Below are 57,671 nucleotides of genomic sequence, written 5' to 3'. Positions count from 1 at the left end.
AACAGCTACTTTACCTTCGTAAGAAGCTTTGTGAGCTAATGGTGGTCCAGGAACGATATCACCGATTGCATAGATGTTTGAAATATTTGTACGGCATTGCTCATCAATTTCGATAATGCCACGGTCAGTCATTTTAATTCCAACTTGCTCAAGACCGATTTCTTGAGTGTTTGGACGACGACCTACAGTTACTAATACGTAATCTGCTTCTACAGTTTGGATTTCACCGTTAACTTCAAAGCTAACTTTTACGCCAGTTTCTGTTTCTTCAACGCCTTTAGCCATAGCTTTTGTATGGATATTTACGTTACCTTTTTTCTGTAGAGCACGTTTAACAACAGAGCTCATAGCTTTTTCGAAACCAGCTAAGATTTCGTCGCCAGCTTCTACTACAGTAACTTCTGTACCGAAGTTAGCATATGCAGTACCTAATTCCATACCGATGTAACCGCCGCCGATTACAACAAGTTTTTTAGGAATTTCAGGTAAACTTAAAGCGCCTGTAGAGTTGATAACACGTTTAGAGTATTTGAATCCTGGAATTTCGATTGGTGTAGAACCAGTTGCAAGAACAGCATTTTTAAACGTATAAGTTTGTGCTGCATCTTCAGTCATTACGCGTAATGTGTTAGCATCTACGAAGTAAGCTTCACCGCGAATGATTTCAACTTTGTTACCTTTAAGAAGGCCTTCAACACCGCCAGTTAATTTCTTAACTACGCCGTTTTTCCATTCTTGAACTTTTGTAAAGTCAACTTTTACGTTCTCTGCAGTGATACCCATGTCATCAGAATGCATTGCATTCTCATAACGATGACCTGCATTGATTAACGCTTTTGAAGGAATACATCCAACGTTTAAGCATACGCCACCAAGGTTAGATTTTTCAATAATCGCTACCTTTTGACCTAATTGTGCTGCACGAATTGCCGCAACGTATCCACCAGGACCTGCACCAACAACGACTGTATCTAATTCAATTGGGAAATCTCCTACTACCATTGTTATTACGCCTCCATTACTAATAATTGTGGGTCATTCAATAGACGTTTAATTTGGTTTAATGCTTTTTGAGCAGTTGCGCCGTCAATTAAACGATGGTCAAAGCTTAGAGATAATGCTAATACTGGAGCTGCAACGATTTCACCGTTTTTCACAACTGGTTTCTCAGCGATACGGCCGATACCAAGGATTGCTACTTCTGGGTGATTGATAACTGGAGTGAACCATTGTCCACCTGCAGAACCAATGTTTGTAATTGTGCAAGAAGCACCTTTCATTTCAGTTGGAGCTAAACGACCATCACGTGCTTTACCAGCAAGTTCATTGATCTCGTTAGAAATAGTAAAGATAGATTTACGATCTGTATCTTTAACAACTGGTACTAATAGACCTTTGTCTGTATCAGCTGCGATACCGATGTTGAAGTAATGTTTATGAACGATTTCTTGAGAAGCATCGTCTAAAGCAGTATTCAACATTGGGAATTCACGTAATGCAGATGTTAAAGCTTTTACAACGTATGGAAGGTAAGTTAATTTAATACCTTTGTCAGCTGCAACAGCTTTGAACTTCTTACGGTGAGCAACAAGTTCTGTTACATCTACTTCATCCATTAATGTTACGTGAGGAGCTGTATGCTTAGAGTTAACCATTGCTTTCGCAATCGCTTTACGGATACCACTCATTTTCTCACGAGTTTCTGGATATTCACCAGCTGGGATTGGTTGTGCTTTTGGTGCTTCTTCTTTCGCTGCTGCTGCTGGAGTAGCTTCTACTGCTGCTGGAGCCTCAGTTGCTGCTACAGTTTGTCCACCATTTGCAAATGCATCGATGTCAGTTTTCACAACACGGCCGTTCTTACCAGAACCAGCTACTTTATGAATATCTACACCTTTTTCACGAGCATATTTACGAACAGATGGCATAGCGATTACACGCTCATTTACTACTTCTGCAGTTGCTGCTGGAGTAGTTTCCGCTGCTGGAGCTTCTACTGCTGCTTCTTCAGCTTTTGGAGCTTCATCATGATCGTCACCTTTAAATTTAAGGTTTTCGTATCCAGGAGCATCAAATTTAATTAATGTATCTCCTACAATTGCAACTGTTCCTTCTTCTACAAGTACTTCAAGTACTTTACCTTTAACAGGAGAAGGGATTTCTACTACTGCTTTATCATTTTGTACTTCAAGAAGTACATCATCTTCATTTACTTCATCGCCTGGTTTAATAAACCATTTTACGATTTCACCTTCGTGGATACCTTCACCGATATCTGGTAGTTTAAATTCAAATGCCACGGAATTCAGCCCCCTGATTCATTTCATTATTATGGAATATGTACAAAAGAAACCAGCATGTGCTGATTTCTTTTGCACATGAAAAACTAAAAATTAGAAGTTCATTACTTTGTTAACAGCTTCAACAATATCTTTATGGTTTGGTAACCATACGCTCTCAGCTTGAGAGAATGGGAATACTGTATCAGCAGCTGCAACACGTACAACTGGAGCTTCTAAGTTTAAGATTGCACGGTCGTTAATTTCCGCTACAACGTTAGCTGCAATACCAGCTTGTTTTTGAGCTTCTTGAACTACAACTACGCGGCCTGTTTTTTCAACAGAAGCGATGATTGTTTCGATATCTAATGGTTGAACTGTACGTAAGTCAACAACCTCTAAAGAGATACCTTCTTTTTCAAGTTCTTCAGCAGCTTTTAATGCAGCATGAACCATAGCACCATAAGCGATAACAGATACATCTGTACCTTCACGTTTGATGTCAGCTTTGCCTAAATCAATTGTGTAATCACCTTCTGGTACATCTTGACGGAATGAACGGTACAATTTCATATGCTCTAAGTAGATAACTGGATCGTTGTCACGAATCGCAGAGATTAAAAGACCTTTTGCATCGTATGGAGTAGATGGAATAACAACTTTTAGACCAGGTTGTTGTGCCACTAATCCTTCTAAGCTATCAGCATGTAGTTCAGGAGTATGAACACCACCACCGAATGGAGAACGAATTGTTACTGGAGCAGTCCAACGTCCACCAGAACGGTAACGCATACGAGCTAATTGACCAGAAACTGAATCCATTACTTCAAAAATGAAACCGAAGAATTGGATTTCTGGAACTGGACGGAATCCTTCAAGTGCAAGTCCAACTGCAAGTCCACCAATACCAGACTCTGCAAGTGGAGTATCCATTACACGATCTTCACCGAATTCAGCTTGTAAACCTTCAGTAGCACGGAATACTCCGCCGTTTACACCAACGTCTTCACCAAACACAAGTACGTTAGGATCATTTTTCATTTCAACGCGTAAAGCATCAGTGATTGCTTGAATCATTGTCATTTGAGCCATGGCTTACTTCGACTCCTTTTCTTTGTAAATTTCATATTGTTCAGCTAAGTTGTAAGGCATTTTTTCGTACATGATTTCCATTAAATCAGTAACTTTTTGTTTTGGAGCTTGGTCAGCCTTAGCAATTGCTTGTTTGATATCTTCTTTTGCTTCTTCGATAACTTTCTCTTCAACTTCTTGAGACCATAGGCCTTTGTTTTCTAAGAATGCACGGAATCGTACGATTGGATCTTTTTGTTCCCATTCGTTTTCGATATCTTTTGTACGGTAACGAGTTGGGTCATCACCAGCCATTGTATGTGGACCATAACGGAATGTTAAAGTCTCGATTAAAGTAGGACCTTCGCCATTTACTGCGCGCTCACGAGCGAAAGCAGTTGCTGCGTATACAGCTAATGGATCCATACCGTCTACTTGAATTCCGTAAATACCTGCTGCTACTGCTTTTTGTGCTACAGTTTTAGCTGCAGATTGCTTTTCTACTGGAGTAGAGATTGCATAACGGTTGTTTTGTACAACGAAGATTGCTGGAGCTTTGAATGCACCCGCAAAGTTCATACCTTCGTAGAAGTCACCTTGTGAAGCACCACCGTCACCAGTGTAAGTAATTGCAACAGATTTTTTACCACGTAATTTCATACCTAACGCAACACCAGCAGTTTGGATGATTTGCGCACCGATAATGATTTGTGGAGCAAGTGCATTTACATTCTCAGGCATTTGGTTACCCATGAAATGTCCACGAGAGAATAAGAATGCTTGGTATAATGGTAGGCCGTGCCACACTAATTGTGGAACGTCACGATATCCTGGTAAGATGAAATCTTCTGCTTCAAGTGCGAAATGACTTGCTAATTGAGAAGCCTCTTGTCCAGCAGTTGGTGCGTAGAAACCTAAACGTCCTTGACGGTTTAAAGAAATAGAACGTTGATCTAGTACGCGAGTATACACCATACGGCGCATTAATTCTTTTAATTGATCATCAGATAATTCAGGCATAGCTGCTTCATTCACAACTTCGCCTTTTTCATTTAAAATTTGTAATGTTTCAAATTGAGCTGCGATAGCTTTCATTTGCTCATCAACATTAAATAGGGTCTTTTTTGTTTTAGTACCCATTCCGTTCACCTCTTCCTCTCTTGAACCATATTCTGAAACGCTTTCACTATCTATTAGCTAGACTGAAAGCGCAACAATGTAAACCAACAAATTTGTTTGTCGGTTGAGAATAATTTTGTGTACCTAACAATCTGTACTAATGTTTTTTCAAAAACATATTAATACAATCTTGATCACGTTTTTTAGTTTACAACTATTCTAATTACGATGTCAATTACTTTGAATACGTTTTTTTATAAATAATATGCCGGTTTCCTCTACACAAACGTGTTTTTATTTTTCACATCTGTATTAGTAAGCAATAACCTGCTGTTATATTATTCCCTTTTTAACTTATTTTTTCTCTTAGAATAATATGTAAACGATTTAATTCTCCTTAGTTTTTCTCTCTTCTCAAGAAAATTATACAAACACTTCTTCCTTTTATAGGTAAATACCTATACATTTCTGATCATTCCTCCATACATTATAGTAACCGCAGTATTAGCGGGAAATGATAAAGGAGGTCATCTCATGTACGGATACTCATATTGCTATCCAACAACTTGTTCATATCCTTCCTACGGTTATGGCGGTTCTTGTGGCGGATCTGGAAGCGGCTTCGCCTTAATCGTTGTGTTGTTTATCCTTTTAATTATCGTTGGTGCTGCTTGCATTCGCTAATTAATGTAAAATGAAACAACTATGGAAAGAAACAGACGGCTTTGCCGTCTTTTCTTTTTATTACATAACTTATCTGTAGAAAATTTGTTTCCAAGTAGCTCTTCCTTACTTGCCGATGACTTTTTTTATCTCCTTTGGTAGACTAAAGGAGAAAGGAGAGATTACATATGCTTACAATGAATGAGGTAATTCGTGAAGGAAATCCTATTTTGCGCGACGTCGCAGAAGAGGTCTCCTTACCTGCTAGCGAGGAAGATACAAATACTCTTAAAGAAATGATTGAATTTGTAATAAATAGCCAGGACCCTGAAATGGCTGAAAAATATAATTTACGCCCCGGAATCGGATTAGCGGCTCCGCAAATCGGTATTTCAAAGAAAATGATTGCGGTTCATGTAACTGATACGAACGATACGTTATATAGCTACGCATTATTTAACCCAAAAATCATTAGTCATTCTGTTGAACGTACATATTTACAAAATGGTGAAGGCTGTCTATCTGTAGACCGTGAAGTACCTGGTTATGTCCCTCGTTACACGAGAATTACAGTAAAGGCAACAACGATTAACGGTGAAGACGTAAAACTGCGATTAAAAGGTTTACCAGCAATTGTATTCCAACATGAAATCGACCATTTAAACGGTGTTATGTTCTATGACCATATTAATAAAGACAATCCATTTGTGGCTCCCGATGATTCAAAACCTCTCGAGCGATAATAATAAAAAGGCGGAAGTTAACCTTCCGCCTTTTTATTATATGAAATGGGTTCCACACTTACTTATAACAAGCCAGCCCACTTTAATCCGTGATAAATACCGTCTTCATTAACATCTTTTGTCACATAATTAGCAAGTTTTTTCAAATCCTCATGACCATTCCCCATCACAATGCCCGTTCCTACTGCTTCAATCATTTCTAAATCATTTAATCCGTCCCCAAATGCATATACTTGTTCACGATTAAATCCTATTTTCTCAATAAACTTCTCAATCCCTTTTGCCTTAGAACCACCATTAGGGATAATATCCATTGAATATGCATGCCAGCGTATAAAATGAAAATCTGGATAATGATGAATAAACTTTTCTTCTTCGTTTACTTCACAAAAAAGTAGCGTTTGATAAATATCGCGTTTCTCATAAAAATCAGGTTCATATGCCGGATGATCGAATTGTAAGCTTCCAAAACCTTCTTTTACATAATCATGATATTCCACTGACGCTCTCATTTCTTGATGGTCAAGATATACAAGTGGATATCCTTCTTGTTTTGCAAACTGAGTAAACTTATGTAGAGCATCAGGATGTAATGGATTATTAAATAATACCTCATCCTCAAATACAACATACTGCCCGTTAAAACTAACATAATTATGTATATTGAGTTCCTCACGAATATCTTCAAACATAAATGGCGCACGCCCTGTCGCAATCGCTACATGCACACCTTTTTCTTGTAAATCTCTTACTGCATCTCTTGTAGATTGCGGAATTTTTTTATCATGATCTAATAATGTTCCATCAATATCAAAAAAGACAATTTTATCATTCATTTGTCAAAATCCTTTCTGGCACTCTATATTCCTATTTTGATTATCACTTTTCAAATTTCAAAAAAAAGTATAACATATTAAACATCTGTGAAGAAAGCGTTCACTTTCTGACCTTATTTATGAAATGTGCATATACTATTAGTGAAAAAATGTGGATACTTGTTCGGATGAATTTTCTTTTCTATTCTTCCTCATACTATATCTATAACTAACGGCTACTAATCGTTACTACAAGATAACTTACACTATACTAAAAAGAACAAGATTCACTATTCACTTCTAATCTTCTTTCTTGTATAGGAGACAGAGTTATCATTAGTAATATGCATGTTTTAAATAAGGAAAGGAAGGAGTAATCATGCTGAAGAAGCTGAAGAAAAAGCTCAAGCGTTATTTAAACGATTTAGTCCGTAAGAAGACAATCGCTTAAATTGTGCCCATTTCGGGCTTTTTCTTCATTCTCATTCGAAAAAACATGAAAATCGTGACTGTTTGCTTTATAATAAGTAACAGATAATGCAAAACATAGACAAGGAGAGGTTTTCCAAATGATTTTTAAAGTATTTTATCAAGAAAAATTAACTGAGGTCCCAGTACGTGAAAATACAAAAGTTTTATATTTAGAGGCTACGTCTCAAAAGGATGTTCGTAAAAAATTAAATAAGTTCGCATATAATATCGAGTTCGTTCAGTCTGTTACTGGTGCTCATCTTGAATATGAAAAACAAAACGCTGATTTAATATTAGCGGAGATCGTATAGTCATATGAAATTCCTAAAAAATGATCAAGCTGCCGTTTTTGCCCTCGGTGGTCTTGGTGAAATCGGTAAAAATACATATGCTGTTCAATTTCAAGATGAAATTATTATAATTGATGCTGGAATTAAATTTCCAGAAGACGAACTCCTCGGGATCGATTATGTAATACCAGATTATACTTATTTTGTGCGAAACGAAGATAAAATTAAAGGATTATTCATTACACATGGTCACGAAGATCATATCGGTGGAATTCCTTATCTATTACGTCAAGTAAACATTCCAATTTACGGCGGAAAATTAGCAATTGCCCTAATAAAAAACAAATTAGAAGAGCACGGATTACTTCGTAAAGCAAAACTTTATGAAATTCAAGAAGATGATGTTATTAAATTTAAAAAGACATCTGTTTCCTTCTTCCGTACAACTCACAGTATTCCGGATTCATACGGAGTTGTTGTGAAAACACCTCAAGGACAAGTCGTTCATACAGGTGATTTCAAATTTGATTTCACACCAGTAGGTGAGCCAGCAGATTTAACAAAAATGGCCGAAATCGGAAAAGACGGTGTACTTTGTCTCTTATCTGATAGTACAAACAGTGAAGTGCCAAACTTTACGATGTCTGAGCGCCGCGTTGGTGATAGTATTCAAGATATATTCCGCAAAGTAGACGGTCGTATTATATTCGCAACCTTTGCATCGAATATCCATCGCTTACAACAAGTTGTTGAGGCTGCTGTTGAAAACAATCGTAAAGTAGCTGTATTCGGTCGAAGTATGGAAGCGGCTATTGAAATCGGACAAAACCTTGGTTATATCCGGTGTCCAAAGGATACATTCATAGACACAGCTCAGCTAAACCGCCTACCAGCTAATAAAGTTGTTATGTTATGTACAGGTAGTCAAGGGGAGCCGATGGCAGCACTTTCACGTATTGCCAATGGTACACATCGTCAAATTCAAATTATCCCTGGCGATACAGTTGTTTTCTCTTCTTCACCAATCCCAGGCAATACAATTAGTGTAAGTCGTACAATTAACATGTTGTACCGCGCTGGTGCTGATGTAATCCATGGTAAACTCTCAAATATTCATACGAGTGGACACGGTGGACAAGAAGAACAAAAGTTAATGCTACGTCTTATTAAGCCGAAATATTTCATGCCAATTCATGGTGAATATCGTATGCAACGTATGCATATGAAATTAGCGAATGATTGTGGTATTCCAGAAGAAAATTGTTTCATTATGGATAATGGAGATGTTCTTGCTTTACGTTCTGATGAAGCAAGCGTAGCTGGGAAAATCCCATCTGGCTCTGTCTATATCGATGGAAATGGTATTGGAGATATCGGTAATATCGTATTACGTGATCGTCGCATTCTTTCTGAAGAAGGACTTGTTATTGTAGTTGTAAGCATTGATATGAAAGAATTTAAAGTTGCAGCAGGACCTGATATCATCTCGCGTGGTTTCGTTTATATGCGTGAAAGCAGCGATTTAATCAACGATGCTCAAACATTAATTACAACACATTTAGAAAAAGTAATGGAGCGAAAAACAACACAATGGTCTGAAATTAAAAATGAGATTACAGACACATTAGCACCATTCCTATACGAAAAAACGAAACGTCGTCCAATGATTTTACCAATCATTATGGAAATATAAGAAAAAGGACAATGCCTCCTCGGCATTGTCCTTTTCTCTTATCTTAAAAAATGCTTAAAACGATCTACTTCATCGTCATGACCAATTACAATTAATATATCTCCCGCCTGAACGTTTTCTGTAGCTCGAGGAGATACGATAACTTCTTTTCCACGTTTAATTGCTACAATGTTCAAACCAAACTTCGCACGAATATCTAATTCAATTAAAGAGTGCCCATCAATTTTTTTATTTGCGATAATCTCTACAATACTATGCTCATCTGAAAGCTCTAGGTAATCTAACACATTACTTGATGCGATATTATTAGCAATCCTTTTTCCCATATCTCGTTCTGGATGCACAATATGATCTGCCCCTATTTTACTTAACACTTTTTCATGATAGTCATTTTGAGCTTTTACAGTAATATTTTTCACACCTAATTCTTTCAAAATTAACGTTGTTAAAATACTTGAATTCAAATTATCTCCAATAGCAACGACTACATGATCAAAATTACGAATACCAAGACTTTTTAATACCATCTCATCTGTTGAATCTGCAATTACAGCATGCGAAGCTATATTTGCAAACTCATTAATTTTATCCTCATCTGAGTCAATTGCCATTACTTCCATACCTAATTGAGCTAATTCACGGCAAATACTTCCACCAAAACGTCCAAGCCCAATAACAGCAAATTCTTTCTCTTTTTCGCCCACAGGAATTCCTCCAATAACATCAAATACTATGTACTTTTATTGTAACATACTTTAAATTCGCTACAAAAACCTGTATATACTTCTTATTTTTGTTTTTGCATATAAAAATACTGTTGTAAATAAAACGCGATACCGAAAATTAACATACCAAATACAAATATATTTCCAAATGAACTAAATGTTTCAAAAACGAACAATAGCGTTTCTTGTCCGAAAAAAGCAAATAAAAGTTGTGTAAATGCGAATAACAGTGCCAATATGTAATGATGTTGATGGAATAAATAATGTGTTGCGCCTAAAAAAGCTATAAGCGAAACAATGAAGATCCACCAAGTTTCTAAAAACAATTGCCAATTAGTAAATTGATATCCATTTACTAATATCGCAATAATTCCTATAACTGCCATCGTCGGCACACTCCATAATAATGCACGCCCTCTAAAGAAGTGCGCACCTTTTGCATCTCCTTTTTCATTTGCGATGTATGTTAGCACGACAGTACTTATATACAAAACAGAGAGGATTGTTAAAACAATGATAAGCCAAAAATGTAATTGATAATATTCATGTTCTATATTCGTCACAATTGCAGCTAACATACATGGAATAAACATCCCTGTCCAACCATCTATTTTTCTTTCGTTCCAAAACACCGTATTACCAATCCGAATTCCTAATAGCATAAAAATAATGATACCTAGTACAAATAACGTAGTCTTATTCCCTACTAAACTCGTCGAGAAAGCAATTAATCCAATAAATAAAAAAAGAACAAATCCATTCATAATTTCTAGTACAGGTGACAAATATCTTTTCACCCATTTGTATGTTTCTTCATATTCACTATTATTTGCTAAACGATAGGCGTAAAAACTTATCCCAAAATAAACCGCCGCAATAATAACATATGCATATAAGACGAAACATAAAATCGCACTGCTAATTTGCACGTAATTCCCCACCCTTTTTTCTATGTATCACATTGATTTTACACACTTTCCATACTAAAAGTAAACATATATAGGGTAGTTAAATAATTATCTTCCCTATTAGCAATAATTAATAATGAGCAGTGGCTAAAAACCCCCTGCTCATTATTAAGACGTCAAATTTAACTTTACTCATTTGTATGAAGATGTCTAACACTAACGAATACGAAAGATGTTTTCGTCTCTGAACTAAGAAGTCCCCACTCTAAACTATTGCACAATTAGCGAGTAAGTTCACTTTCTATTTCCCTTCCACTTCACATATTGATTTAAAAATACAATTGCTTTCTCAATAACCTCTTCGTCTGGTTTTAATTTCGCATGATGTAAACCATATTCTGAATTTACTCCAAGCCAAAACATAAATCCAGGTATCTCTCGAAGCATATAACCAAAGTCTTCACCTGTCATTGCCTCCGCACACGTAATTACGTCCATAGTCGTTTGTTCACGTGTAAATTGCATAAACTCTCTCGTTAGCTCCTCATGGTTATACACTTGATGATACATCGCTCCGTAGTCAATAGAAGCTTCACATTGAAAAGAAGCTTCTATTCCCGCAACAATTGCCTCAATTCGGCTTTTAACACGTTTCATTGATTCCACTGATAGCGTTCGAATTGTTCCTTCTAAACGAGATTTTTCTGCGATAATGTTTTGAACTGTACCACCTGTAATTTTCCCAATTGTAATTACCGCACTGTCAAGAGGGTTCACATTACGACTAATAACTGATTGAAGTTGTGTAACGAGATGACTCGCTGCAACAATCATATCATTTGCTGTATGCGGATATGCAGCATGTCCACCTTTTCCTTTTAAATCAACGTATAGCTCTGATGTATTCGCAAATAATAAACCTTCTTTTGTCGCGATTGTTCCCACAGAGTATTCAGGCGCAATATGAAGTCCAAGAATCATATTAGGCTTCCATTCTTTTAACTCATCGCTTTCTAACATAGGAAGTGCACCACCTGGACCTTCTTCAGCTGGTTGGAATATAAACACAAGATCATCATCTATTCTTTCGCTTACAGCCGCTGTTAGAAGTCCTAAACCGATTGTTGCATGCAAATCATGTCCACATGCATGCATCATTCCTTCATGGACAGAAGAGAATTCATATCCAGTTTCCTCTGTAATTGGTAGACCGTCTATATCTGCACGATAACCTATTATTTTTTCTGGATTTTTTCCATTTACTTTAACAATTACACCTGTTTTCCATGTTTTCACTTCCAAATATTCATTAGGAAGCGTTCCTATATAATCTAAAATATACTGTTGTGTTTTCCACTCTTTAAATCCAATCTCCGGAATTTTATGTAAATCTCTACGAACTTGGACAAATTTGCTTACTGTCATTTTTGCACCTCTATCTATAAAAAGCGTAAGAGCACATTCATGCTCTTACGCTTTTTATTTTTTATTTCTCTGGGTTTAATTGACGAAGCTCTTGTTTAATTTCAGTTTTTGCTTTTGTCTTCTCATCAATTTCTTTAATTACACGTGCCGGAGTTCCCGCAACAACTGTATATGGAGGCACATCTTCTGTTACAACAGCTCCTGCTGCTACAACTGCACCTTTACCTACTGTAACGCCTTCTAGAACAACTACATTTGCACCAATTACAACATCATCTTCAACGATAACTGGTTTTGCAGAAGGTGGCTCAATAACACCGGCAAGTACAGCACCTGCACCTACGTGACAGTTCTTACCAACTGTTGCACGTCCACCAAGCACTGCGTTCATGTCGATCATAGTACCTTCACCAATTACAGCACCGATGTTAATTGTTGCATTCATCATGATAACAGCGTTGTCACCAATTTCTACATGGTCACGAATAATCGCGCCTGGCTCAATACGAGCTTTAATACCTTTTAAATCAAGCATTGGAATTGCAGAATTACGACGGTCATTCTCAACTACATAGTCAACAATGTGCTTGTTATTTTCATCAAGAATTGTCTTAATTTCAGACCATTCTCCGAATAATACACCAGATTTTTTATTTACAAATGCTTGTACTGTTTCAGGGAATGTTACCTCTTTTAAATCCCCTTTTATGTATACCTTTACAGGAGTTTTCTTTTCACTGTTTTGAATAAACGAAATAATTTCGTTAGCGTCCATCATTTTCATTCTTGTTGCCTCCTAAATCCATTTATAATGTTACTCTACCAAACGATAGAGCGAGTAGCAAGACAATAATCTTATTTTTCCATTTGAATTTCTTCTATAATTTCTAAAAATGCTTGTACTTGCTTCAACTGCCTTGCCGAGTCACTCGTCAATAACCATGTTTCTCTCGTTAATTGAACAGGTGTTTTATACATATTTTCCTGCACTTCTTTTAAAACAGTCGAAGGTAAAAGAGCATAACCTATTCCATTTAAAACAAGCTGTTTGCACGTTTCAATTTGGTCAACTACAATCGTTCGCTTAGGTGGATTTGAAAATAATCCATACCACCAATTTTGTATTTGTCCATAGTAGGTCGAATCACTTTTAAATTGAATAAATGGTCTATTTGTCTCTTTTAACATCGAAATATCTTTTATTTCTTTATCAACTAAATATAATTCATCTTCAAATAATTGTTGTTTCTGCCCTTTGTATTCTTGTGATCCTCTCAGTATAGCAACATGAACGTCTCCTTCATAAAATTGCTTTTGCACTTCACTACTCCAGCCAGTAAACAGAGATATCTTCACAGAAGGATACTTATGCACAAATTTTTTCAAAACAGGTGGAAGCCAATATTGCCCAATGACTGATGCAACAGCTATTTTTAACGTACCGTATGTTTCGGTTCTAAAAAGAGCCAGTTCACTTTTAATACCCTCTTCCCGTTGTAACATTTCTTTTGCATAATTTGCAACTTTTTCCCCTTCAGGTGTAATTGTTAATCCTTTTTGTGAACGAATAAAAAATTTCATTCCCCATTGTTTCTCCATAGATTGTAATCGTTGACTAAGCGCAGGTTGGGAAACAAATAAACGTTCCGCCGCTTTTCTCATATTTGATTCCTGAGCTAACACAACCATCATTTGAAAATCATCAATTTGCAACTTTCTCCCTCTTTCCTTAGCTTCCATACACCTAATTTTAATAAGTATTTCATACTTAATTTAATTGCATACTTTTATACATTAGAACGGTTTGTTAGTTCAAACTTTTCTTATGCTTTATGTCTTTTTAAATATAATACATACACAACTGATATGCACGAAAAAAAGTGACTTCGCCTTTTCTGTGAAGTCACTTTCCCTACGTTATCGATTATGCTGTCTCACTTTTTTATTCAACAATTTTAAAATAGCCCGCCGTGTTAAAATACCCTCGAAGTAACCTTCTTCATTGACAGCGCAAATAAAAGGATGATCAATTGTCATTTCTAAAGCTTTTGCAAAAGAATCTTCTAACATAAGAACTGGAATCTCTTCCTTCATCACTTGTTCCACTTTCATATTCTCAAGTCTTTCAAACTCAATGCGCTCTAATCCTAAAATACCATCTAAAATCATAGCAGTACTAATTAACCCATGTAATTTATACATAGGGTCTAAAACAGGAATCGCCGAATATCCAGATTTCACAAGAACGAGTAAAGCATGTTCTAGACCATTCCCTATTTGTACATGTGCTACTTTATCTGATGAAATCATTAAATCCTTCACAAGAATTTGTTGAAACTCGTCTTTCGGAATACTAATCATGTTACATCCCCCATTTTCCCTTTTTCCTGCTAATATTCTCCGGTCCTATTCACATTTTATGATAGCGTTTTCATATTATTATTTTGTCCTGACATTCTTCTAATAAAAATACATAACTATTTTAGCATATAACATAAAAAAAAGACTACCATTCCGGTAGTGCTTAATACCCTTTATTTTTTAATCGGTAAAACAATCTTGTGATTTTTTTATATTGCGTCACATCTATCTGTTTTAAACCATTCTCAATGTCTGTAAGCTCCACCGCTAAAATTTCGCTCGCGTAATTTTGCTGAAACAGAATATCCAACAATAAATTTTCTTCTTCTCTTGTTAAAACAAATTCCTTTTCCATATGCTCCTCTCCTTGCACTCGCATCATCACTCTCATTATATAAATTTTTCAGTCTATTTAACAGATGTAATATTCAGTTTTTGTTAGAAATACTTAACGACTGCGAATATATAGACATCATTTCACATTATTTTGTATATCTGTTTGCGTAACTAAATGCCGCATAAGCATCTGGTTTAATTTTTGCTGTTAATCCCATTGCTTGAATTTTCATCGTCATATCTAAAATAAATTCTTTTGTTAAACCATCATTCCCGATATCTAAATGAATCTCCATTATGAATCCTGCTCCATCTTGAGCGTATGGGTGCAATAAATCCCATATCGCTTGTATATGATTGGGAGTAAATAGATAGGCGATTTCTTGACTAAACTGTGTTTCTAAATATATTTTCTCTCGCAACGTTGCTGGCTTATTTTTCACTGATTTATGATGCAAACATCCCCATGCTCCTTTTCCAACACGATGAATATGTATCGCTGTAATAAACCTCGTATCCTTTTGATGCGCTTGTGAGTCTGTCCCAATAGATAATCGATATAAATTTCGCGGATCCTTTTCAATGAAACTACAAATACGGTTAAATACCATATCAAAATTCAAATGTCTCTCTGAAACATTATAAAATGTATGCTCACCGTCCACATAGTCACGTCCTTTCAATTAGACAGACTTTTCGTATTCTCATTGTATGGGACAAAAACAAAAATTATAACTTACTACCCTTTATTCGTTTCAATATTTCGAATTACATAATTACAAAACCTACATGTATATATTACATTTTGATTAGATTGGGCGGTTAATACGTGATTAATTTCAGCATGACTGTGACAATTAGGACAAATAACAATCGGTAAGCGTTCCATCCTTTGCACCTCCTATTAATATTTACTATCATTGTAGGAAAAATGAAAAATTCCTATACATATACATTTATAAAAACTCTTTTATTTAATCGCGACTTAAATTGAAACTTCTACTACCTATATAGCCCATTAATTAATATAACTAAAAAAGGTACCGCCATTTGGCAGTACCTTTTTTATATGTATCAAGAAATGATATCGTAAATCTCAATTGCAACCATATCGATGTTATCGAATTGATACACTTGAGGTTTTTCACCTTGTTGATACACTTCTAACTCATACATTTCACTTTTATCGAAAAATTTCACGCTACATTTGCGCTCACCGTTCACTTCAAAATAGCGTTGTGCTACTTCACCGCTTTCAGCTTGTTCTTGTAGACTAACAAGTCGAGTTAAAATTCCTTGGAGTAGAGACATGAAATCTCTCCTTTCTCTGATCTTCCTACCAATAGGTTTTACAGCTATACTCATTCTATCCGTCATAACAGAAAAAACGTTCCACAATCTAGGATAAAGGTTCTTGGCAAGAAACTCAACTAAAATTTGTCGAAATAAGAAGTAAAAAGATGAAAGAGCATCTTTTTACTTCTTTATTGCGCTTTTTATACTGGCAGAATATAATAAACAACAGAAAAAGGGAGGAATTACAATGAAAAAAATTGAGGTTTATACACAACCTGATTGTCCGCCTTGTACCATTGTAAAAGAATTTTTAAAACATAATAACGTTGTATATGAAGAATTTGACATAAAAAAAGACGCTGCTGCACGCAATCGTCTTTTATATGACTATGAATCCTATTCAACTCCAACAGTTGTAATTGACGAAGAAGTTGTGGCAGGTTTTCAAATTGAAAAATTACAACAGCTACTCGGTATAGAATAGGAATAGGCGACACCTATTCCTATTCTCATAATTGTTGTAACCTTTTTATTTCAGTCAACAGTTCCTGACTTTCATGATACCCTGCTAATTTCCATTTTCCATTATCCTTTTGCAATGTCACAATTTGATATTGTCCACTCTTTGTCCGCTCATAGACATATAAATTTTTATGTTCTTCATCATAAGACATTTTTGTTTCTGAATTAAAAGAAAATGGAGCTTCTTTTGCTGGAAGTAAATATTCACCACTTTGTTTTTCATTTCTACTGTTTTCATCTGTAAAAACTTGAAGGAAATTATTTGTAAAATATGGTGATAACGTCTCTATCATCTTATTCGTAGGTATTTGCTTCCCGCGGATTGAAAATTGCGTCTCATAACCTTTTTGTATCGTTGTAAACACTTCTTTCCGATCCACTTTCACTTCTTCTTTTCCTAAAACAGTTGTGACACTATAGCCAACTAGAAAGGCAACACATATAAATAGAACAAACCATATTCCATATTTCTTCATTTTTTCACCTTCCTTTTAAAAGAGCTTGTCTTTGTAGTATTCATTGTAACAATGATTATGCAAAGAAAGGGATGATTTCGTTCGTAAAATCTTTACAACGATAGACAGCATTTTCATCATCATTTTCACTATTACCAATTTATGATAAAAACAAACAAAAAAATACACGAATTTCTTCGTGCATTAAAATAAAACATCTTCTTCATATAAATATTCGTACGATAAATCTATAAATAAAAAGTTTTCATCATCAATCGGGAATGAAAATGTTCGTACCATTTCACCAGTTTCGATATCAGCATATAAATCTGAAAGTCTTGCCTTATTCTCAAAACGCATTTTCATTATATTTTCTAGAAAATACGGGCGCCAGCTCCAGTTCTTCATATAATACTCTGGCATAATGATCCATCCACCATCTTTTTTCATAATATTACCCGATTGTTGAAAACCATCTTCATTACAAATAAATATCCGAAAACTATATTGTGATATGCTTTGGCTAAATTGTAATAACCAATCATTTATATCTTCATTCTTTTTTTGTTTTGACAGAACATCACCAATTCGATCACGTAACATCTCTGTTAAATTATAAATTTTTTGCAACTTCTTCTTCTCATGCAGAATAAATTGATGACATTCATTACCAAGTCGCTCTTTTAAAACATTCGTTTCAATAAAATCAGGTAAACATTCTTTCAAATAATTACCTTGATAATATCTACCACCGTTTTTCCAAGCATATTGTAGTTGATAAAAAGCATCAATTTCTTCATATAACAATGTCGCACCAATTCTTCTAGCAAGTAAAGATAAGGAATATAAAATATCTTGATAAGATTGTAAAAGTGCAGTTTGCCTTAAATTTGTTAAATCTACTTTTAAAATATCCGGTGCTAACACGCTAATACGCTCTAAATTACTTGTACCCGTTCCGACTTTATTAATCGAAATTTGAATACCATATGTACGATAATACATGAGTAAATGATTAAATTGTTCTATATCTTCTTTACATTCATGTTCTGTTATTTCCAGAACAATGCGTTGTAAGTTCAAACCTTGTTCTTCATACATCAGCAAAAGTTGAAGTAAACTTTCATCTTCATCATTCATTAATACATTAGCATTCCGATGTATAAATAATAATAATTTTTGATCCGTTTCTAAATACCTATTTAACGCTTTTTCTACGATGATGTTATCCGCTTCAAGTTGGAACTCACTCGGAATAGAATCATCATGGAAGAAAGATGCTAAACTTTGTATGCCCTCTTCTGTTTGAATACGTCCTACAACTTCATATCCAATTACTGTATGCTCATCAGCACTAAAAATAGCTTGATAATAAGGAAGGACTTTATCCAAGTTACTCATTACATCTAATGCATCTATCAACGTGCTTCCCTCCCTTTACTTTTCAAAAATTATAACACGATATTTACGGAAAAATAATAAAAAATCCCTTCAGTTTTCCTGAAGGGATTAGAGGGGTAAAATGCTAAGGGGAATTAGCAATTCTACTATGAAGAAAAAAGAGGTCTTAAATATAACCTATATATTCCCCTTTGTAAACACATTTCTCTCACGTGTCACAACTTCGTCACATTTCACCAAAGAAAAATTAATGAATCATTCATTTTTCTTTCCTTTTAAAATGGATATTGATGCAAATGCTGGCCACCATCCATTGTCATACAAGTTCCATTTATGTATGCAGCTTCATCTGAACATAAATAATAAGCTAGACCCGCAATTTCTTCTGGTGTACCCATTCTACCAAGTGGAACACTTTGCAATGTACGCTTAGCCATTTCTTCTGAAATCCATAATTTATCGGCACCACCTGTACGCTCAATTGGTCCTGGTGCGATAGCGTTAACTCGTATTCCATATTTACGTCCCCACTCAACAGCAAGAGTTTTTGTCATCGCTAGTACACCAGCTTTAGCTGCTGCCGAATGGATAACCCCTGGGCCTGCATCCCATGCATATGTTGCCACCATGTTAATAATATTTCCTTTTATACCTTTTTCAATCCAATATTTCCCAATAGCCTGACTGCAATAAAATGTACCATTTAATACAATATTAATTACCGAATTCCAGCCATTCACAGATAAGTCTTCTGCTGGACAAATAAAGTTTCCAGCTGCATTATTTATTAAAATATCAATTCGTCCAAACTTCTCATCAATATGTTCAATCATTTTTTGAATATCATCAGTATTTCGTACATCCATTTGTACAGATAATACTTGCCCTGGAAACTGTTCAATTTCTAACTTTGCTTCTTCTAGCTTTTCTTTTGTACGCCCTGTAATAACAACACGTGCCCCTTCTTTCGCAAAACGTATCGCCATCCCTTTTCCCATTCCACTTGATCCACCTGTTATAATAACTACCTTCTCTTTCACATACATCCCCTCCAAAAAATGAATACATATTCATTTTATCACTTTATTTGATAGAAATCTTTATGTTTTTCAATTTTTCTGATATTTTAACGTAAAGAGGTTTCTTTTCGTTCATTTTTTTCGTAATCTATACTACTTTTTTAGTATTTAAAATATATTTTTAAAAAACTGAAGGGAGGTTCGAGTAACCTGTATATGAAGAAAATTACAAGAAGAAATTTTTTAAAATCTGGAATACGCACTTGTCTATATTCATTTATAACCGCAAGCATCGGCTATTATTATGCTAAATATATAGAGCCCTATTTGCTTTCTTTTACGCAACACACACTTAAATCACCGCTCATACCAAAAGGTTTTCATGGTATGAAGATCCTTCAATTTAGCGATTTACATCTAGGATACTATTTCTCTCTCCAACATTTATCTCAAATCGTTTCCAAGATTAATGCTGAAAAGCCAGATATTGTCCTTTTTACTGGTGACCTCATTGATGATTACCAAACATATACCGAGGCTTCTTTTGTTGCATCCATTTTAAAGAATATACAGGCACCCTTCGGTAAATTTTCTATTTATGGTAACCACGACCATGGCGGATATGGAACTGAATACTATGATCACATCATGCGCGAATCTGGATTTGAACTTTTGCAAAATAGCGAAAAGCGAATTCGTTTACTGGATAATAGTGAAATTTCTATTTTCGGACTCGATGATATGCTACTGGGTAAACCAAAAATAGCGGAAACTTTACAACATGCAAAACAAAATATTTATACAATTGTTCTCGTTCACGAACCAGATATCGCGCCACAAATCGCTACATATCCAATCAATCTTCAACTTTCTGGTCATAGCCATGGCGGACAAGTACAAATTCCTTTTTTAGGTGCTATTATTACCCCGTCGCTTGCAAAAGAATATATTGAAGGTTTCTATAACATTCAAGGTTTGACTCTCTATGTCAATCGAGGTATTGGAAGAACACGTGTCCCATTCCGCTTTATGTCAAAACCTGAAATTACACTCTTCATCCTACAACATTCGTAACAATTCGCCTATTTCCTTACATATCCTTCCTTGTACGCGCTCATCCACGCTTGGTCCACCATATGATAAAAATGAGTCCAGTAAAGGAGGTTTGTTCATGTATCCATATTATCAACCGATCCCAGTTCGTTCAGCACCTTTTGGCCCAGCAGGCGACTCACGCTTCTTTCCATTTTTCGGTGTTCCATTTCTAGCTGGAATTGCTGGAGGATTGCTCGGTGGAGCATTAGCTTTCGGGCCTAGACCGTTTTATCCGCCTTATCCACCGCCTTTCCCACCACCAGCACCTTTTCCTTGTTACGGAGGGCCTTGTCAACAACCATACTATTATTAATTTAAACCAACCATTCTTCTAATGTTTTTCTCTCAACGAACCAACTCATCACACGCCTATAATAAAAACTATTCTCTCTACTCATCCTTCCATTTTGAGAATATATGAGTAGAGAAAAAAAGTAAAAACCTCTTAAATTCAATAAGAGGTTTTTACTTTTTTCACACTATTCAGCGTCTGTATTTTGATACGCCATCTTAAATAAATTCACTTGGCTATCAATTTCTTCTATACTACTATTAATTATATAATAATAGTCACCATCTTTATTTTGTTCACGTGTTTTCACATTATCAGCTAAAACCAGCTGTAAAATTGCCTTTATTCTCGCTTTCATTTCAATATCTAAAATTGGGAAGGATATTTCTACTCGTTTTTCCATATTTCGCGTCATCAAATCAGCTGAAGATAAATATATTTTTTCATCTCCATTATGATGGAAATAATAAATACGACTATGTTCTAAATATCTTCCAACAACACTAACTACACGAATATTTTCACTTACATTCGGAATCCCAGGTCTTAAACAACATGTCCCTCTAACGATGAGCTCTACCCTTACCCCAGCTTGTGATGCTTCATACATTTTTTTTATTAATGGTTTATCTGTTAACGAATTCATTTTAGCGATAATATATCCATTTCCATATTGTCTATGATAACGGATTTCCTCATCTATTAACTCCATAAACTGCTCTCTTATATCAAACGGGGCAACAGATAAATGATGAAAATGCGGTTTTTTTGTATAACCACTCAAATAATTAAAGAAATTTGTTGCATCTACACCAAAGTCTTTTCGCGATGTAATATATCCAAAATCGGTATACAACTTCGCTGTTGCATCATTATAATTTCCGGTTCCAAGATGTACAAACCTTTCAATTTTTCCGTTTCTTCTTCTTACAACTAACGTAATTTTACTATGCGTTTTCAAGTGACTTACTCCGTAAATAACGTGACATCCGGCCTGTTCCAATTCTTTAGCCCAATGAACATTATTCTCTTCATCAAACCTTGCCTTTAACTCAACCAATACCGTCACTTGTTTTCCTTTTTCAGCTGCTACCTTCAGCGCCTGAATTATTGGAGAATCTCCACTTACACGATATAATGTTTGTTTGATCGCAAGTACATTCGAGTCATCTGCCGCATCACGGACAAAATCAACGACTGGCTGAAACGACTCAAAGGGATGGTGTAATAAAATATCATGTTCTATCGCTTTTTCAAATACATCTTCCTCATCACCTAAATCTTGAGGAGGTTGAGGAATAAGAGCCGGATATACTAGATGTTCATATAAAGGCGCTAATTTTTTATATAAGGAGAATAAACATGTTAAATCTAACGGTCCATCCATCATGTACACATCTTCATCTTTTACTTCTAACACATCATACAATAACGCTAACACTCTTTCATCAATGTGTTCTTTACCCACTTCTAAACGAACGGCAGCTCCCCACTTACGCTTTTTCAATTCTTTTTCAATTACTTTTAATAAATCGCGTGCACCTTCTTCATGGATCGTTAAATCCGCATTACGTGTAATACGGAAACGAGTAACAGGTGATACGTTATATCCTGTGAATAGTTTATGAGTAAAACCACTAATTACATCTTCTAATAAAATAAATTTATGTTTTTGCCCTTCACTCGGTAAAAATATGAAACGCTCCAGTAATGAAGGCACTTGTACAATTCCTAACTTCGTACGATTTTCTTCCTCAGCCTGTTGCTCATCATATAAAATAGTAGCTAAATTCAAACTTTTATTTAATAACATTGGAAATGGACGATACGCATCAATAGATACAGGGGTTAAAACCGGAAATATTTGTTCATCAAAATACTCCTCGATAAATTCCCTTTGCTCTTTCGTCAAATCATGAAATGTTAAACGCTCAATCCCCTCTAGTTCAAGCGCTGGCAATACATAATTTTTAAACGTTTCATACTGCACAGTCATTAACTCATGCGATTTTATCGCAATCTTATTTAACTGTTTCTTTGGTGTTAAACCTGCTTTATTTTCTGGCTGATTAAATCCCGCACTTACTTGATCTTTCAAACCTGCTACGCGCACCATAAAAAATTCATCTAAATTCGAACTAAAAATACTAATAAACTTTAGTCTTTCTAATAGTGGATTATTTTCATCTTGCGCTTCTTGTAGTACACGTTCATTAAATGCTAGCCAGCTTAATTCACGATTATTATAATACGCTGTATCATTTAAATTTACTAAATTCCCCTTTAGCAATTCCATTCTCTTCACACTTCCCTTTGAAACTTTTTCACTATAATTTAGTTACTTTCATTTTATCAAATTACAATATTCCAAAGTGTTAATTTTCTGTAAAGACATCCGTACAACTTAACGTTTTGATTCGAATGATAAGTGAATATTTGTTTTCAATACTCTTTCTAGCTGCTTTTTTTGTTTTTCAGCTTGTACTTTTTCTGCTAATGCCGATTGCTCACATAAAATTCTAAACGTTAATCCTTCTTTATTTTCTGTTATGGATATCGTATCAACAAGCGATCTTTGTCTTACATTTAAAGCAGCTGAAAATTGTAAAACAGCGCCTAATAGGCGGATTTTTTTTTGTTCGCTTTTATCAAACCAACCTTCAAATGGAGATAAATGTTGTTTAAATAGCATTTTTGATTTATAAGATGCAATAAGCGCTAACCTCACTCGATCTTTATGCATCATGCCGTCAATTGTTTTATTTGCCAATAAATAAAACGTGTGTAAACGACTCGCTTCTTCGTCTATATATTTTCCAATATTAAATACTTTCGCTGCTTGATGGAATGCTTCCCAGTCTTTTATTGAAACAGAAATCAGTCCCATTTCTTCGAGTTGTTTACAAATCAATCTTCCATGTTTAATAAGTTGAATGACAAATTCCATATCCATTTCATATTCGTGTGATAACAAATGTAAGCTTTCTTCAACTACATTCGGATAATATGAAATCCCTAAATCTTTCGTCAACTCTTCATAGAAAACACCTTCTCTTAATCCTTTTTTGCTTAATACAAATGCCGTTACTTCTGTAATATTTACAAGTTTATGAAATACTTCAACCGCTGGAATAATTGTATCAGCTCGATCTTTTGCCAATCCTTCCATTTTCTGAAGTTCGATAAACGATTGTTTTTCCAATGCACCTTTTACATTTTCAATATCTTCTTCTTTCATTTTGTATAAATGTACTCCCGCTATAGGATAGTTTGTTAAATTTTGGTGGATTTTCGCTAAGTTTCTCGCACTACCACCAATTGCAATAAGAGGCAATTTCTTATCAATTAACCATGGTAACGTTCGAAATTGACACTCTAAATACTCTCGAATTTCCTCTAATTCATCTTTAGTAGGAATATCACCTTTAATAAATAGATGTTTTAAAGAAAGCGCACCAAAAGGAAAACTATGATACTCTAAAATCTCTCTATTTTTAATATATGTAACTTCCGTACTTCCGCCACCAATATCTACTGTTATTCCTTCCGAAAACGAAGTAGAATTCATAACTGCTAAATAGCCGTAACGTGCTTCCTCATATTCTGATAATACTCTAAGAGTAAAGTCTGTTTGTCCTTCAACAAGTTTTTTAATCTCCTCTTGATTCTCAGCCTGTCTAATTGTTGCCGTTGCAACACAAAGTACATGATGCAACTGATGGAATTTTGTACTTTCTTGAAATTGAAATAATGTTTGTAACAATACTTCTTTACCTTCTTCATTCAAAACACCATCGATTAAATAATTTCTTAACCGAGCAACCACTTTCGTATTTTCAATTTCTTTATAAAAACCTCCATTTTGCTTTTCATAAATAACTAAACGCATTGTATTAGATCCAATATCTATAATGGCATATTGTAATTTTAATATTTCTTTCAAACTTCTCACTCTTTCATTATCAAATTTCTGAAACATATTCTATCACTATTATACAAAATAGTTGTTTTTTGTAACAATATTGCTTTAATATTGAAAATATATACAATTACTTTTTGCATATAATAAAAACCCATTTTATTTATGCTATAATAAGGAAAAATTGAAAGGAGAGTCAATATGAAACCTTCACAACCACAATCTCCATTGCATAATCAACATTCTATTAATAGACTAGCTCAATCTATTTTCGTTGTGAATCGTCATGCTAAAGCTGCAACTAACCCTAAGTACTTATATTGGTTAAAAAAGACTGCTTTAGAACGCTTAATTACTGAAAAAAAGGCTATCAAAGAAGGATTACATTTTTCTAGAAATCCACGTTTTAGTCAACAACAATCCGATGTTCTTATACGTTTAGGTGATTATTTTTTCCATATCCCTCCTACGAAAGATGATTTTCGCACCCTACCGCATCTTGGTCACCTTGAATCCTCCTATCGAAATCCGAAAACAACCTTATCTTTAACAATAGCAAAAAAAACACTTCAAGATTATATTGGTCCTGAAGCATTAAAACAGGAAAAAAAATTAAGCGAACCAGTTCCATGGTATAGCCGTACCTATACAAAAAAATAAAACAGTTTGGCCTAATATTAGGCCAAACTGTTTTATTTTTTATCTTCCTTAATTTTAATATTAGCTTGTTTATAGAATGCAACTTTTTCTGTATTATATGATTTCGTATATTCATTAAACTTATCTTTTTCTGTCTCAATATCTTTATATGCTTGGTTTACTACCTTTACTTTCTCGCTAATATCTTTTAATTTTGTACCTTTATCTTGTAGCATTGTATATAATTCTTTTTCTTGCTTTAAAGATTTATTATAGCTATCGTACATCTTTTGGAATGAATCATGTCGTTTCTCATAAGTACTCTTTACTTTATCAGCCTGTTCTTTTAATTTATTATCTTCAATTTTCTTCACATGCTTATCAGCTGACTTCACTTCTTCTTGCGCTTTATTTAACGCCTCTTTTTCTTTAATAAGAACTTTTTCTCGTTCAGCTGTATTTTTCACCGCTTGATCAAGCTTATCCTTAACAGCCTGATTATTATCTTTTCCTTCTTGGACAATTTGATTATATAATACTTGACCCTCTTTCTCTAATGACTCTAATTTTTTCGCATCTTCAAACATTGTTTTTTCTTGCTTGGCAGCATTTTCAAATGCAACATATAGCTCCTCTTCTGGTTTTGGGCCAAAACAACCAGCTAGTAAAGTCATTGATAATGCAGTTACAATTGCTAATTTATTATATTTCAACATCTTTTCCCCCTATTAATAAACGACCATCGTGCCAAAAATCCCATGAAAAACATGTAACTTCGTTAGCTATTTCACGCTCGCATCTTTTTACGAAGATCATCAATAATTATTTATACTGCTTGTACAATTTTCGTACTTAAAATTATGTAATGTCTTAAAACATAAAGGTATTTTCCTTAATCTTACCTACTGCAAGAAACACTATAATGTTTCACCTGATAAAAGATGATCGTTGACCTCTCACGTCTATCATTCCCTTTCTCACTTTCTATCAAATAACCTCTTTGTCCATTTTACATAGTGCAAAGGGGACCTCGCAACTCTTACAAAGATTCTTTTAATTTCTTAAAAAGGAAAAGTGTAGAGCATGTTTTCCTCTACACTTTTAAACTGAAAACATTGTGCAAAATGCATTGACACATCCACACACAATTATATGCTGATTTCATATATTTTTAAAGACTTTTGTTACAAAAAAAAGTTTTCTTGTAACAAAAGACAAAAAAATGTTACAAAAAATCTTTATATCATACTTCTTTAAATCAAAGTTTCATTCATGACTTTGCAAGTTTCTATAATTATACAATTGATTTTGTGCCTTTCTAAACAAATCTTCAAAAGTTTTCCCTTCTATAGGATAACTTGCAGCCCCAAATAATAGTGTGACACTTAATAAATCATTCGCTATTTCATTTTGAATATTTTTGATTAATCTACTTGTTATTGTTGACTTTTCATAGCCATTATCAACAGCTACGATAACATATTTATTTTCATCCCACCTCGTAACTACATCGCCTTTTCGAACTGTCTTTAAAATTGTACGTTCTACTCTTTGGACTAGCTCATCTAACTTTTTTTCTTGCACTGTTTCTTTTAATACATCCCATTCTTTTACGGAAAGAATATACACTGTAATATTACGAGAATCTCTTTCTGATAAAGCAGCTACTTTTCCAAAAAAATCAACGACAAAATCGTTATTCGTCATTCCTCCTACTTCAATATTTACACGCGTATTCGTTCTTTTATCGTACCAATGTCCAAAATAATAGCTTAGTATCATTTGCAATATATAAATAATAAAGACGGTTAAAAATGATCTCGAATCTAGCTTAGCAATTACATCCTGAAGTGCAATCCATTCTGTAACCGCAACTGTGTTCCCAAGTAATAACCCACTAATTTTCCCTTTATGTTTCATACTCTCCCCCTTTTATACCAATATATGTTTCTATAACAATAATGTTTTTCTATAAAATAAAAAATGTACATATTTAATGTACATTTCTACTTAAGCTTGTATACCTTTTCTATTTTATTTCATATATATACTATATATCGTTTTTAGGAAGGAGTGACCTATATGCCTCAAAAAGAAAATCTATTAGATATTATGCGCTTACTAGCTGGCTTTTTGTTATCATTAAAATTACTATTTAACTCTTTCGGAATAAACTTCATTACAAACGATCAAATTGACGCTATAGTAAATGTTATTTCATTTCTATTCATTCTATATTTTGGATACAAAAATAACTATATTGGAAAAAAGGGAGTGGAACAAAAGAAATTACTCAAGAAGCACAATCTTCATTAAAGAAGGAACCTTTCGCACAGGTTCCTTCTTATCATTTTCTGACAACCACTTCATTTGTTTGTAGCGGTCCATATGATACACCTTTATATTGAAATGTATATGTAGCCTGAAATAATGAATTGGGAGGAGCTTTATCTTTATTTGCTTTTATTTGACAAATTAATTCTACCTTTTCATTCGGTGATAAATTATCGATTCGCCACCTTACAAGCTGAAATAAAAACTCACTTATTCCCTTATCTGCTTTTAAAGAGTTTGGGATATACGCGAAATAATCACGAATCATATGACTTACAACTACTCGCGAAATCATTTCAACGCCTTTATTTTCAACTTCAAGTCGAATAATTAGTATGTCATTAACATCATAGATCATCTCATACGAAAATTTTTCTTTATACATACTACGGATTTGCAATGTGACTGCTACATCGGATGCTTCCGTGTCCTTTTTAGAACCATCAATCCACAAAACCGGCTGTAACGGTATAGAATACCTTCCTTGATCCGAAATTCGTTTCCATATTTTCATAATATATTCACCTCATTCCAGATATATCATCTATACAACTGTATTCTGCCTCTCGATGCAATGAACTACACTTAGAAAAAATATTTAGCTTGTTACAAATCATATTAAATTTTTCTTTTCCTTTTATCCTATTCGACAATATAAAGAAAAAACCATTTTTAATAGGTTGACACAGGTTATACTTTATTAAATATTTTTTTACAATTTCCTTCCTTGACTACATAACAAAATAAATTCTTACTCTCTTTTGGTCAATATAATAAAGTGAAACTTTAATCAGTGGGGGTTTTGTCCATCCCCCACTGATTATTAGCTTTTACCAATCGGGCTTTAACGGGCAGTTAAAGCGGGATAAAATAATTTGGCGGTAGAAAACATTTGCCTTTTAGTCAAATTTGACTATAATATAATTTATGATTTCCATCCTTTATATCATGTCAGTGCAATTTTTTATAAAATGAAGAGGAACTATACAAACTGTACATAAAGTTTTTTTATGCATTGCACTAAAAAACTTAAGTTAGTTTAATTTTTATTAAAGGAGGGCTACTTTTGGAAGCACAACTATCAAAAAACGATTCAAGTAAAACAAAATTTGTTGTTGCTGGTTTACTACTTGGTATTCTAATGGCAGCAATGGATAACACAATCGTCGCAACTGCGATGGCAACGATTGTCGGAGACTTAGGAGGGTTCGACAAATTCGTTTGGGTCACATCCGCCTACATGGTAGCAACAATGGCCGGAATGCCTATTTTCGGTAAGCTGTCTGATATGTACGGACGGAAACGCTTTTTTATTGGCGGATTAATTCTCTTCTTATTTGGTTCTGCACTTTGCGGGACAGCATCAAGTATTGAACAACTAAGTATTTATAGAGCCATTCAAGGAATTGGTGGCGGCGCTCTTATGCCTATCGCATTTACAATTATGTATGATATATTCCCGCCTGAAAAACGAGGAAAAATGACCGGACTATTTGGTGCTGTTTTCGGAACATCTAGTGTTTTCGGACCTTTATTAGGTGCTTACATTACAGATTATATAAGTTGGCACTGGGTCTTCTATATTAATATTCCGTTAGGACTTATTTCCTTCTTCTTCATTACTAAATACTATAGCGAGTCTCTAGAATATCGAAAACAAAAAATTGACTGGGCTGGTGCTATTACGCTTGTCATTAGTATCGTTTGCTTAATGTTTGCTTTAGAACTTGGTGGTAAAGAATATGCATGGGACTCTAATGTGATTATTGGTTTATTTTCAACTGTTGTTATTCTGCTTATTATTTTCTTCTTCGTAGAAAGAAACGCAACCGAGCCTATTATTTCTTTCCATTTATTTAAAAAACCTTTATTTGCAGCTAGCCAAGGTGTTGCCTTTTTCTATGGCGCAGCTTTTATCATCTGTACAGTTTATATTCCAATCTTCGTTCAAGGTGTTCTCGGTGGTTCAGCCTCAAATGCTGGGTTAATTTTGACACCTATGATGGTGGGATCTGTAATCGGAAGTCAAACTGGTGGACAATTAGCTTCACGAACAAGTTATCGTAACATCATGACAGTATCTGGAGTTTTCTTCGTTCTTGGTATTTATTTACTAAGTACTTTAACTATGGAAACACCTCGTACACTCGTAACAATGTTTATGGTGCTTGCTGGACTTGGAGTTGGATTCTCCTTCTCAGTTTTAAGTATGGCATCTATCCACAAATTAGAAATGAGAGATCGCGGTTCTGCTACATCCACGAACTCATTCTTCCGTTCACTTGGAATGACCCTTGGCGTCACGATTTTCGGTACGATTCAAAATCATGTTTTCACTGATAAATTAAAAGCAGTCTTCCCTCCTGAACTAGAAAAAATGGCTCCTAAAGGTGGAGACACAAGCTTTTTATTATCACCAAATGCTACTGAAAAGCTACCTCCTGAAGTACTGAGCGGAATTAAAGAGGCTCTTGCAACATCTATTGCTAATACATTTTTCTGGGCACTTATCCCAGCTACGCTAAGTATAATTTGTATTTTACTTATGGGAAATGAACGTCTTTTAACAGGACCAAAAACAAAGCAAAAACAAAAACAAGTAAGCTAATATAGAAAAACGAAACGGTATATCCCTTTATGAAAGAGGATATACCGTTTATAATATATATAAAGTTTCTATATACAGGAGTTGAGACAGCATGAGCATGAAGTTAGTCATTCTCGGCTTGTTACTCGAAGGAGATAAACATCCCTATGAAGTGCAGCACATAATGAAAGAAAGACAAATGGATTGTTATATTAAATATGCCAAGGGATCGCTATACTACGCCTTCGAGCAATTAGAAAAACAAGGTGCGATTAGCATTACCAATATTGTTAGAGATACGAATAGACCAGATAAAACAATCTTCCATATAACAGAGGAAGGAAAAGCCCTTTTCCACACCTTATTATTAAAACAATTTGAAGCGAAAAACCAAATATATAAACCTATTTATTCAGCGCTCTCTTTCGCTCACTTTAGCGACGAACAAGCTCTAGTTCCTATTTTGAAAAAAAAGAGAGATGATACAATGCTCTATTTACATACAATGCAAACGATATATGATCATAATAAACAACTAGTTCCTCGTGCTCAACTATATATTCTACAAAGCGTCATTGAGCATATTAATGTTGAATTACGTTGGCTAAACACGCTCTTACAAGATGCAACTGCAGGTCGTCTTTCAGAAATAGGTGTAGATAATGATTAAGTTTTTCTAAAAGAGGTGCCTCCTCTTCTAGAAAAACTTAACACTATAATTATTCCTCGCAACTCAAAACACCATCATTTTAATAATAAATAAACATTAAAAAAACTTAATTTTCCGAATAAAAAGAAATGAAAAACTTTAGAATTTTCTTATTTTAAAACAGTGGACAAAATTCCGAAAATTATGTTAGAATTTGTTTCAATATCATATCGCTTGTTAAATTCCTTTCAAAAGGAAAATAGGTACACGAATATTTCACTTCGTGTTTAAAAGGGAAGTTTGGTGAAACTCCAACACGGTCCCGCCACTGTAAATGCTGAAATTTCTTTTTTGTGCCACTGTGAAAACGGGAAGGTGAAAGAAATTATATGAAGCATAAGTCAGGATACCTGCCTATTTTAACAACACTGATAGACTCACGGATGATGATGAGGTGTTAAGAACAAAAAGGAAGGCTTATTTTTCTATGCCTTTATGCTTTTTGTTATAGGTATTTCCGAGTAAACGGAAATGCTTACTTTCAATTAGGGAGGAATTTAAAATGGCAATTCAAACAAGTAACTTAGGTTATCCACGTATCGGACTACAACGAGAGTGGAAAAAAACATTGGAAGCTTTTTGGTCCAATAAAATTGATGAAGACCAATTTTTAACGACAATGAAAGAAATTCGCCTTCAACACGTCAAAGTACAGCAAGAAAAGGGAATTGAATTAATTCCAGTTGGCGATTTTACATATTATGACCACGTTCTGGATACGGCCTACATGTTAGGATTCATCCCGTCACGTTTTTCAGAGTTTACCTCTTACCTTGATGTATATTTTGCAATGGCACGCGGCTCTAAAGATCACGTTGCTTCTGAAATGACAAAATGGTTTAACACAAACTATCATTACATTGTTCCTGAATATGAAGAAGGATTACAAATCTCTTTAAAAGACAATCGTCCTCTTCGTTTATATGAAGAAGCGAAAAAAGAGTTAGGCGTTGATGGAAAACCAGTTATTTTAGGCCCTTATACATTCCTAAAACTAGCAAAAGGTTATAACGAAGAGCAATTTGCCACTATTTTAAAAGAGCTAGTTGCACCTTATGTACAATTATTCTCTGAATTACACGCAGCTGGAGCACAAATTATTCAAGTTGACGAACCAATCTTCGCCTCTTTAACAAAAGATGAAATTAATCAAGCGAAAGAACTTTACGAAGCTATTCATAAAGAGGTTCCAAATGCTAATCTTCTTCTACAAACATATTTTGACAGTGTAGAAGAGAACTATGAAGAAATTATTGCATTCCCTGTTTCTGGTATTGGATTAGACTTTGTTCATGGCAAAGAAGGTAATGTAAATGCTATTTCAAAATACGGATTCCCAGCTGATAAAATTTTAGCTATCGGTTGTATAGATGGCCGTAACATTTGGAGAGCTGATCTTGATGATGTACTTTCTTTATTTACAACATTACAAAATCAAATCACAGCAAAAGGTTTAATTGTTCAACCTTCTTGTAGCTTATTGCATACTCCAATTGATAAAACGGAAGAAACGCACTTAACAAGTGAATTATTTGATGCACTTGCATTTGCTAATCAAAAATTAGAAGAACTAGTCCTTATCCATTCTGCTCTTACTAAAGGTGTAGAAAGCATCAGTAGCGATTTAACAACATATCGTAATGCACATCATGCAATCCGCTCATCAGCTGCACGTAATCGTGAAGATGTAAAAGTGGCACGTACATCACTTAAAGAAGATGATTTCTCACGTCCTCTTCCATTTGAAAAACGATATGAACTACAGCAAGTAGCTTTACAATTACCGTTGTTACCAACAACAACTATTGGTAGCTTCCCGCAAACATCTGAAGTTCGTCAAACACGTAAACAGTGGCGTAACGGCGATATTACAAATGAACAATATAATCAATTCATTGAAAAAGAAACTGCAAAGTGGATTCGTTACCAAGAAGATATTGGTCTTGATGTACTAGTACATGGTGAATTCGAAAGAACTGACATGGTGGAATATTTTGGAGAAAGACTTGCTGGTTTCTCCTTTACTAAAAACGGATGGGTACAATCATACGGTTCTCGTTGCGTAAAACCACCTGTTATTTATGGTGATGTTGCCTTTATAAGTGGAATGACTATTAAAGAAACTGTATATGCACAAAGCTTAACAGAGAAAGTAGTAAAAGGTATGCTAACTGGACCTGTCACTATTTTAAATTGGTCATTCGTTCGAAATGATATTTCAAGAAAAGAAGTTTCATATCAAATTGCATTAGCACTTCGTCATGAAATTGAGTTACTTGAATCTTCCGGAATTAGAGTAATCCAAGTCGATGAACCTGCACTTCGTGAAGGTATGCCGTTAAAAGAAAAAGATTGGGATGCATACATTACATGGGCAGTTCAATCATTCCTTTTAGCAACATCTTCTGTAGAAAATGAAACACAAATTCATACTCATATGTGTTATAGTAACTTCGAAGATATTGTAGATGCAATTCGAGCGTTAGACGCAGATGTTATTTCTATCGAAACATCAAGAAGTCATGGAGAATTTATTAATACATTAAAGCATACAACATATGAAAAAGGAATTGGTCTAGGGGTATATGATATTCATAGCCCACGTGTCCCAAGTAAAGATGAAATGTTCACAATCGTAGAACAATCTTTACAAGTATGTGACCCTAAATATTTCTGGATTAATCCAGACTGTGGTTTAAAAACACGAAGAACTGAGGAAGTTATACCTGCTTTAGAGCACATGGTTCAGGCAGCAAAAGACGCTCGTTCTCTCCTAAAAACAAACGCATAATAAAAAAACGTGTTATCCTTCAAAAAGGATAACACGTTTTTTTATTCTACACTCTCAAAATAGAAGTCGTATTGTACTTTATACAATTCATCGTCTGATGGCTCTTCAAGAGGAGTTGCCTGCAAGACTATCATATATTCCCCGTTCGGAATAGGAATATGATATTTATTAGAAAGAATACTTGTTATATATACTTCTTCATTCTTCACTGTGAAAGGAACTGATATCGTTCTAACCACTTCTTCTTTCTCAATATGATTTCCACAAGTAACTTCCACTTCACAAGTATAGTCAGAGATTGCTTCAAAAATAATAGCTCCATCCACCTCAGCATAGCCTCTTTCAAAATCTTCAGGAGTCCAATCTACATAAGGCTGCTGACCATCATAGTTCATTATCATTAATTGCGAATATGAAATTGTTAATTCCATAACTATCCCTCTCTCCACTATGAAATGTATGCCAATTACTATTTCACTTCAAATTTCACACGCGTACCATCTGGATATTTGTCTAGCTTATTCCCTACCCAAGAACCTGCACCGCGGTTATCTGCTGGACTTATATATTCAATATGAGCTCCTTTTCCGCCTTCCTTACACATCGCCATCGGCCATTCATCACGATCATAACCTTTCTTCGTCGGATATGGCGCTAACGATAATTTCCTTCTATCCGCTGCACCATTACGATCAATTGTACACATTTCCGAATGTCCTTCTTTTATAGCATCCGTTATATGTTTCCCGGTCTCTGGATATCGTTCTTTCGGGAACTCTAGAATTTGATCATACGTAGTTGTTTTTTTAGTACTTGTCTCCTCTGGCACAAGTACTTCATATACCGCTACCAAAAGAGAAAGAATTGCAATAATTGAAATGATAATACCTTTAAATTGCTTCATGTGTACCTCCGTGTTCCTACCAATTTCTTTTCCTCAGTTATTATAACAAACTTCTTCTATGTATGTTTTCAGACATTATTTTAGCTCTTCCTCTCCATTCCGCCAAAAACATTCATTTTTCTTCATCTTTTCACTAATGCTGTAGAAAACTAATAACCTTCCGACATTCTTTTTCAAAGGAAGTCCACATAAAAGGTTGAAATGATATATACGATACTTTTTGGGGAGGAACTATCATGGAAGCTATTTATAAAACGAAAGATGTTACAAATAAAACAGGTATCCCAAAACATATAGTCCGAAAATATAGCCAACTCTTAGAGGAACACGGTTATATCATTTCAAAAACAGCTGATGCTCGTATTTATAAATTGGATGATTTAAAACTATTGAAATCTATACATGAAAGAGCTGCTACATTACAAGAGGACATTTCAGAAACAATACCTATTATTTTAAAAGAAAAAGAGGCCCCACCTGTACCTGTTATTCAAGATAAGCAAGAAGTGCAACCAAAAGAAGATGGGCGTAACTTTGAGGAGTTCATGCTAAAACTTGAAATGCTTGCTCAATTAAATGAAGCAATTATTCATCAAAACTCTACTCTCATTACACAAAATCGTTTAAAAGACGAGAAATTAGATGAACTAATGCAACAAGTTTATGTAAAAGAAGGCTCACAAGAAAAAATGTTACAAGATCTAGTTGTTCACGCCGCTCAAACAGATGCACTCCAAAAAGAAAAGATGGACTTATTAATGAATCATATGTATAAGCGAGAATCCAAACAAGAAGAAAAAATGAATAAACTTGTCAATCAAATTTACAATAAAGATAGCAACCGTGATACACAACTTATGCAAGTTATTCGCGAAATTCAAGAAACAAAAAGATTAGTCGCCGCCTCAAAAGAGCAAAGCTTCTTTCAATCATTTAAAAGTTTATTCGTTCGAACAAAACAAGAAAAAATAAATGAATGAAATTTTGTATCTTTTTCTAATGCACGATAAAATAAAAAGTTACCTTCTATCGGTAACTTTTATTCCTTATATCGTACAGCTGGCAATATAATAATAGCTTCAGTTCCTTTTCCGCTTTCACTTTTATATTCCAATGTGCCATTATGCGCTTGTAAAATACTAAATGTTACCATAAGGCCTAATCCTGTTCCTTTTTCTTTTAAAGAATAATAAGGTTGTCCAAGCCTTACTAACTGTTCTTTTGTCATTCCAACACCACTATCTTTAACTCTTATTATTATCAATTCATCTTTTTGAATAGCTGTTACTTTTAAATACCCTTTGTTTCCTTGAATTGCTTCAATACCGTTTTTAACAACATTCATAATAGCTTGCTTCAATTTCGTCTTATCGCCGATAGTATAAAGGCTCTCAGAAATCTCAACTTGCAAATAAACGCCCTGCATCGCTGCAAATGATGACATAAGAGTTGTCATTTCAATTAATTGTGCTGATAAACAAATATGTTCTTTTTTTTCAATTTGAGGCCTTGCTAAATTTAAATAATCTGAAATAATCTGTTCAGCACGATCCAGTTCAGCTAATACGAGACGCATATAATCTTTGTTTTTTACGTCTTCCGTACTCTCTAGCAATTGAATAAACCCTCGTACAACAGTGAGAGGGTTTCGAACTTCATGTGCAACACTTGCAGCTAACTCACTTACAATATTAAGTTTTTCTGATTTTTGCATTTCTGTACGCAATAATGCATTTTCGTTTAAATACTCAGTCAAATACACTTGAAATACCATTGTCATAACCATAATAAGTGATGCAAATATATACCCACTATATAGATTAGATATGTACGGTGTAAAACCTGTTTCTAAAAGGACATTCAACATCCCGACTACTAATGAAACAAGAACATAAAATGATGCAATCATAAAAGCTAATATTAGCTTCTTATCTCTTGAAAAAAGAGACCATTTCTTTGACAAAAATAATGGAATTATCGAAAGAAATATAACTTCTACCATAGGCAACCAACTAAGCCCCTTAAAAATCCATTCATATGCAACATAAATAATGGCAGGGATGAGCCCAACAATCCCACCATATAAAAAACCACTAACAATTGGGACTGGATGAAAATTGTATCCGCAAACGGTACCAAAACAAATAGAGTATGTCATGGAGAGAACGAGTGTAACGCTAGATAAAAACATAATAAAGTAGCGATTAGGCTTCGGAAGCATTCCTTGATAACGATTTAAACGAATCGCTTCATATAAAAATAGTGGTAAAATAATGATGGCAATTTGGATCATTAAATCACGAATCAGCTCCATAGCCTCTCATCCCCTATATGTATTTTGATATGATTATATCATTTTATAAGTCTATTTGTTTCAAAATTTTGATTTTTCTTAACATCTTTGTTAATTATTTGTTAACAACTAATAATAAATGTTACAAATTTCCGAAATGATTGTAAACCCTGTACCAAATTTCCTTCGTGCAGTATACAATGAATACGGATTACAAAAAAAATAAAAAACACTTCACTAGACGGACAACTATCGCAAAATACAGCATATAATCCATACTATCTATGTTTACAAATAAGTGATCATTACTTTAGTAGGAGGAAGATAAATATGGCGGGTACTACGCTTGTTTTAAAAGAAGAAAATTTGGTTGTGCTAGAAAACGTTGAAAAATCAGTATACGAAGAATTGCAACATAAAGCAGGGGACGAAGACTGTACATGTGCTGTAAATGAATCCGTTGTCCATCTTGGCAAAGTATCTTCCGTACTTTGGAACGAAGATGAAATAGATTGGGAATACGGTTATTAAAAAGTCGCTTGCAGCGGCTTTTTTTGTGTTTATGCTTAAGTGAAACTTTAATTAACTCACACAGCTTATACTCTTATAGACATTTGAACCCTCACATAATTTCTTACTTCCACTGAATTTTAAGATACGATTCTTATCTTTCACAAATAGCGGGGGAAATTTTATAAACAAAGCGTAATAGTTGAAAATATGATAAAATGAACTTAATTTTCAAACGGAAGAAAGGGAGATACAATGGAACAATTCATTAATCCTAGAGTGAAGGACATCCAAATTTCTGGAATCCGTCAGTTCTCTAATATGATTCAAAACTATGATAATCTTATCTCTTTAACAATTGGGCAACCCGATTTCCCTACACCTTCTCTAGTAAAAGAAGCAGCTAAACGGGCCATTACAGAAAATTATACAAGCTATACACATAACGCTGGTTTACTAGAATTACGCAAGGCAGCTTGTAACTTTGTAAAGGACAACTACAATTTACATTATTCACCTGAAAACGAAACCATTGTTACAATCGGTGCTAGTGAAGCGATCGATGTTGCATTCCGAACTATTTTAGAACCAGGAACGGAAGTAATTTTACCTGCTCCTATTTACCCTGGTTACGAGCCGATTATTCGACTATGTGGTGCAACTCCTATTTTTATAGATGTTCGCGAAACTGGATTTCGTTTAACAGCCGAAGCATTGCAACATGCAATTACAGAACGAACAAGATGCGTCGTTTTACCGTATCCTTCTAATCCAACTGGTGTTACCTTATCAAAAGAAGAATTAGAAGATATTGTATCTGTCTTAAAAGATAAAAATATTTTCGTTCTTTCTGATGAAATTTATAGTGAACTTGTATATGAAGAAAAACACACATCTATCGCTCATTTCCCAGAAATGCGTGATAAGACGATTGTCATTAACGGCTTATCAAAATCACATTCTATGACCGGCTGGCGTATCGGACTTTTATTTGCTCCAGAATATTTAGCAAAACACATATTAAAAGTTCATCAATACAATGTTACATGCGCTACTTCAATCGCTCAGTATGCTGCAATCGAAGCTTTAACAGCTGCTAAAGATGCCCCGAAGATGATGCGCTATCAATACAAAAAACGCTGTGATTACGTATATAATAGACTCATTCAAATGGGTTTAACGGTTGAGAAGCCAACAGGTGCATTTTATTTATTCCCATATGTTGGACATTTAACATCTTCATCATTTGATTTTGCACTTGATCTTGTAAAAGAGGCTGGGCTAGCCGTTGTTCCTGGAACCGCATTTTCCGAATACGGTGAAGGCTACCTTCGCCTTTCCTATGCTTACAGTATTGAAACTTTAAAAGAAGGCTGTGACCGTTTAGAAGCCTTTCTAAAGAAAAAAGCTAAGAGTTAAACTCTTAGCTTTTTGTTGCATAATGATCACAAGTTTGACGCTTCAATAATTTATGCGGAATAATAATGCATTTTGAAGTAGATTCAGAATGCTCCACCTTATCAACTAAAGCTTTTGCCGCTTCATACCCTAATTGATAAATATTCACATCAACTGTCGAAAGTGGTGGACTAGCAATTTCTGATAATAAAGCATTGTTAAAGCTTACAATCGAAACATCTTTCGGTACAACAAATCCTTTTTTAGAAAGCGCACTTAACACGCCAAGTCCAATTAAATCATCCGTTGCCATAATTGCCGTCGGTGGTTGCTTTAGTCCCATTAATTCCTCAACAGCCTGTTGACCACTCTCTCTTGAAAAATCAAAGTGTAAAATATACTCTTTCGGCAATAGAATATCTGCTAGTTTCAAAGCATCACTCATCCCCGCCAAACGATCTCTCGTTACAAGTAAATCTGATCCACCGCCGATGAATGCGATTTGTTTATGGCCTAATGAAATCAAATATTCCGCTACTTCTCTTGCAGCTGTATAATTGTCATTATCTACATATGTAATTTCATCTTTTCGATCATATGGTTTTCCAATTAAAACAAACGGGAAGTTTTGGTCATGCAAGTATTGAATAATCCGATCGTTCTCTCTTGAATATAAAAGAATAATACCACCGATTTGACGCCCTTGTACCATTTTTACAACACCATTAAAAATTTCATCTTCCGTTTCACCAGTCGACATATAAAGCGCATACCCTTCCACATGTGCAAATGAACTAATTCCTCTTATAACTTCTGGGAAAAATGGATTTTGAAAAGCTTTACTTGCAGAACTCGGCATAACAAGACCAAGTGTCTTCGTCGTTTGGTTCGCAAGGTTTCTTGCATTTAAATTTGGATGATACCCTAATTCACTCATTACTTTTCGAACACGGCGCTTTGTCTTTTCACTTATACTTGGATTATCAGCAATTACACGAGAAACAGTTGATGGTGCTACGTTCGCCTTCTTCGCCACATCTTTAATTGTAACTGTCATAAAAATCCCCTCCTTTCACTTCTCTGCCATTTTCATATATTTTATCTTGCACCCGTTGCAAGTCATAGGAGAAGTCATAAACTGTCATTTATTTATTCTATCTTGCAAAACTTATCATATTCTCCCTCTCCATGTATTGTAAGGGATATAGCTCTTTTTTCCTATACTATAATATACTATTTATTTCACTTCTTTTCATATGCGATGTCAAATCTCTTTTCATCTCTCTATAATTTTTTTATAGAGAGATGAAAAGAAAAATGGGACATAATGTCCCATTTCTCATCCTTTCGTACCTCCAGCTGTTAAACCAGAAATAAAGTATTTTTGTAGTGATAAGAATAAAATCGAAATCGGGATTGCAATTAATACGGAACCAGCCGCAAACGTCGTAAATTCATTACCAAATTTCTTCGCTACCATTTCATAGAGTCCAACTGCTAAAGTGTAATTTTCCGGCGTGCGTAAAATAATACTTGCTAAAATGAAATCTGTAAATGGACCGATGAAAGTGAATAATGCTACAACCGCTACGATTGGCTTTGCAAGCGGCATAATGATTTGCCAAAAAATACGGAAGTGTCCTGCTCCATCCATGCGGGCTGACTCATCCAACTCTTTCGGAATCGTATCAAAATACCCTTTCATAAGCCAAGTATTCATTGGAATTGCTCCACCTACATAAATTAAAATTAATGCAAGATGTGTATCAATTAATCCTGTTAACTGCGCTAATACATATAGTGCGATTAACGCTGCAAAGTTCGGAATCATTTGTAGAATTAAAAATGTTAATAAACCATTTTTTCTTCCGACAAAACGATATCTCGAAAATGCATAAGCAGTAAAGCTAATTGCTAACACCGAAAAAATCATCGTCATAACACTAACTTTTAACGTATTTTTATACCAAAGTAAGTAATTACTTGAATCAAGATCAAGTAGCTTACGATAATGATCTAACGTAGCATTTTTTGGAATAATGCTAGAACCAGACAAACTATCTCCTGGATTAAACGATGAACCAATAATCCATAGTAATGGATAGAAAATAATCGCACACATTATGAAGATAACCAAATAACTTAATGAAAGACGTAACATCTTTTGTCGTTTAATATTCATTTACATCATATCCTCTTCTTGGAATGATTTTGTTCTCTTAAATTGCCATAACGCAACTGTAATAACGATTAACGATAAAATCATTGTAAGAGCTGCTGCTTTTCCGTACTGCGCTGAAGTCATCGTTAACTTATAAATCCATGAAATTAAAATATCCGTTCCACCTGCATCTTGCCCCGCTACAGCAGGACCTCCGCCGTTAAATAGATAAATGATACTAAAGTTATTAAAGTTAAACGTATATTGTGTAATTAAAATTGGTGCTGTTGCGTATAAAACAAGTGGCAATGTAATTTTGCGGAACTGTTGCCAAGCAGTTGCTCCATCTACTGTAGCCGCTTCATATAATTCTCCTGGAATCGATTGCAATATACCTGTTGTCATTGCAAATACGAATGGGAAACCGAGCCACGTTTGGATCATAATTAAAGCAATCTTCGCCCAAAACGGATCTGTCATCCAAGCAATCTTTTCAATCCCGAATAAAGCTAATACTTGATTATTAATTGCTCCAAATGTTTCATTAAACATACCCGAGAAGACAAGAATAGATACGAATGCTGGAACAGCCCACGGTAAAATGAAGATTGTTCGAATAATTGCCTTACCTTTAATACCAGGCTGATTTACGATAATCGCTAAGAAAATACCAAGTGCAACTTGTAATGTTGTTGCAACAAATGTCCAAATGACAGTCCAAGAAAATACACTTAAAAATGTCTCTCTCCACATTGGTAATGTGAAAATATCAATAAAGTTTTTAAAGCCCACCCAATCTACTAATTTAGCTGGAGGAGAGTGATATAAGTCATAGTTCGTAAATCCAATTAAGATTACAAAAATGATTGGAAATACAACTACAAAGATTAGTAATAGAAATCCTGGTGAAACCATTAAATATGGAAAACCTTGATCTAATAAGTTACGGTATTGCTCTTTTACTGAGTTTAATGGTGTTCCTATATCACGTTTCTTCCCATTTTGGTATGCATCATATAAGTTAAATCCATATATTCCGAGTCCAAACACTATGACAATAAGTGCCAAAATCCCTTCTACTAATAGAAAGACAGAATGGTCACGTGGAACTTCTGTACCGAGCGTTACAATTCCCCATAATCCCATATTTAACAAATCAGCAAATGCTACAATAAATGAACCTGTTAATACTAGAAAAATAAGACCTTTTACAAATTGTTTATTATATATTTGGCCCATGCCTGGAATAATAGATAACATGGTCGCCATTTTCCTATGTTTCGAACCATTCATATCTTTCATTGGTTCCATAGATGTTTGCATGTTCCTTCCCCCTTTTTTCTTCCTACTTGGAAGGGAGAGAATTCGTGCCTCTCCTATTAGAGGCACGAATTTCACCTTATTTTTTCTTACTATGATTTGCCTCAATATTTCCTTTAATTTGTTTCACTGCACTATCAAGCGCGGATTTTGGTGCCTCTTTTTCTGTAACAACTAACTGAAGAGCGTCTCCAGCTGGTTTCCATACTTCTTGCATTTCTGGAATATTCGGCATTGGAATTCCATTTTCTGATTGAATTGCAACTGCTTTTGCAGCTTCATTATCTTTAATAATTGGATCTTCCATTACTGATTTTACTGGAGGAATCTCTTTTGTCTTCTCAAATCGAATTTTTGCATTTTCTTCATTTGTTACCCACTCAGTGAACTTTGTAGCTAAATCATTTTGTTTAGAGAAGCTTGTTACATGCCATCCTTTTACCCCAACAAATGTTTTCATCGGTTGACCATTTGGTAATTTCGGCATTGGAGCAACACCATAATCAATTCCGTTCTTTTCCATCGCTTGGAACGCCCACGGTCCATTCATAATAGATGCTGCTTTTCCTTCATTGAATAATCCGTCAGCAGCAGGTCCACCAGATTCACCGATAATACCTTTCGGGAATAACTTTTCTTTGTACCATTTTTGAAGATATTCAGCACCTTGTACTGCTCCGCTATTATTTAATCCAACATCACTTGCATTTGGCTTTCCGTCTTTCTCACCAAATACATATCCGCCCATACCTGCCATAAACGCGTTAGCAAAGTAGAAGTTATCTCCTAATGTTAAAAATCCGTACTTGCCATCCTTCGTAAAGTCTTTTGAGAAGTTAAATAGCTCGTCCATCGTTTCTGGAGCTTTTTGCATTAATTTTTTATTGTAAATAAAAATTGGTGTTTCAATTGCTTTTGGTAAACCATATAATTTCCCGTTGTATGTTTGTGCCTTTATTGATAAGTCAGTAAATTTACTCTTCACAGCATCATCTGCTTTTACTTCAGAAATTAAGCCTTCTGTTACTGCATTTCCGATTTGATCGTGTGGCAATGTTACAACATCTGGTCCCGTCCCCGCTGGTCCATCAAGACGTAACTTTTTCACTTGATCTGTCATTTGCATTTCAACAACTTTTACTTTTACTTTATATTTTTCCTCAAAGCTTTTCACTGCTGGTTCTAAACCAACACCTTTTTTATCATCTTCCCAAACGAGAAGATCATAGTCTTTCTTCGCTTTACTTTCCTCTTTTTTTCCTGAATCTTTCGGTCCACATGCAGATAACATGCCAATTGACAATGCTGAAATCGTTAATAGTGATAATGCTTTCTTCATCCCAAAAACCTCCCTAAATTGTCTATGTACCTCTTTAATTGAAAACGTTTGCATTTGATTGTTTAATAGAAGCGCAAACAATATCTAAATCTATGAAAACGTTTGCGCTATTTGTCTATCATTATACATCCTTTTATTCATTTTGCAAATATTAATTTTCAAAATAATCTTATCATACTCTTTATTCATTGACTTTACATAAAATGAATACTACTCTTATAAGCAATATTAAAGTTATGTGGAAGGCAATCGTTTGCAACATAATCTTTATTATTTCGTTTAAGGGAACTATATGTATAGAGATATTAAAGGGGGATTTTCTATATGCTTAAAGAAGCGATCTATCATAGGCCAAAAGATAATTATGCATACGCTTACGACGAAAAAACAATTCACATCCGAATACACACAAAAAGAGATGATGTTCACAACGCCGCTCTCATCTACGGTGACCCGTACGAATGGCAGGACGGGAAATGGATTACAGCGAGTACACCGATGAAAAAAACTGGATCTACTGAGTTATTTGATTATTGGTCCGTTTCAATCAAACCAAAATTTAAACGCTTACGTTATGGATTCGAATTAAAAAACGACGTAGAAACTTTTATTTATACAGAACGAGGATTTTTTTCTAATATCCCAAATGACGATGTCGGTAACTTTTTCTGCTTTCCATTTGTTCATGCAAAAGACGTTTTCAGGGCACCATCCTGGATTAAAAACACAGTATGGTATCAAATTTTCCCGGAACGATTCGCTAACGGGGATAGCACATTAAATCCAGCAAACACCCTCCCTTGGGGAAGTACCGAACCAACTCCAACTAATTTTTTCGGCGGAGATTTTGCTGGTATTATTCAAAACCTTGATTACCTTGTGAAGCTTGGAATTTCCGGAATATATTTCACTCCTATTTTCAAAGCTCATTCGAATCATAAATATGACACAATTGATTACATGGAAATCGATCCACAATTTGGGACGAAAGAAACTTTCAAAGAACTCGTTCAGGAGTGTCATAAACATGGTATAAAAGTAATGCTCGACGCTGTTTTTAATCATAGCGGGTACTTCTTTGATAAATTTCAAGACGTGCTGGAACAAGGTGAAAATTCCGCCTATAAAGATTGGTTCCATATTCATGAATTTCCAATTATAACCGAGCCACTTCCCAATTATGATACTTTCGCATTTACACCGTATATGCCTAAATTAAATACAGCACACCCAGATGTAAAAGAATATTTACTTGAAGTAGGGCGTTATTGGGTAAGAGAATTCAATATAGACGGTTGGCGCCTTGATGTAGCAAATGAAGTCGATCACAGTTTTTGGAGAGAATTCCGAAGTGAAATAAAAGCATTAAATCCTGAAGTATATATTTTAGGTGAAATTTGGCACGATGCACTCCCATGGCTACAAGGTGACCAATTTGATGCTGTAATGAGCTATCCTGTTACAAACGCTCTACTTTCTTACTTTGCTAACGAATCCATTCATGCAAGTGAATTTATGAAACAAATTACCGATTCTCTACATTCCTACTCTATGAATGTAAATGAAGCGGCATTTCATTTATTAGACAGTCATGACACACCTAGAATTTTAGCAACATGTAACGGGGATAAAAATAAGTTAAAGTTACTCTATGTATTTCACCTTTCTTTCATCGGTTCTCCTTGTATTTATTACGGCGATGAAATCGGTATGGATGGTGGAATGGATCCTGACTGCCGCAAATGTATGATATGGGATGAAAAAGAACAAGATACTCTTTTATTTACACATATACAAACATTAATTTCATTACGGAAACAACATAAAGCATTTGGAGGAAATGGTACTTTTCAATTCATTGAGGCAAATGATGAACATAATTATATTTCTTATACAAAAACATATGAAGATGAAACTATCTTTTTCGTTTTAAATCCTACTAACAGTGAAGTTACAACTTCACTCCCTCTTCATATTACCAGGAAGAAAATAATTAACATTTATACAAACGAAGAATTTTCAGCGGAAGCAAGTGTATTACAAGTTACACTTCCACCGTATGGATTCTCTATTTTAAAATGGTAATAGTAAAAGCCTTATGCCAGGGTGGCATAAGGCTTTTCTTATTTCAATTTAAATACCATTGCTTCATACGGTCGTAATGTAATGTTTTCTATCAATACATTTTCTACATCATAATTGTGTATTAATAACTCTGCTTCACTATAAATAATGTCCTCAGGCAATTCAAATACACATTCATCTGCAGTAAAGTTTGCAATCACCAGAAGCTTTTCTTCTCCATATGTTCTTACATAAGCAAAAATAGAAGGGTTATTTTCTAATATTAAATCATATGTTCCATACACAACTATTTCATTGTTTTTACGTAATTCAATCAATTTTTTATAGTAATAAAAAATTGATTCTTCATCTTGGATTGCCTGTTTCACATTAATCTCTTTGTAGTTAGGATTTACCGCAATCCAAGGCTCACCCGTTGTGAATCCAGCATGTTCTCTATCATCCCACTGCATCGGAGTTCTAGCATTATCTCGGCCCTTTATATATATAGACTGCATCACTTTATCTATATCTTCGCCGCGCTCTATAACTTTTTCTTTATACATATTTAGTGTTTCAATATCTCGGTATTCATCAATTGATTCAAATCGAACATTGGTCATTCCGATTTCTTCTCCTTGATAAATATATGGTGTCCCTTTCATCATATGAAGTACTGTCGCTAACATTTTTGCTGATTCAGTATGATAAGCTCCATCATTACCAAAACGAGATACAACGCGAGGCTGGTCATGGTTATTCCAATAAAGGCTATTCCATCCTGTTTGTTCTAATGCTTTTTGCCACTTTGTTAAATTTTGTTTCAAAGTAAGAAGTGAGCATGGTTTTACATCCCATTTCCCGCCTTCTCCGGAATCTAAATCCATATGTTCAAATTGGAATACCATTTGCAGTTCTTTTCTAGCTTCCCCTGTATACAATTTAGCCTCTTCTGTCGTTACACCAGGCATTTCCCCAACCGTCATAATGTCATACTGAGACAATACGTCTTCATTCATTTCATGCAAATACTTATGAATATTCGGACCGTTCATAAAATGTTTATGCCCTGAAACATATCCTTCTTCATCCGTTTCAACAGATGGTAAGCCATCTTCTTTAGAAATAAAATTAATAACATCCATACGGAACCCATCAATTCCTTTTTCTAACCAAAACTTCATCATGTCATAAACATCTTGTCTTACCTTTTCATTATCCCAGTTTAAATCTGGCTGTTTTTTAGAAAACAGATGCAAATAATATTCATCTGTCATTTCATCATATTGCCATGCAGATCCACTAAATGCTGCTCCCCAGTTATTCGGCTCTTTCCCTTCTTTTCCAGGGCGCCATATATAATAGTCTCTATATTTATTATCTTTCGATTTACATGATTCAATAAACCAATTATGTTCATCTGAAGTATGATTAACAACTAAGTCCATCATAAGTTTCATATTACGTTTATGCATTTCATGTAATAGTTCATCCCAATCTTCCATTGTTCCGAACTCGTTCATAATTTTACAATAATCACTTATATCGTAACCATTATCATCGTTTGGAGATTCATAGACTGGTGATAACCAAATTACATCAATACCTAATTCTTTTAAGTAGTCTAGCTTCGCAAGAATACCACGAAGATCACCTATACCATCACCATTACTATCCATAAAACTACGAGGATAAATTTGATATACTACACTTTCTTTCCACCATTGTTTTCCCATTATGCTACCCCATTTCATCTATACTATTGATTCTTTTTTCTTTTTTTCAAGGCGCAAACGTTTTTATTACTGAATGATAACAGATTCTATCCAAATTTAAAATAGCGCTTACAATATTTATTTTCTTTTTCTAATAAAACATGTGGAACTTATTATATATTCATAGGGATAATGAAAACGTTTTATTTTTTTATAGTGTTTTTATTTCTTTTTTGAATCTATTCGTTTATAATAAATTCAAAGAAAACGTTTGCATAAACTTTCTAGGGGGAAATATCATGGCAGAACTTAAATTAGAAAATATTTATAAAATATATGATAATAACATAACAGCCGTAACAGATTTTAACTTACACATTCAAGATAAAGAATTTATCGTATTCGTTGGTCCTTCTGGATGCGGAAAATCTACAACACTACGAATGGTAGCTGGACTTGAAGATATTTCAAAAGGAGAATTTTCAATTGATGGTAAGCTAATGAACGATGTTCCTCCAAAAGATCGAGATATCGCAATGGTCTTCCAAAACTACGCTCTTTATCCACATATGAGTGTGTATGATAATATGGCATTTGGATTAAAACTTCGAAAAATACCGAAAGATGAAATCGACCGTCGAGTGAAACATGCAGCTCAAATTTTAGGGCTTGAACAATATTTAGATAGAAAACCGAAAGCTTTATCAGGTGGACAACGTCAACGTGTTGCATTAGGTAGAGCAATTGTTCGAGACGCAAAAGTCTTCTTAATGGATGAACCATTATCAAACTTAGACGCTAAACTACGTGTTGCAATGCGATCAGAAATTTCTAAATTACACCACCGCCTTGGCACAACGACAATTTATGTAACACATGATCAAACTGAGGCAATGACAATGGCTTCACGCCTTGTTGTTATGAAAGACGGCAAAATCCAACAAATTGGAACTCCAAAAGAAGTATATGAAACACCTGAAAATATTTTCGTTGGTGGTTTTATCGGTTCACCCGCAATGAATTTCTTCCGTGGAAAATTAACTGAAACCGATTTCGTTATAGACAGTTCACTAAAGTTTAAAGTATCTGAAGGAAAAATGAAGTTATTACGCGAACAAGGCTATGTAAATAAAGAAATTGTTTTAGGTATTCGTCCAGAAGATATTCATGATGAACTATTATTTTTAGAAGCTTCACAATCTACTACTTTCACAACAAAAATTGAAGTTGCAGAGTTGTTAGGGGCTGAATCCATTTTATATATGAAACTTGGAAATCAAGATTTTGCAGCACGTGTTGATGCAAGACATACTTTTTCACCTGGTGACCAAATTAAACTTGCTTTTGATATGAATAAAGCACATTTCTTTGATAGCCAAACCGAACAACGTATTCGTTAAAAAATAAAGTTCTATAATAGAACATACAAAAAAACCGTCCACATATATACTGGGGGCGGTTTTCCATTATTATACTAGGGCTTCTATTGTATGAAATGATTGTCCTCTCGTGCTAATAATACCAAAAACAGGTAAATCACTAAGCACCACTTCTTCTTGCTGTTTCATAAAAGATGACGTTAATTGTTTTATCTCTATCCAAACGTCATTAATACAAAGTACATTGGAATCGTTCTCTTGTTGGCGAGAAAAAATAGAATCTATTTTATATAGACCAGCATTTTGAAAAAGCATATCAATACGACTGTATGCCTCCATAGCAAAACTAATAACACGTTGCCAATCTCCTTGTTTCCCCATATCGTAGGATACAAAAAGTGCTTCTCCGCCTAAATCCGTAATTTCCTCAGCTGTTGCTTGTCCACTTTCTTGATCAATGTCCGTCACAATTACTTTTGCGCCTTGCTTAGCCAACAAAAGAGCTGTACTACGTCCAATACCGATGCCACCACCAGTTACAATGGCAACCTTTCCTGCAAGCTTCATTTTCATTACCCCTTCTATAAGTCTTACCGTCATTCAGTATACTCCTTTATTAGATTAGTCTGCAAGCAGGAAAAGTTCACTCTACAGCTTGTAAGCGATTACCTTTTTGTTTCTTTTTTTTTCTTACTATTATATTGATCGAAGGTTAAACCAATAAAAATAAGAATTCCCCAAAATATTAAGCTACCTCCAGTCATTCCAAATCCCCCTTTGTTATATAACGATATTATTTATATCCATTATATCATTCTCTTAATTTTCAATCTATTCAAAACGAAAATAGGATGTTTGAATTAGCTACAGCTTCTTTAAACATCCTTCCGTAATATGGAAGGTACTATATAGGAGATATCCACCCTATATCAATTCCATTCATCTAATTTTATGAAAAAATAAGAGAATGATGAAATTTTTCACGAAATTAAAAATAAGACTTTTTATATACAAACGATAAAAAGTCTTATTTCATTAGTAGCACGTATAATCTAAATATTAATTATACAAGACTCATCACTTTCGTCTTTGCAATTAAATCATGGAAGCCACAATTATCTTTGCGGAATAACATCATATATACATTGCATATTAATGGAACTCCAAGTAATAATATGCTTGGTAATAATAATACCAAAAATCGTATTATTAATGTTTGTAACGTTAGTTTTTCACTTGTTAACGAGATTATTTTTGTTCTTGTTACCTTTTTACCAAGTGTAGAACCGTTCCAAAGAAAAGGTAACAGAATAAAATTTATAGCCATTAATACGAAAACAAGTGTAAGGTCATATCTATAGTCACCTAAACTTATATTAAAACGATCAAAAATAGCACTATAGTTTCCTGTAATAATAGCTACTACTGCACCGTACGTAACCGAGATTAAAAACATGTCAATAAGGGAAGCACCTATGCGATTCATTACAAGCGCTGGACGATGCATCTTTAACTTCATTTTGTGTCGACTCCTTCATATCCTTCTTTACCCGTTTCATCGTACCACTTCTAAAAAACATTGTAAACTGGCGTTTCGCTTACTTTTCTTGTACAATGTGTTACAACAGCATTATAAAGGAGGTTCCCATATTGAAAAGATGGATAATCCTATTTGCCGCACTCTTATTAACAGGTTGTACAGGCAATACAAACCATTTAACTTATACAATTAACGATGAATATGAACTCATCCATACTTCTGGAGATGCATTTGAACTTTTCCCCTCTCAGGATGCTGTATATGCTACACAATACATCCCTGCAAAGATTACAGAAATTGCTTGGGACGATAAATACATTATCACAAAACAAATTGAGGAAAAATCAGATCCAAATAATCCTGACGCAGCAATTACAAATAAAAAAAGTGAACATTATTGGATTATCGATGTAAAGCATAATAAACGATTCGGTCCTTATAATGAAAAACAATTTAACGAGCAAAAAGATGCTTTTAAAATTACAGTACCTTTTCAAAGTGTAGATTCATATGTGAAAGAACTAAAAAAACAGTCAGCATAACTTTTTATGCTGACTGTTTTCGTTTAAATACACACCTTACTTAGAAAATGAGATATTGAAAGTTTGTGGCTCTTTAACAGCTTCATGAGTATCTCCCACTGCTAAATCATCTGTCGTAAACTTAATATCCTTTACCTTCTCTTTTCCATCATCGAGTATTAAACCGATAATTCCTTCTCGTGTCTCACCAGGTTTATAATCTTCCCTTGATACACTCTTTGTGCCTACAAGTGTGTCTTCTTCATATAAAAAGTTTTGAGTCGCTACATTAAAATGCTGTTTGTCATTAATAATAACATCATTCATAGAGAAGAATTGCATGTTCTTATTTCCACTATTCTCTACTTTATATGTAATTTCAACATACCGAATCGTATCGCTAATCTCTGTTCCACTTAACGATGCATATAATTCAGCGTCTTCTTGACTCACTTTATCTCCCAATCTACGCTTTACTTCTTCAGGAGTTAATGCAGTATACACTTTCAATGTATTTTTTGCATCTTTGCTCATTTGTGATAATGAGATAACTTTAACGTCTTGTACGTGAATTTTCATTGGGGCTACTTCAAATGTCTGATTCACAGAATGCATCTGTTCTAATTCAAATGTCCCCCACCCTTTTTCCTTCACTTTTTGTCCTACTTTTTTAAGCTCACGCCCACCATACTCTTTTGTTTCTGGAATAGATTCTTTCTTTTTAGGTTCTGCCTTCTTTTCTTCTTGATGGAAGCAACCACTTAACATAAGAAGAAAACTACATAAAACAAAAATACTTTTCCATGCTTTCATGATTTAATTTCTCCTAACACTATCATTCATTAAAATATATTAGTCCCTTGATTTGTAAACTATAGAAACGATAAGAAGTCCACAAAACGAACTTGTCAGTCCAGATACTATTATACCTCCTATTTGGAAAATATGAAAATAGGGGTCTAATAACGCGTGCACGATAAATATAATGGCCGTCACAACGATAGATGAAGCCCAATATTTCTTTTTTTCCGAAGTTAAACTAGTATCTTGATCAGTTTCCCTTCTATATTTCCATAGCACATATATTAGTAATAGTAGACCAAAACACGTACTCCCATGCTGTAAAAATTTATAAATTGGAATACTATATACTTCTTGCTGTAACAGCGGTATTTTCATAACAAAATAGCCTGTCTTATGGGTAAAAGCATCCCAAACGACATGCGTCACCATACCGAATAAAGCAGAATAGCAAAATACAAAAAAATCTTTCCAAGTATAAAGCCCCCACTTCTCACCTACTACATATTTATAGTAACTAGCAAAAGGCTTAGGTAAATGTGTTATAAATGGTCCTTTTAAAATACGATGATATGCATATGCTAATAAAAAAACGAGTGGTAAATTCAAATAGAAGAAACCAGCCCATGTATGGCCAATAATACCGTATGGCCTAAAATATAAAAAATATTCAAAATCAGGTGCCATACTACCTAATATAAGAGCCGTCACCGAAATATAACTAGAATGTTTCTTAGCAAAAGGGAGAACAGCTGCTGGATGTGCAAATGTAAACGGCATATTAATACTCCTCTTCATATTTCTAATAGAATATCACCTATCATAACGAGAGAATTAATCTTGATGCAATATTTATTTTCACATTGGAATATGATAGTTTACGTGTTATAATCCACATAAAATATTCAGAAAATAGGAGGAGTTCACGTGTCGTTAACACTTGTATTTTTTCTTGTTCTGTCTACCTTTTTTTAAGTACATACATTGGCTTCTTTCTATGGAAGCACTTGAAAATTATAAAATATATGCCTGCTCTCTTTGGCTTTATGAGCGTTCTTTTCATTTTTATATGGAAGAGAATGACTTTCGGCTGGGAAGGTCTCGGTTTTGGCGCACTTCAATATACAATATTACTAGCAAGTTGTATTACACTTGTATTTGCTGCTTTTTTAGAATCAAAATCCGTTATGAATTGAGGTTTATATATTGATTGACGTACCCTTTTTAAAAAGTGTCACATTACAAAAAGAAAATATCCCTAGCTTTTCCGCATATCCATACTGCTTACCGGCTATACGAACATTACAATCACTCCTTTTCCATCCGAATGTAACATTCATTATTGGAGAAAACGGAACGGGGAAATCAACATTACTCGAAGCGATTGCAGTTGCTTTAGGTTTTAATGCAGAAGGTGGAACGAAGAACTTCCGTTTTAACACGTACGATTCACATTCATCTTTACATGAATACATTCGAATTTCAAAAAGTTTCAATACACCAAAAGACGGTTTCTTTCTTCGCGCTGAATCATTTTATAACGTTGCTTCTTATATCGATGAAATAGATGCTATAAAATCTTATGGCGGCGTTTCACTTCACGAACAATCACACGGCGAATCCTTCTTCTCATTATTTATGAATCGTTTTTCAGGACAAGGTTTATACATTTTAGATGAGCCTGAGGCAGCTTTATCCCCAATGAGACAACTTTCAATGCTCATTCGCATGCACGAACTAGCTGAACAAGGTTCACAATTTGTTATCGCGACGCATTCTCCCATTTTAATGGCTTATCCTGAATCTACTATATACTCTTTAACTCAAGAAGGGATTCACGAATCGACATTAGAAGAAACGGAGCATTACCAAACGACGAAACTTTTCTTTGAAAATCGCGATCGATTATTTCATCACTTATTTGAGTCATAAAAAAAGAGGCAGCAATCGCTGCCTCTTTTTTATAATGCTTCTATAAATAAAGCTACTCCAATACCGCCTCCAACGCATAGAGAGGCAATACCTTTCTCTAATCCACGTCTTTTTAATTCGTGAATTAAACTTACCGTAATACGAGCTCCTGTACAACCAATTGGATGTCCAAGTCCTACACCACTACCGTTTACATTCACTTTCTCACGGTCTAACCCTAACTCTTTCTCTACAGCTAAATATTGTGCAGCGAAAGCTTCATTAATTTCAAGTAAATCTGCATCTTCTAATGACCAATCTACTTTTTCTAATCCTTTACGAATTGCTGGTGCTGGTCCAATACCCATAATTTTTGGATCTACACCCGCTACTGAGTATCCAACAATTCGAGCTAACGGTTGTAAGCCCTTTTCTTTTGCTTTTTCTTCGCTCATTAATACTAGAACTGCACTTCCGTCATTAAGACCAGATGAATTCCCTGCAGTTACTGATCCGTCTTTACGGAAAGCTGGTTTTAATCCTGCTAATTTTTCCGCTGTAATATCTGCACGTGGATGTTCATCCTTCGCAAATACAACTTCTTTTCTACGTTCTTTTATTGTAATAGGAACAATTTGATCGTCAAAGTATCCAGACTCCATCGCTTGCAACGCTAATGTATGACTACGAAGCGCAACTTCATCTTGTTCCTCTCTTGTAATTTCATATTGTTCAACTAAATTTTCCGCTGTTTCACCCATCATAATATGGTGAATCGGATCTTCTAAAACTTCCCACACCGTATCACGAATTTCTCCGTGCTGTAGACGTTGTCCCCAGCGGTGTTGTTTTAATGCATAAGGGCTCGAGCTCATTGCTTCTACTCCACCTGCAACAACAATATCACTTACACCTAATTGGATTTGCATTGCAGCAGACATAATTGCTTGCATACCTGAAGAACATTGACGTTGAATTGTATAACCAGTAACTGTGTCAGGAAATCCTGCCGCTAATGCAGCTGTTCTTGCCGTATTTGCTTCATCAGTTCTTTGAATACAATGACCTAAAATTACTTCATCAACTTCATGTGGCTCTACTCCGCCTCTTTTTACAGCTTCCTGAAGTACAGGAACAGCTAATTCTACTGGTGTTATATTTTTTAGTGCTCCTCCGAAAGTTCCAATTGGTGAACGAACTGCAGCTGTAATGACAACATTATGCATTTTGTACTTGCCCCTCTCTTATGTACCCTAGTAAATTTGTAGGTGAAATTCCATAAGTTGTATGTCTAAAATTATCATACTATAAACATACCAAAAAATCAAAATATTTAATATAATAAAAATAGAAGGAATTAACCTTCTATTCTGTCAATGCGTATAAGAATTTTTGTAATATCTTCTCTGTCGTTTCATTCAATTTTGGTAACTTATCTACTGGAAAATATTGAAGTTCTAACCCTTCATGATCGAGCTTTAATTCTCCGCTTACATGATGTGCCTGATACAGATGAATCACATTAAAAATTTCATCTCCATTTGGATAACGGAAATAAACTTCCTTTCCTGAAAGAACACCAAGAAATTGCATTATTTTTGCACTTAGTCCCGTCTCCTCGAATAATTCTCTACGAGCAGTTTCTTCTGTCGTTTCTCCCAGTTCCATTGCCCCGCCAGGCACACCCCAATCATATGTATCTGAACGATATTGAAGCAATACTTCTTGATTATCATTTAATATAATAATTGCTGATCCTACTAAAATAAGTGGTCTCGTACCAACTACTTTGCGTAACTCTTCAATATACCCCAATATGTAAACTCTCCTTTCCTCACCCTTCCTTATCATAACAAAATTCTCTTCCTTTTGTTGCTGTAATTTTCAATAAAAAAGGAAGCTTTCGCTTCCTTTTTTTCCCGTTATTTCTTAAAGCTTTCGTATTTTACAACTTCAAAAGCTTCTTCAATTTCCTCATTATGATAATGGACATATGTAAAACGCCCTAATTCTACTAATCTAGCTATTTCTTGCAATGCTTTATGCTGATCATATGTTTCTTCAATTGTAATATGTACATAAAACTTCATTAATGGATGTTCATATAAAGGTTCTCCCACCTCTACATATACATCTTCAACCCCTTGCACAACTCTTACATAGCTCGCAAATTGATACAGAGCTTCTCTGTCTGAAACGATTTTTAATGTATACATATATTCTCCCCCTTTTCTTTACTATATCAAAAAGATGACCATACTACGTTATAGAACTATGAAATTTTTTCGACTTATAGTCTATATATTCGTGTAATAAACAAGGCGTTTATCCATACATAGGACCTTTCCCCCACATATATTATAGAAAGAATTTTTTCATTTGAGGTGTTCCTTATGAATTCATACATTAACATATGTGTTTGCATTACTCCAGGCGCCGATATTTCTGACGATCGTATTGCAAAAGATTTAGCAGTAGCAGAATCAATTTGGCATCCCATTACATTTCAAATTAAAGAAGTAATTGTACTAAACGAACTTTTCCGTTTTTCTAATCGGGAAATTAGTTATAAAAACTCCATTCAAAGTCAGGAAAAATTATCATCCTTTTTTCAAACTTGTGTTAACGAAGCTCCTGGATGTGACCTTTATATTTGTTATATTGGCAGTGATTATTTCAAAGAAACCGCAGTAATCGCTTGCGCTTACTCTCTAGCGAAACAACAACAACTTACTGGTTACATCGTTCTAACAAACTCAGCTGCTCCAATGAAAAATATATACACCCTCGCTCACGAAATTGGTCATATTTTATTCACAAGACGAATTCATGGAAAACTTACGCACGCAGATCCCCATTCTCCAACTGGATCGGAGCACCATCCTTCTCCATCAAATCTTATGTACCCTATAGTCCCCCGCCCAGAAAACGTTCATATTCATTCCTTATTAACGAACGAACAAAAGGAACTCTCCTTACAAAGTTCTTTATTACAAAGAAAAAAACAGTAACGATATTGTTACTGTTTAAAACAATATATTCCAATCAACAAACCAGATTTCGGCTGCAAAGGATACACTATACACCTAAACCGAACCCCTCTAAAAATCAAAATATAGTATTTCTTTGGAAATATTTTTTTGTATATCCAGAGCAGCCACTTTTTTTGAACTACCCGTTTACACTTTTTCTCTCTTCAATTTTTAAAGACCATCTCATTAATCCATATATACTTCCATACATAAGTAATATCTTTGCAATTCCCCAAAACACATTTTTTTCTTCTAATTCTTTAAATATAAACATAATCGCTAAAGGAACAATTAGCACCAAAACACCCATCCAACCAAGGACATACACTTCTCCAACAAAAAGTAATAAAAAGATACTTGCTGCTAATATATATGTTTGCATTTTCGACAATTGTAAAATAGGTGTACCGTACCATTTATCAACAAACATCAATAATACTAATAATAAAATGGGAACCATTACTATTATGTAAATAATCCCGAACTCTACAAATTTATTTTTAAAAGAAGACATTCTAAACGCAACAATGGTTCCAATAATCGTAATGATTAAAACGATAGGATAGCCAATTAACTGTATATTCGTTAGTGTAAATTGCTGATTCGGATTATTAAATAAAATATGAGTTAATATCCAATACCCGCCAATACCAATTATCATGGCAAGAATACTCTTTATACTCCCGCCTTTATCCTTCTCCATCTCATTCGCTAATTCTTCTGCATATTCTTTTGGCGAATCACCAAATATATCACTTACCGTCTTTCCTTTTTTCTCACCTTCTATTAAATGTAGCTCTGCATCCTCTAGAAAAGCATCTACAT

The 57,671-nt window shown here is 34.6% G+C and carries 60 protein-coding genes, 2 pseudogenes and 1 riboswitch (2 of these 63 cut by a window edge); of the genes and pseudogenes, 21 read left to right on the top strand and 41 right to left on the bottom strand.

All coding sequences use genetic code 11. The annotated features are described in order from the left end of the window. The 4 genes from lpdA to pdhA form a co-directional block, all read right to left on the bottom strand. On the bottom strand, nt 1-1,002 hold the 5' portion of the coding sequence (gene lpdA, locus MHH66_RS06975) for a dihydrolipoyl dehydrogenase (protein ID WP_002014851.1). The gene continues 411 nt to the left of window position 1, outside the view; 1,002 of the gene's 1,413 nt are visible here — the first part of the coding sequence; the start codon lies at nt 1,000-1,002; its stop codon lies off the left edge, out of view. Between the two features lie 5 nt (nt 1,003-1,007). Further along, nucleotides 1,008-2,300, bottom strand: coding sequence for a pyruvate dehydrogenase complex dihydrolipoyllysine-residue acetyltransferase (gene pdhC, locus MHH66_RS06970; protein WP_002033838.1), 1,293 nt, complete (start codon nt 2,298-2,300; stop codon nt 1,008-1,010). A 93-nt stretch (nt 2,301-2,393) separates the two neighbouring features. Beyond that, nucleotides 2,394-3,371, bottom strand: a complete 978-nt coding sequence (gene pdhB, locus MHH66_RS06965; RefSeq protein WP_002033837.1) for a pyruvate dehydrogenase complex E1 component subunit beta — start codon at nt 3,369-3,371, stop codon at nt 2,394-2,396. A 3-nt stretch (nt 3,372-3,374) separates the two neighbouring features. Beyond that, nucleotides 3,375-4,490: a pyruvate dehydrogenase E1 component subunit alpha gene (pdhA, locus tag MHH66_RS06960; RefSeq protein ID WP_000536893.1), complete on the bottom strand. Its 1,116-nt coding sequence runs from the start codon at nt 4,488-4,490 to the stop codon at nt 3,375-3,377. A 513-nt stretch (nt 4,491-5,003) separates the two neighbouring features. On the opposite strand from pdhA, the gene MHH66_RS06955 reads away from it, so the two are divergent. Then, nucleotides 5,004-5,153, top strand: coding sequence for a YjcZ family sporulation protein (locus MHH66_RS06955; protein ID WP_002014847.1), 150 nt, complete (start codon nt 5,004-5,006; stop codon nt 5,151-5,153). A gap of 167 nt (nt 5,154-5,320) precedes the next feature. Next, nucleotides 5,321-5,875, top strand: coding sequence for a peptide deformylase (gene def / locus MHH66_RS06950; RefSeq protein WP_002014846.1), 555 nt, complete (start codon nt 5,321-5,323; stop codon nt 5,873-5,875). A gap of 62 nt (nt 5,876-5,937) precedes the next feature. On the opposite strand, the gene MHH66_RS06945 is transcribed toward def, so the two are convergent. Next, nucleotides 5,938-6,711 (bottom strand): Cof-type HAD-IIB family hydrolase, encoded by a 774-nt coding sequence (locus MHH66_RS06945; protein WP_002033835.1) that lies wholly within the window; start codon nt 6,709-6,711, stop codon nt 5,938-5,940. A 548-nt stretch (nt 6,712-7,259) separates the two neighbouring features. Here MHH66_RS06945 and MHH66_RS06940 point away from each other — a divergent pair. Together MHH66_RS06940 and rnjA are read left to right on the top strand one after the other, a co-directional pair. Further along, nucleotides 7,260-7,472, top strand: coding sequence for a DNA-dependent RNA polymerase subunit epsilon (locus MHH66_RS06940; protein ID WP_000576436.1), 213 nt, complete (start codon nt 7,260-7,262; stop codon nt 7,470-7,472). Nucleotides 7,473-7,476: 4 nt separating this feature from the next. After that, entirely contained in the window at nt 7,477-9,144 is a 1,668-nt protein-coding gene (gene rnjA / locus MHH66_RS06935; protein WP_002033834.1) for a ribonuclease J1, read from the top strand. A gap of 38 nt (nt 9,145-9,182) precedes the next feature. Here the strand turns inward: rnjA and MHH66_RS06930 are convergent, their stop codons facing one another. From MHH66_RS06930 to MHH66_RS06885, 10 genes are all read right to left on the bottom strand, one after another. After that, the gene (locus MHH66_RS06930; protein ID WP_000504033.1) at nt 9,183-9,848 is read right to left on the bottom strand and encodes a potassium channel family protein; all 666 of its coding nucleotides are present in this window, start codon (nt 9,846-9,848) and stop codon (nt 9,183-9,185) included. An 83-nt stretch (nt 9,849-9,931) separates the two neighbouring features. Continuing rightward, nucleotides 9,932-10,798 carry a cytochrome C oxidase assembly protein gene (locus MHH66_RS06925; protein WP_078184368.1) on the bottom strand — a complete coding sequence of 289 codons (867 nt, stop codon included), beginning with the start codon at nt 10,796-10,798 and terminating at the stop codon, nt 9,932-9,934. Between the two features lie 273 nt (nt 10,799-11,071). After that, complete coding sequence (locus MHH66_RS06920) at nt 11,072-12,202, bottom strand: N-acetyldiaminopimelate deacetylase (RefSeq protein ID WP_078184369.1); 1,131 nt, start codon at nt 12,200-12,202, stop codon at nt 11,072-11,074. A 61-nt stretch (nt 12,203-12,263) separates the two neighbouring features. After that, nucleotides 12,264-12,986, bottom strand: a complete 723-nt coding sequence (dapD, locus tag MHH66_RS06915) for a 2,3,4,5-tetrahydropyridine-2,6-dicarboxylate N-acetyltransferase (RefSeq protein ID WP_002014841.1) — start codon at nt 12,984-12,986, stop codon at nt 12,264-12,266. Between the two features lie 71 nt (nt 12,987-13,057). Beyond that, entirely contained in the window at nt 13,058-13,942 is an 885-nt protein-coding gene (locus MHH66_RS06910) for a LysR family transcriptional regulator (RefSeq protein ID WP_002014840.1), read from the bottom strand. A 177-nt stretch (nt 13,943-14,119) separates the two neighbouring features. Next, complete coding sequence (gene cbpB, locus MHH66_RS06905; protein ID WP_002066926.1) at nt 14,120-14,563, bottom strand: cyclic-di-AMP-binding protein CbpB; 444 nt, start codon at nt 14,561-14,563, stop codon at nt 14,120-14,122. A gap of 163 nt (nt 14,564-14,726) precedes the next feature. Continuing rightward, complete coding sequence (gene abbA, locus MHH66_RS06900) at nt 14,727-14,918, bottom strand: antirepressor AbbA (RefSeq protein WP_033708000.1); 192 nt, start codon at nt 14,916-14,918, stop codon at nt 14,727-14,729. Between the two features lie 127 nt (nt 14,919-15,045). Continuing rightward, nucleotides 15,046-15,564: a ribonuclease H-like YkuK family protein gene (locus MHH66_RS06895; RefSeq protein ID WP_002033829.1), complete on the bottom strand. Its 519-nt coding sequence runs from the start codon at nt 15,562-15,564 to the stop codon at nt 15,046-15,048. 74 nt (nt 15,565-15,638) lie between these two features. After that, nucleotides 15,639-15,788 carry a hypothetical protein gene (locus tag MHH66_RS06890; RefSeq protein ID WP_002033828.1) on the bottom strand — a complete coding sequence of 50 codons (150 nt, stop codon included), beginning with the start codon at nt 15,786-15,788 and terminating at the stop codon, nt 15,639-15,641. A gap of 185 nt (nt 15,789-15,973) precedes the next feature. Continuing rightward, nucleotides 15,974-16,210 carry a YkuJ family protein gene (locus tag MHH66_RS06885; protein ID WP_000055151.1) on the bottom strand — a complete coding sequence of 79 codons (237 nt, stop codon included), beginning with the start codon at nt 16,208-16,210 and terminating at the stop codon, nt 15,974-15,976. 232 nt (nt 16,211-16,442) lie between these two features. Here MHH66_RS06885 and MHH66_RS06880 point away from each other — a divergent pair, with 232 nt between their 5' ends. Further along, on the top strand, nt 16,443-16,679 hold the full coding sequence (locus MHH66_RS06880) for a glutaredoxin domain-containing protein (protein WP_002014835.1): 237 nt from the start codon (nt 16,443-16,445) through the stop codon (nt 16,677-16,679). A gap of 25 nt (nt 16,680-16,704) precedes the next feature. Here the strand turns inward: MHH66_RS06880 and MHH66_RS06875 are convergent, their stop codons facing one another. From MHH66_RS06875 to fadH, 3 genes are all read right to left on the bottom strand, one after another. Next, on the bottom strand, nt 16,705-17,193 hold the full coding sequence (locus MHH66_RS06875) for a DUF3993 domain-containing protein (protein ID WP_002128890.1): 489 nt from the start codon (nt 17,191-17,193) through the stop codon (nt 16,705-16,707). A gap of 183 nt (nt 17,194-17,376) precedes the next feature. After that, nucleotides 17,377-18,594, bottom strand: a complete 1,218-nt coding sequence (locus MHH66_RS06870; protein ID WP_002128891.1) for an EAL domain-containing protein — start codon at nt 18,592-18,594, stop codon at nt 17,377-17,379. 254 nt (nt 18,595-18,848) lie between these two features. Continuing rightward, nucleotides 18,849-19,613 carry a 2,4-dienoyl-CoA reductase gene (gene fadH, locus MHH66_RS06865; protein ID WP_002128892.1) on the bottom strand — a complete coding sequence of 255 codons (765 nt, stop codon included), beginning with the start codon at nt 19,611-19,613 and terminating at the stop codon, nt 18,849-18,851. 195 nt (nt 19,614-19,808) lie between these two features. On the opposite strand from fadH, the gene MHH66_RS06860 reads away from it, so the two are divergent. After that, nucleotides 19,809-20,666, top strand: coding sequence for a metallophosphoesterase (locus tag MHH66_RS06860; RefSeq protein WP_002014831.1), 858 nt, complete (start codon nt 19,809-19,811; stop codon nt 20,664-20,666). A 97-nt stretch (nt 20,667-20,763) separates the two neighbouring features. Continuing rightward, nucleotides 20,764-21,000: a hypothetical protein gene (locus tag MHH66_RS06855; protein ID WP_002014830.1), complete on the top strand. Its 237-nt coding sequence runs from the start codon at nt 20,764-20,766 to the stop codon at nt 20,998-21,000. 166 nt (nt 21,001-21,166) lie between these two features. Here MHH66_RS06855 and MHH66_RS06850 read toward each other — a convergent pair whose 3' ends face one another. Beyond that, the gene (locus MHH66_RS06850) at nt 21,167-23,275 is read right to left on the bottom strand and encodes a polyphosphate kinase (protein WP_002014829.1); all 2,109 of its coding nucleotides are present in this window, start codon (nt 23,273-23,275) and stop codon (nt 21,167-21,169) included. 108 nt (nt 23,276-23,383) lie between these two features. Then, nucleotides 23,384-24,958, bottom strand: coding sequence for a Ppx/GppA family phosphatase (locus tag MHH66_RS06845; RefSeq protein ID WP_078184370.1), 1,575 nt, complete (start codon nt 24,956-24,958; stop codon nt 23,384-23,386). A 141-nt stretch (nt 24,959-25,099) separates the two neighbouring features. Between MHH66_RS06845 and MHH66_RS06840 the strand changes: the two genes are divergently transcribed. Further along, nucleotides 25,100-25,558 carry a YkyB family protein gene (locus MHH66_RS06840; protein ID WP_002014827.1) on the top strand — a complete coding sequence of 153 codons (459 nt, stop codon included), beginning with the start codon at nt 25,100-25,102 and terminating at the stop codon, nt 25,556-25,558. A gap of 32 nt (nt 25,559-25,590) precedes the next feature. On the opposite strand, the gene MHH66_RS06835 is transcribed toward MHH66_RS06840, so the two are convergent. Next, entirely contained in the window at nt 25,591-26,253 is a 663-nt protein-coding gene (locus MHH66_RS06835) for a YkyA family protein (protein ID WP_002014826.1), read from the bottom strand. A gap of 550 nt (nt 26,254-26,803) precedes the next feature. Further along, on the bottom strand, nt 26,804-27,457 hold the full coding sequence (locus MHH66_RS06830; protein WP_078184371.1) for a diguanylate cyclase domain-containing protein: 654 nt from the start codon (nt 27,455-27,457) through the stop codon (nt 26,804-26,806). Nucleotides 27,458-27,619: 162 nt separating this feature from the next. Between MHH66_RS06830 and MHH66_RS06825 the strand changes: the two genes are divergently transcribed. Continuing rightward, the gene (locus tag MHH66_RS06825; RefSeq protein WP_002014824.1) at nt 27,620-27,853 is read left to right on the top strand and encodes a phage holin; all 234 of its coding nucleotides are present in this window, start codon (nt 27,620-27,622) and stop codon (nt 27,851-27,853) included. Nucleotides 27,854-27,884: 31 nt separating this feature from the next. On the opposite strand, the gene MHH66_RS06820 is transcribed toward MHH66_RS06825, so the two are convergent. Then, the gene (locus MHH66_RS06820) at nt 27,885-28,385 is read right to left on the bottom strand and encodes a hypothetical protein (RefSeq protein WP_002033821.1); all 501 of its coding nucleotides are present in this window, start codon (nt 28,383-28,385) and stop codon (nt 27,885-27,887) included. A 552-nt stretch (nt 28,386-28,937) separates the two neighbouring features. Between MHH66_RS06820 and MHH66_RS06815 the strand changes: the two genes are divergently transcribed. From MHH66_RS06815 to metE, 3 genes are all read left to right on the top strand, one after another. Then, a complete protein-coding gene (locus MHH66_RS06815) occupies nt 28,938-30,479 on the top strand; it encodes an MDR family MFS transporter (RefSeq protein ID WP_002014821.1) in 1,542 nt (513 codons plus the stop codon). Between the two features lie 91 nt (nt 30,480-30,570). Then, complete coding sequence (locus MHH66_RS06810) at nt 30,571-31,128, top strand: PadR family transcriptional regulator (protein WP_002128898.1); 558 nt, start codon at nt 30,571-30,573, stop codon at nt 31,126-31,128. 223 nt (nt 31,129-31,351) lie between these two features. Further along, nucleotides 31,352-31,539, top strand: a riboswitch (cobalamin riboswitch). Nucleotides 31,540-31,669: 130 nt separating this feature from the next. Continuing rightward, entirely contained in the window at nt 31,670-33,958 is a 2,289-nt protein-coding gene (gene metE / locus MHH66_RS06805; protein WP_078184372.1) for a 5-methyltetrahydropteroyltriglutamate--homocysteine S-methyltransferase, read from the top strand. A 41-nt stretch (nt 33,959-33,999) separates the two neighbouring features. Here metE and comJ read toward each other — a convergent pair whose 3' ends face one another. Beyond that, nucleotides 34,000-34,389, bottom strand: coding sequence for a competence protein ComJ (comJ, locus tag MHH66_RS06800; RefSeq protein WP_002088359.1), 390 nt, complete (start codon nt 34,387-34,389; stop codon nt 34,000-34,002). Between the two features lie 38 nt (nt 34,390-34,427). Continuing rightward, nucleotides 34,428-34,862: a DNA-entry nuclease gene (gene nucA / locus MHH66_RS06795; protein ID WP_002014817.1), complete on the bottom strand. Its 435-nt coding sequence runs from the start codon at nt 34,860-34,862 to the stop codon at nt 34,428-34,430. 236 nt (nt 34,863-35,098) lie between these two features. Between nucA and MHH66_RS06790 the strand changes: the two genes are divergently transcribed. Beyond that, nucleotides 35,099-35,842: a DUF3967 domain-containing protein gene (locus tag MHH66_RS06790; RefSeq protein WP_002014816.1), complete on the top strand. Its 744-nt coding sequence runs from the start codon at nt 35,099-35,101 to the stop codon at nt 35,840-35,842. A 59-nt stretch (nt 35,843-35,901) separates the two neighbouring features. Here the strand turns inward: MHH66_RS06790 and MHH66_RS06785 are convergent, their stop codons facing one another. Next, the gene (locus MHH66_RS06785) at nt 35,902-37,176 is read right to left on the bottom strand and encodes a sensor histidine kinase (RefSeq protein ID WP_002014814.1); all 1,275 of its coding nucleotides are present in this window, start codon (nt 37,174-37,176) and stop codon (nt 35,902-35,904) included. Nucleotides 37,177-37,485: 309 nt separating this feature from the next. On the opposite strand from MHH66_RS06785, the gene MHH66_RS06780 reads away from it, so the two are divergent. Next, the gene (locus tag MHH66_RS06780; RefSeq protein WP_000929276.1) at nt 37,486-37,686 is read left to right on the top strand and encodes a hypothetical protein; all 201 of its coding nucleotides are present in this window, start codon (nt 37,486-37,488) and stop codon (nt 37,684-37,686) included. A 234-nt stretch (nt 37,687-37,920) separates the two neighbouring features. After that, nucleotides 37,921-39,084, top strand: coding sequence for an aminotransferase A (locus MHH66_RS06775; protein WP_002128899.1), 1,164 nt, complete (start codon nt 37,921-37,923; stop codon nt 39,082-39,084). A gap of 4 nt (nt 39,085-39,088) precedes the next feature. Here the strand turns inward: MHH66_RS06775 and malR are convergent, their stop codons facing one another. The 4 genes from malR to MHH66_RS06755 form a co-directional block, all read right to left on the bottom strand. After that, nucleotides 39,089-40,120: a maltose operon transcriptional repressor MalR gene (gene malR, locus MHH66_RS06770; RefSeq protein ID WP_002014809.1), complete on the bottom strand. Its 1,032-nt coding sequence runs from the start codon at nt 40,118-40,120 to the stop codon at nt 39,089-39,091. Nucleotides 40,121-40,402: 282 nt separating this feature from the next. After that, nucleotides 40,403-41,245 (bottom strand): maltosaccharide ABC transporter permease MalD, encoded by an 843-nt coding sequence (malD, locus tag MHH66_RS06765; RefSeq protein ID WP_002088365.1) that lies wholly within the window; start codon nt 41,243-41,245, stop codon nt 40,403-40,405. Beyond that, nucleotides 41,246-42,547, bottom strand: a complete 1,302-nt coding sequence (gene malC, locus MHH66_RS06760; protein ID WP_002088367.1) for a maltosaccharide ABC transporter permease MalC — start codon at nt 42,545-42,547, stop codon at nt 41,246-41,248. 76 nt (nt 42,548-42,623) lie between these two features. After that, on the bottom strand, nt 42,624-43,883 hold the full coding sequence (locus tag MHH66_RS06755) for an extracellular solute-binding protein (RefSeq protein ID WP_078184373.1): 1,260 nt from the start codon (nt 43,881-43,883) through the stop codon (nt 42,624-42,626). A gap of 324 nt (nt 43,884-44,207) precedes the next feature. Between MHH66_RS06755 and MHH66_RS06750 the strand changes: the two genes are divergently transcribed. Further along, a complete protein-coding gene (locus tag MHH66_RS06750; RefSeq protein WP_078184374.1) occupies nt 44,208-45,968 on the top strand; it encodes an alpha-glycosidase in 1,761 nt (586 codons plus the stop codon). A 38-nt stretch (nt 45,969-46,006) separates the two neighbouring features. Here the strand turns inward: MHH66_RS06750 and malL are convergent, their stop codons facing one another. Then, a complete protein-coding gene (gene malL, locus MHH66_RS06745; RefSeq protein ID WP_002128902.1) occupies nt 46,007-47,683 on the bottom strand; it encodes an oligo-1,6-glucosidase in 1,677 nt (558 codons plus the stop codon). 278 nt (nt 47,684-47,961) lie between these two features. Between malL and MHH66_RS06740 the strand changes: the two genes are divergently transcribed. Beyond that, complete coding sequence (locus MHH66_RS06740; protein WP_078184375.1) at nt 47,962-49,062, top strand: ABC transporter ATP-binding protein; 1,101 nt, start codon at nt 47,962-47,964, stop codon at nt 49,060-49,062. A 69-nt stretch (nt 49,063-49,131) separates the two neighbouring features. Here MHH66_RS06740 and MHH66_RS06735 read toward each other — a convergent pair whose 3' ends face one another. The 3 genes from MHH66_RS06735 to MHH66_RS06725 form a co-directional block, all read right to left on the bottom strand. Continuing rightward, on the bottom strand, nt 49,132-49,641 hold the full coding sequence (locus MHH66_RS06735) for an SDR family NAD(P)-dependent oxidoreductase (protein ID WP_002066937.1): 510 nt from the start codon (nt 49,639-49,641) through the stop codon (nt 49,132-49,134). A gap of 65 nt (nt 49,642-49,706) precedes the next feature. Continuing rightward, on the bottom strand, nt 49,707-49,805 hold the full coding sequence (locus MHH66_RS06730; protein ID WP_078184376.1) for a flagellar motor protein: 99 nt from the start codon (nt 49,803-49,805) through the stop codon (nt 49,707-49,709). Between the two features lie 299 nt (nt 49,806-50,104). Next, nucleotides 50,105-50,560: an RDD family protein gene (locus MHH66_RS06725; protein WP_002033806.1), complete on the bottom strand. Its 456-nt coding sequence runs from the start codon at nt 50,558-50,560 to the stop codon at nt 50,105-50,107. Nucleotides 50,561-50,691: 131 nt separating this feature from the next. On the opposite strand from MHH66_RS06725, the gene MHH66_RS06720 reads away from it, so the two are divergent. Then, entirely contained in the window at nt 50,692-51,123 is a 432-nt protein-coding gene (locus MHH66_RS06720; protein WP_002033805.1) for a DUF3997 domain-containing protein, read from the top strand. Nucleotides 51,124-51,159: 36 nt separating this feature from the next. Here the strand turns inward: MHH66_RS06720 and MHH66_RS06715 are convergent, their stop codons facing one another. Continuing rightward, entirely contained in the window at nt 51,160-51,918 is a 759-nt protein-coding gene (locus MHH66_RS06715; protein ID WP_033715007.1) for a hypothetical protein, read from the bottom strand. A 36-nt stretch (nt 51,919-51,954) separates the two neighbouring features. Continuing rightward, nucleotides 51,955-52,683: a DUF4184 family protein gene (locus MHH66_RS06710; RefSeq protein ID WP_063218967.1), complete on the bottom strand. Its 729-nt coding sequence runs from the start codon at nt 52,681-52,683 to the stop codon at nt 51,955-51,957. Nucleotides 52,684-52,830: 147 nt separating this feature from the next. On the opposite strand from MHH66_RS06710, the pseudogene MHH66_RS06705 reads away from it, so the two are divergent. Then, nucleotides 52,831-53,099, top strand: a pseudogene (locus MHH66_RS06705) (hypothetical protein). A 10-nt stretch (nt 53,100-53,109) separates the two neighbouring features. Beyond that, nucleotides 53,110-53,835, top strand: coding sequence for an AAA family ATPase (locus MHH66_RS06700; protein ID WP_061674451.1), 726 nt, complete (start codon nt 53,110-53,112; stop codon nt 53,833-53,835). Between the two features lie 29 nt (nt 53,836-53,864). Here MHH66_RS06700 and MHH66_RS06695 read toward each other — a convergent pair whose 3' ends face one another. The 3 genes from MHH66_RS06695 to MHH66_RS06685 all read right to left on the bottom strand — a co-directional run bounded on the left by MHH66_RS06695 (nt 53,865) and on the right by MHH66_RS06685 (nt 56,030). Further along, the gene (locus tag MHH66_RS06695) at nt 53,865-55,040 is read right to left on the bottom strand and encodes an acetyl-CoA C-acetyltransferase (protein ID WP_002128911.1); all 1,176 of its coding nucleotides are present in this window, start codon (nt 55,038-55,040) and stop codon (nt 53,865-53,867) included. 139 nt (nt 55,041-55,179) lie between these two features. Continuing rightward, the gene (locus tag MHH66_RS06690; RefSeq protein ID WP_078184378.1) at nt 55,180-55,629 is read right to left on the bottom strand and encodes an NUDIX hydrolase; all 450 of its coding nucleotides are present in this window, start codon (nt 55,627-55,629) and stop codon (nt 55,180-55,182) included. A 107-nt stretch (nt 55,630-55,736) separates the two neighbouring features. After that, nucleotides 55,737-56,030, bottom strand: coding sequence for a DUF3928 family protein (locus tag MHH66_RS06685; RefSeq protein ID WP_002088390.1), 294 nt, complete (start codon nt 56,028-56,030; stop codon nt 55,737-55,739). A gap of 177 nt (nt 56,031-56,207) precedes the next feature. On the opposite strand from MHH66_RS06685, the gene MHH66_RS06680 reads away from it, so the two are divergent. Continuing rightward, nucleotides 56,208-56,825, top strand: coding sequence for an ImmA/IrrE family metallo-endopeptidase (locus MHH66_RS06680; protein WP_078184379.1), 618 nt, complete (start codon nt 56,208-56,210; stop codon nt 56,823-56,825). A gap of 15 nt (nt 56,826-56,840) precedes the next feature. Here MHH66_RS06680 and MHH66_RS06675 read toward each other — a convergent pair. Both MHH66_RS06675 and MHH66_RS06670 read right to left on the bottom strand, forming a co-directional pair. Beyond that, a pseudogene (locus MHH66_RS06675) lies at nt 56,841-56,977 on the bottom strand (DNA-binding protein); the annotation flags it as partial. An 8-nt stretch (nt 56,978-56,985) separates the two neighbouring features. Beyond that, nucleotides 56,986-57,671: the 3' portion of a DUF1129 domain-containing protein gene (locus MHH66_RS06670; RefSeq protein ID WP_078184380.1), read on the bottom strand. Its footprint extends 79 nt past the window's final position; only the last 686 of its 765 coding nucleotides appear in the window; its start codon lies off the right edge, out of view; the stop codon is at nt 56,986-56,988.

Source organism: Bacillus sp. FSL H8-0492, from assembly GCF_038006145.1.
GTDB lineage: Bacteria > Bacillota > Bacilli > Bacillales > Bacillaceae_G > Bacillus_A > Bacillus_A mycoides.
This window is presented reverse-complemented; position numbering and strand designations above follow the sequence as displayed.

Coding starts and splice junctions, on each gene's coding strand:
- pdhB (WP_002033837.1), bottom strand. CDS start 3,371: ATGGCTCAAATGACAATGATTCAAGCAATCACTGATGCTTTACGCGTT.
- pdhA (WP_000536893.1), bottom strand. CDS start 4,490: ATGGGTACTAAAACAAAAAAGACCCTATTTAATGTTGATGAGCAAATG.
- MHH66_RS06955 (WP_002014847.1), top strand. CDS start 5,004: ATGTACGGATACTCATATTGCTATCCAACAACTTGTTCATATCCTTCC.
- def (WP_002014846.1), top strand. CDS start 5,321: ATGCTTACAATGAATGAGGTAATTCGTGAAGGAAATCCTATTTTGCGC.
- MHH66_RS06945 (WP_002033835.1), bottom strand. CDS start 6,711: ATGAATGATAAAATTGTCTTTTTTGATATTGATGGAACATTATTAGAT.
- MHH66_RS06940 (WP_000576436.1), top strand. CDS start 7,260: ATGATTTTTAAAGTATTTTATCAAGAAAAATTAACTGAGGTCCCAGTA.
- rnjA (WP_002033834.1), top strand. CDS start 7,477: ATGAAATTCCTAAAAAATGATCAAGCTGCCGTTTTTGCCCTCGGTGGT.
- MHH66_RS06920 (WP_078184369.1), bottom strand. CDS start 12,202: ATGACAGTAAGCAAATTTGTCCAAGTTCGTAGAGATTTACATAAAATT.
- dapD (WP_002014841.1), bottom strand. CDS start 12,986: ATGAAAATGATGGACGCTAACGAAATTATTTCGTTTATTCAAAACAGT.
- MHH66_RS06910 (WP_002014840.1), bottom strand. CDS start 13,942: ATGGAAGCTAAGGAAAGAGGGAGAAAGTTGCAAATTGATGATTTTCAA.
- cbpB (WP_002066926.1), bottom strand. CDS start 14,563: ATGATTAGTATTCCGAAAGACGAGTTTCAACAAATTCTTGTGAAGGAT.
- abbA (WP_033708000.1), bottom strand. CDS start 14,918: ATGGAAAAGGAATTTGTTTTAACAAGAGAAGAAGAAAATTTATTGTTG.
- MHH66_RS06890 (WP_002033828.1), bottom strand. CDS start 15,788: ATGGAACGCTTACCGATTGTTATTTGTCCTAATTGTCACAGTCATGCT.
- MHH66_RS06885 (WP_000055151.1), bottom strand. CDS start 16,210: ATGTCTCTACTCCAAGGAATTTTAACTCGACTTGTTAGTCTACAAGAA.
- MHH66_RS06880 (WP_002014835.1), top strand. CDS start 16,443: ATGAAAAAAATTGAGGTTTATACACAACCTGATTGTCCGCCTTGTACC.
- MHH66_RS06875 (WP_002128890.1), bottom strand. CDS start 17,193: ATGAAGAAATATGGAATATGGTTTGTTCTATTTATATGTGTTGCCTTT.
- MHH66_RS06860 (WP_002014831.1), top strand. CDS start 19,809: ATGAAGAAAATTACAAGAAGAAATTTTTTAAAATCTGGAATACGCACT.
- MHH66_RS06855 (WP_002014830.1), top strand. CDS start 20,764: ATGTATCCATATTATCAACCGATCCCAGTTCGTTCAGCACCTTTTGGC.
- MHH66_RS06850 (WP_002014829.1), bottom strand. CDS start 23,275: ATGGAATTGCTAAAGGGGAATTTAGTAAATTTAAATGATACAGCGTAT.
- MHH66_RS06845 (WP_078184370.1), bottom strand. CDS start 24,958: ATGTTTCAGAAATTTGATAATGAAAGAGTGAGAAGTTTGAAAGAAATA.
- MHH66_RS06840 (WP_002014827.1), top strand. CDS start 25,100: ATGAAACCTTCACAACCACAATCTCCATTGCATAATCAACATTCTATT.
- MHH66_RS06835 (WP_002014826.1), bottom strand. CDS start 26,253: ATGTTGAAATATAATAAATTAGCAATTGTAACTGCATTATCAATGACT.
- MHH66_RS06830 (WP_078184371.1), bottom strand. CDS start 27,457: ATGAAACATAAAGGGAAAATTAGTGGGTTATTACTTGGGAACACAGTT.
- MHH66_RS06825 (WP_002014824.1), top strand. CDS start 27,620: ATGCCTCAAAAAGAAAATCTATTAGATATTATGCGCTTACTAGCTGGC.
- MHH66_RS06820 (WP_002033821.1), bottom strand. CDS start 28,385: ATGAAAATATGGAAACGAATTTCGGATCAAGGAAGGTATTCTATACCG.
- MHH66_RS06810 (WP_002128898.1), top strand. CDS start 30,571: ATGAGCATGAAGTTAGTCATTCTCGGCTTGTTACTCGAAGGAGATAAA.
- metE (WP_078184372.1), top strand. CDS start 31,670: ATGGCAATTCAAACAAGTAACTTAGGTTATCCACGTATCGGACTACAA.
- comJ (WP_002088359.1), bottom strand. CDS start 34,389: ATGGAATTAACAATTTCATATTCGCAATTAATGATAATGAACTATGAT.
- nucA (WP_002014817.1), bottom strand. CDS start 34,862: ATGAAGCAATTTAAAGGTATTATCATTTCAATTATTGCAATTCTTTCT.
- MHH66_RS06790 (WP_002014816.1), top strand. CDS start 35,099: ATGGAAGCTATTTATAAAACGAAAGATGTTACAAATAAAACAGGTATC.
- MHH66_RS06785 (WP_002014814.1), bottom strand. CDS start 37,176: ATGGAGCTGATTCGTGATTTAATGATCCAAATTGCCATCATTATTTTA.
- MHH66_RS06780 (WP_000929276.1), top strand. CDS start 37,486: ATGGCGGGTACTACGCTTGTTTTAAAAGAAGAAAATTTGGTTGTGCTA.
- MHH66_RS06775 (WP_002128899.1), top strand. CDS start 37,921: ATGGAACAATTCATTAATCCTAGAGTGAAGGACATCCAAATTTCTGGA.
- malR (WP_002014809.1), bottom strand. CDS start 40,120: ATGACAGTTACAATTAAAGATGTGGCGAAGAAGGCGAACGTAGCACCA.
- malD (WP_002088365.1), bottom strand. CDS start 41,245: ATGAATATTAAACGACAAAAGATGTTACGTCTTTCATTAAGTTATTTG.
- malC (WP_002088367.1), bottom strand. CDS start 42,547: ATGCAAACATCTATGGAACCAATGAAAGATATGAATGGTTCGAAACAT.
- MHH66_RS06755 (WP_078184373.1), bottom strand. CDS start 43,883: ATGAAGAAAGCATTATCACTATTAACGATTTCAGCATTGTCAATTGGC.
- MHH66_RS06750 (WP_078184374.1), top strand. CDS start 44,208: ATGCTTAAAGAAGCGATCTATCATAGGCCAAAAGATAATTATGCATAC.
- malL (WP_002128902.1), bottom strand. CDS start 47,683: ATGGGAAAACAATGGTGGAAAGAAAGTGTAGTATATCAAATTTATCCT.
- MHH66_RS06740 (WP_078184375.1), top strand. CDS start 47,962: ATGGCAGAACTTAAATTAGAAAATATTTATAAAATATATGATAATAAC.
- MHH66_RS06735 (WP_002066937.1), bottom strand. CDS start 49,641: ATGACGGTAAGACTTATAGAAGGGGTAATGAAAATGAAGCTTGCAGGA.
- MHH66_RS06730 (WP_078184376.1), bottom strand. CDS start 49,805: ATGACTGGAGGTAGCTTAATATTTTGGGGAATTCTTATTTTTATTGGT.
- MHH66_RS06725 (WP_002033806.1), bottom strand. CDS start 50,560: ATGAAGTTAAAGATGCATCGTCCAGCGCTTGTAATGAATCGCATAGGT.
- MHH66_RS06710 (WP_063218967.1), bottom strand. CDS start 52,683: ATGCCGTTTACATTTGCACATCCAGCAGCTGTTCTCCCTTTTGCTAAG.
- MHH66_RS06695 (WP_002128911.1), bottom strand. CDS start 55,040: ATGCATAATGTTGTCATTACAGCTGCAGTTCGTTCACCAATTGGAACT.
- MHH66_RS06685 (WP_002088390.1), bottom strand. CDS start 56,030: ATGTATACATTAAAAATCGTTTCAGACAGAGAAGCTCTGTATCAATTT.
- MHH66_RS06680 (WP_078184379.1), top strand. CDS start 56,208: ATGAATTCATACATTAACATATGTGTTTGCATTACTCCAGGCGCCGAT.